At 61.6% G+C, this 40,395-nt stretch carries 38 protein-coding genes and 1 tRNA gene; 6 read left to right on the top strand and 33 right to left on the bottom strand.

Annotated features, from left to right (window positions below; translation table 11 throughout):
• Positions 1-49: 49 nt before the first annotated feature.
• From BBF94_RS02510 to dibA, 3 genes are all read right to left on the bottom strand, one after another.
• The gene (locus BBF94_RS02510) at positions 50-1,063 is read right to left on the bottom strand and encodes a sulfate ABC transporter substrate-binding protein (RefSeq protein ID WP_065257482.1); all 1,014 of its coding nucleotides are present in this window, start codon (positions 1,061-1,063) and stop codon (positions 50-52) included.
• 139 nt (positions 1,064-1,202) lie between these two features.
• A complete protein-coding gene (oscA, locus tag BBF94_RS02505) occupies positions 1,203-1,385 on the bottom strand; it encodes a sulfur starvation response protein OscA (RefSeq protein ID WP_065257481.1) in 183 nt (60 codons plus the stop codon).
• A gap of 189 nt (positions 1,386-1,574) precedes the next feature.
• Positions 1,575-3,494, bottom strand: coding sequence for a phosphodiesterase DibA (gene dibA, locus BBF94_RS02500; RefSeq protein WP_065257480.1), 1,920 nt, complete (start codon positions 3,492-3,494; stop codon positions 1,575-1,577).
• Between the two features lie 147 nt (positions 3,495-3,641).
• Here dibA and desA point away from each other — a divergent pair, with 147 nt between their 5' ends.
• Positions 3,642-4,820 (top strand): delta-9 fatty acid desaturase DesA, encoded by a 1,179-nt coding sequence (gene desA / locus BBF94_RS02495; protein ID WP_065257479.1) that lies wholly within the window; start codon positions 3,642-3,644, stop codon positions 4,818-4,820.
• 227 nt (positions 4,821-5,047) lie between these two features.
• Entirely contained in the window at positions 5,048-6,037 is a 990-nt protein-coding gene (locus BBF94_RS02490; protein WP_065257478.1) for a GGDEF domain-containing protein, read from the top strand.
• Positions 6,038-6,097: 60 nt separating this feature from the next.
• On the opposite strand, the gene BBF94_RS02485 is transcribed toward BBF94_RS02490, so the two are convergent.
• The 6 genes from BBF94_RS02485 to BBF94_RS02460 all read right to left on the bottom strand — a co-directional run bounded on the left by BBF94_RS02485 (position 6,098) and on the right by BBF94_RS02460 (position 11,804).
• A complete protein-coding gene (locus BBF94_RS02485; RefSeq protein ID WP_065257477.1) occupies positions 6,098-7,309 on the bottom strand; it encodes a response regulator in 1,212 nt (403 codons plus the stop codon).
• Positions 7,310-7,449: 140 nt separating this feature from the next.
• Positions 7,450-8,730, bottom strand: coding sequence for a 4-aminobutyrate--2-oxoglutarate transaminase (gene gabT / locus BBF94_RS02480; protein WP_065257476.1), 1,281 nt, complete (start codon positions 8,728-8,730; stop codon positions 7,450-7,452).
• Between the two features lie 184 nt (positions 8,731-8,914).
• The gene (gabD, locus tag BBF94_RS02475) at positions 8,915-10,357 is read right to left on the bottom strand and encodes an NADP-dependent succinate-semialdehyde dehydrogenase (RefSeq protein ID WP_065257475.1); all 1,443 of its coding nucleotides are present in this window, start codon (positions 10,355-10,357) and stop codon (positions 8,915-8,917) included.
• A 319-nt stretch (positions 10,358-10,676) separates the two neighbouring features.
• Positions 10,677-10,994 (bottom strand): RebB family R body protein, encoded by a 318-nt coding sequence (locus tag BBF94_RS02470; protein WP_065257474.1) that lies wholly within the window; start codon positions 10,992-10,994, stop codon positions 10,677-10,679.
• Between the two features lie 43 nt (positions 10,995-11,037).
• On the bottom strand, positions 11,038-11,577 hold the full coding sequence (locus BBF94_RS02465) for a hypothetical protein (protein WP_065257473.1): 540 nt from the start codon (positions 11,575-11,577) through the stop codon (positions 11,038-11,040).
• The gene (locus BBF94_RS02460) at positions 11,577-11,804 is read right to left on the bottom strand and encodes a RebB family R body protein (RefSeq protein ID WP_065257472.1); all 228 of its coding nucleotides are present in this window, start codon (positions 11,802-11,804) and stop codon (positions 11,577-11,579) included. Before BBF94_RS02460 ends, BBF94_RS02465 begins: the two co-directional genes overlap by 1 nt.
• 199 nt (positions 11,805-12,003) lie before the next feature.
• Between BBF94_RS02460 and BBF94_RS02455 the strand changes: the two genes are divergently transcribed.
• Positions 12,004-12,080, top strand: a tRNA-Arg gene (locus BBF94_RS02455).
• Between the two features lie 65 nt (positions 12,081-12,145).
• Here BBF94_RS02455 and BBF94_RS02450 read toward each other — a convergent pair.
• The 5 genes from BBF94_RS02450 to BBF94_RS02430 form a co-directional block, all read right to left on the bottom strand.
• Complete coding sequence (locus tag BBF94_RS02450; protein ID WP_225875033.1) at positions 12,146-12,415, bottom strand: hypothetical protein; 270 nt, start codon at positions 12,413-12,415, stop codon at positions 12,146-12,148.
• 20 nt (positions 12,416-12,435) lie between these two features.
• Positions 12,436-13,047: a hypothetical protein gene (locus BBF94_RS02445; RefSeq protein ID WP_065257470.1), complete on the bottom strand. Its 612-nt coding sequence runs from the start codon at positions 13,045-13,047 to the stop codon at positions 12,436-12,438.
• Positions 13,044-13,625 carry an RNA polymerase sigma factor gene (locus BBF94_RS02440; RefSeq protein ID WP_225875035.1) on the bottom strand — a complete coding sequence of 194 codons (582 nt, stop codon included), beginning with the start codon at positions 13,623-13,625 and terminating at the stop codon, positions 13,044-13,046. Before BBF94_RS02440 ends, BBF94_RS02445 begins: the two co-directional genes overlap by 4 nt.
• A gap of 29 nt (positions 13,626-13,654) precedes the next feature.
• Positions 13,655-15,346, bottom strand: a complete 1,692-nt coding sequence (locus tag BBF94_RS02435; RefSeq protein WP_065257468.1) for a vWA domain-containing protein — start codon at positions 15,344-15,346, stop codon at positions 13,655-13,657.
• A gap of 87 nt (positions 15,347-15,433) precedes the next feature.
• Positions 15,434-15,994 (bottom strand): YbhB/YbcL family Raf kinase inhibitor-like protein, encoded by a 561-nt coding sequence (locus tag BBF94_RS02430; RefSeq protein WP_065257467.1) that lies wholly within the window; start codon positions 15,992-15,994, stop codon positions 15,434-15,436.
• A gap of 137 nt (positions 15,995-16,131) precedes the next feature.
• On the opposite strand from BBF94_RS02430, the gene BBF94_RS02425 reads away from it, so the two are divergent.
• On the top strand, positions 16,132-17,661 hold the full coding sequence (locus tag BBF94_RS02425) for an FAD-dependent oxidoreductase (protein ID WP_065257466.1): 1,530 nt from the start codon (positions 16,132-16,134) through the stop codon (positions 17,659-17,661).
• Here BBF94_RS02425 and pgaD read toward each other — a convergent pair.
• The 15 genes from pgaD to BBF94_RS02350 form a co-directional block, all read right to left on the bottom strand.
• Positions 17,654-18,187: a poly-beta-1,6-N-acetyl-D-glucosamine biosynthesis protein PgaD gene (gene pgaD / locus BBF94_RS02420; protein WP_065257465.1), complete on the bottom strand. Its 534-nt coding sequence runs from the start codon at positions 18,185-18,187 to the stop codon at positions 17,654-17,656. The genes BBF94_RS02425 and pgaD overlap by 8 nt on opposite strands.
• Positions 18,184-19,539, bottom strand: coding sequence for a poly-beta-1,6-N-acetyl-D-glucosamine synthase (gene pgaC / locus BBF94_RS02415; RefSeq protein ID WP_065257464.1), 1,356 nt, complete (start codon positions 19,537-19,539; stop codon positions 18,184-18,186). The genes pgaD and pgaC overlap by 4 nt, the downstream gene beginning before the upstream one ends.
• 1 nt (position 19,540) lies before the next feature.
• Positions 19,541-21,538, bottom strand: coding sequence for a poly-beta-1,6-N-acetyl-D-glucosamine N-deacetylase PgaB (pgaB, locus tag BBF94_RS02410; RefSeq protein ID WP_065257463.1), 1,998 nt, complete (start codon positions 21,536-21,538; stop codon positions 19,541-19,543).
• A gap of 12 nt (positions 21,539-21,550) precedes the next feature.
• A complete protein-coding gene (gene pgaA / locus BBF94_RS02405) occupies positions 21,551-24,034 on the bottom strand; it encodes a poly-beta-1,6 N-acetyl-D-glucosamine export porin PgaA (protein WP_065257462.1) in 2,484 nt (827 codons plus the stop codon).
• Positions 24,035-24,289: 255 nt separating this feature from the next.
• Entirely contained in the window at positions 24,290-25,801 is a 1,512-nt protein-coding gene (locus BBF94_RS02400) for a YdgA family protein (RefSeq protein WP_065257461.1), read from the bottom strand.
• Positions 25,802-26,001: 200 nt separating this feature from the next.
• Positions 26,002-26,637: an NADH:ubiquinone oxidoreductase subunit N gene (locus BBF94_RS02395; protein WP_065257460.1), complete on the bottom strand. Its 636-nt coding sequence runs from the start codon at positions 26,635-26,637 to the stop codon at positions 26,002-26,004.
• Between the two features lie 93 nt (positions 26,638-26,730).
• Entirely contained in the window at positions 26,731-28,173 is a 1,443-nt protein-coding gene (locus tag BBF94_RS02390; RefSeq protein WP_065257459.1) for an efflux transporter outer membrane subunit, read from the bottom strand.
• The gene (locus tag BBF94_RS02385; protein ID WP_065257458.1) at positions 28,170-29,054 is read right to left on the bottom strand and encodes an efflux RND transporter periplasmic adaptor subunit; all 885 of its coding nucleotides are present in this window, start codon (positions 29,052-29,054) and stop codon (positions 28,170-28,172) included. The genes BBF94_RS02390 and BBF94_RS02385 overlap by 4 nt, the downstream gene beginning before the upstream one ends.
• Complete coding sequence (locus BBF94_RS02380; RefSeq protein WP_065257457.1) at positions 29,051-29,260, bottom strand: DUF1656 domain-containing protein; 210 nt, start codon at positions 29,258-29,260, stop codon at positions 29,051-29,053. Before BBF94_RS02380 ends, BBF94_RS02385 begins: the two co-directional genes overlap by 4 nt.
• Positions 29,257-31,320, bottom strand: coding sequence for an FUSC family protein (locus BBF94_RS02375; RefSeq protein ID WP_065257456.1), 2,064 nt, complete (start codon positions 31,318-31,320; stop codon positions 29,257-29,259). The genes BBF94_RS02380 and BBF94_RS02375 overlap by 4 nt, the downstream gene beginning before the upstream one ends.
• Positions 31,317-31,745 (bottom strand): MarR family winged helix-turn-helix transcriptional regulator, encoded by a 429-nt coding sequence (locus tag BBF94_RS02370; protein ID WP_065257455.1) that lies wholly within the window; start codon positions 31,743-31,745, stop codon positions 31,317-31,319. The genes BBF94_RS02375 and BBF94_RS02370 overlap by 4 nt, the downstream gene beginning before the upstream one ends.
• Positions 31,746-31,868: 123 nt before the next feature.
• Positions 31,869-32,150: a type II toxin-antitoxin system RelE family toxin gene (locus tag BBF94_RS02365; protein ID WP_065257454.1), complete on the bottom strand. Its 282-nt coding sequence runs from the start codon at positions 32,148-32,150 to the stop codon at positions 31,869-31,871.
• Entirely contained in the window at positions 32,140-32,385 is a 246-nt protein-coding gene (locus BBF94_RS02360; protein ID WP_065257453.1) for a type II toxin-antitoxin system Phd/YefM family antitoxin, read from the bottom strand. Before BBF94_RS02360 ends, BBF94_RS02365 begins: the two co-directional genes overlap by 11 nt.
• Positions 32,386-32,480: 95 nt before the next feature.
• Positions 32,481-32,726 carry a DUF2789 domain-containing protein gene (locus BBF94_RS02355; protein WP_065257452.1) on the bottom strand — a complete coding sequence of 82 codons (246 nt, stop codon included), beginning with the start codon at positions 32,724-32,726 and terminating at the stop codon, positions 32,481-32,483.
• 130 nt (positions 32,727-32,856) lie between these two features.
• A complete protein-coding gene (locus tag BBF94_RS02350) occupies positions 32,857-33,318 on the bottom strand; it encodes an aminoacyl-tRNA deacylase (protein WP_065257451.1) in 462 nt (153 codons plus the stop codon).
• Positions 33,319-33,514: 196 nt separating this feature from the next.
• Here BBF94_RS02350 and BBF94_RS02345 point away from each other — a divergent pair, with 196 nt between their 5' ends.
• Together BBF94_RS02345 and BBF94_RS02340 are read left to right on the top strand one after the other, a co-directional pair.
• Positions 33,515-34,042 carry an NfeD family protein gene (locus tag BBF94_RS02345; protein ID WP_065257450.1) on the top strand — a complete coding sequence of 176 codons (528 nt, stop codon included), beginning with the start codon at positions 33,515-33,517 and terminating at the stop codon, positions 34,040-34,042.
• A 2-nt stretch (positions 34,043-34,044) separates the two neighbouring features.
• Entirely contained in the window at positions 34,045-34,803 is a 759-nt protein-coding gene (locus BBF94_RS02340) for a slipin family protein (protein ID WP_065257449.1), read from the top strand.
• Here the strand turns inward: BBF94_RS02340 and BBF94_RS02335 are convergent.
• The 4 genes from BBF94_RS02335 to BBF94_RS02320 all read right to left on the bottom strand — a co-directional run.
• Positions 34,785-35,741 carry a sulfotransferase family protein gene (locus tag BBF94_RS02335; RefSeq protein WP_065257448.1) on the bottom strand — a complete coding sequence of 319 codons (957 nt, stop codon included), beginning with the start codon at positions 35,739-35,741 and terminating at the stop codon, positions 34,785-34,787. The two genes, BBF94_RS02340 and BBF94_RS02335, sit on opposite strands and share 19 nt — an antisense overlap.
• The gene (locus BBF94_RS02330) at positions 35,729-36,514 is read right to left on the bottom strand and encodes an aspartyl/asparaginyl beta-hydroxylase domain-containing protein (protein ID WP_065257447.1); all 786 of its coding nucleotides are present in this window, start codon (positions 36,512-36,514) and stop codon (positions 35,729-35,731) included. The genes BBF94_RS02335 and BBF94_RS02330 overlap by 13 nt, the downstream gene beginning before the upstream one ends.
• Before the next feature lie 3 nt (positions 36,515-36,517).
• Positions 36,518-38,032 carry a TolC family protein gene (locus tag BBF94_RS02325; protein ID WP_065257446.1) on the bottom strand — a complete coding sequence of 505 codons (1,515 nt, stop codon included), beginning with the start codon at positions 38,030-38,032 and terminating at the stop codon, positions 36,518-36,520.
• Positions 38,033-38,082: 50 nt separating this feature from the next.
• On the bottom strand, positions 38,083-40,395 hold a 2,313-nt coding region (locus BBF94_RS02320; protein ID WP_225875032.1), incomplete at its 5' end, for an Ig-like domain-containing protein.

The raw sequence follows: 40,395 nt of genomic DNA, 5'->3' as shown, positions 1-40,395 counted from the left end.
TCGCTCCCACATGTTTTGTGCCTGAGCATCAGGCTCGTTTCATTCGAGATTACTGCGCCTGATAGATCTGGTCGAACACGCCACCGTCGTTGAAGAATTTCGGTTGTGCGGTTTTCCAGCCGCCGAAGTCCTTGTCGATGGTCACCAGTTCCAGTTTCGGGAACTGCTGGGCGTACTTGGCGGCCACGTCCTTGTCACGCGGGCGGTAGAAGTTCTTCGCCGCGATTTCCTGGCCGGCCGGGCTGTACAGGTGCTTGAGGTAGGCTTCGGCGATCTGCTCGTTGCCCTTCTTCTCGGCGTTCTTGTCGACCACGGCCACCGGTGGTTCGGCGAGGATCGACAGCGAAGGCACGACGATGTCGAACTTGTCCTTGCCGCCGTCCTCTTTCAGCGCCAGGAAGGCTTCGTTTTCCCAGGCCAGCAACACGTCACCCTGGCCGTTGTTGACGAAGGTGATGGTCGAGCCACGGGCGCCGGTGTCCAGCACCGGAACGTGCTTGAACAGGGTCTGTACATATTCCTTGGCTTTCGCTTCGTTGCCGCCGTTGGCTTTGAGGCCGTAGGCCCACGCCGCGAGGAAGTTCCAGCGCGCACCGCCGGAGGTTTTCGGATTCGGCGTGATTACCGATACATCGTTCTTGATCAGGTCACCCCAGTCCTTGATACCTTTCGGGTTGCCCTTGCGCACCAGAAACACGATGGTCGAGGTGTACGGAGTGCTGGCGTCCGGCAAACGCTTCTGCCAGTCGGCCGGCAGGGTCTTGCCGAGCTTGGCGATTTCGTCGATGTCGCCGGCCAGCGCCAGGGTCACGACGTCGGCGCGCAGACCGTCGATCACCGCACGGCCCTGCTTGCCCGAACCTCCGTGGGATTGCTGGATTTTCACGGTGTCGCCGGCATGTTCTGCCTGCCAGTACTTCACGAATTCGGCGTTGTAGTCCTGGTACAGCTCGCGGGTCGGGTCATACGACACGTTGAGCAGCTCGTAATCCTTGGCAACTGCAGAACCGGCAAACACGGCACTGGCCAGAGCGGCCAAAGCGTAACGGCGAATCGACGACATGGTGAAAGCTCCTGGAATTCTTGGTGGTGGCTTTTTCTTATGGATTTCGAAAATCGGGTTGCCTCTAAAGATCACCGCCTGCGCCCGCTCTTGCATTGATCCCCGGCAAGAGCGGGCGCAGGCTGGGATCTTTTTGCGTTCAGCCCGATTTGTTGCCCGGTTGCTGCAGACGGAATTTCTCTTTGCGTTCGATCTGGACGACTTGGGCGTTGTGCACAGTGATCTCCACCGCGCCGAAACGCAGGTCGCGCAAGGCGCTCTGGATTTCACGCAGGATGGTGGTTTCGTCCTGACCGTCAACGCTACGCAGGGATGCGCTCATGGTGCTGCTCCTTTGTATGGGATATGCCTGGCAGTGGCGGCACTGCGTTCGGCGTGGGAGCAATATAAGAGAGGCGCAGATATTCTTAAAAAGACTATTTAAGAATGTTTATATAACTGGAAAACATTATGTGATACAGCAAGGGTTTGCGGCGGATTTGCCCGTTCGCAAACCCGCTGCGCATACCCTTCAGCCGATTGCCGGCGCTCTGGCCCAGTCGATCTGAGCTTCAGGCACCGGCCGCCCGAACCAGTAGCCCTGTCCCAGATCGCATGCCTGTTCGAGCAAAAACGCCGCCTGCTCAGGCTGTTCAATACCCTCGGCATGCACCTGCATGCCCATGCTCCGGGCCAAAGCGATGATCACCCGGACAATCGCGGCATCGTCTTCGTCCCAGGGCAGGCCGGCGACAAAGCCTTGATCGATCTTGAGCTTCTGCACCGGCAGGCGTTTGAGCCGCAAAAGCGACGAATATCCCGTGCCGAAATCATCGATGGCCAGACGAATGCCCAGCTCGCGCAGACGATGCATCTGCTCCAGTGCCACTTCCGGGTCATCCATGACTGCGCTTTCGGTGACTTCCAGCTCCAGATACGCTGGATCAAGCCCGGTGTCATGCAGCACCTTTGCCACCTGTTGATACAACTCGCGGCGCGCAAACAATCGCGACGACACATTCACCGCAACAAACGACAGCACCACTCCGGCCTGCTGCCATTGGCACATCTGCCGACAGGCCTGCTGCATCACCCAGGCATCGATTTCCGAGATCATCCCGGTGCGTTCGGCAATCGGAATGAATTCCGCGGGAGACACAAGGCCACGCTGTGGGTGCTCCCAACGCACCAAGGCCTCGACACCTACCAGGCGGCTGGTCTGCAGGTCGTGAACCGGTTGGTAGTAGACACGTAGCTCCTGTTGCTCCAACGCTCGACGCAATTCGAAGGCAATCTCGACACGTTGCTGGGCGTGGGCGGTCAGTTCTTCGGTGTACAGCGCATAGCCGTTTCGGCCGCTGCTCTTGGCCTTGAACAACGCCGCATCGGCATTGCGCAGCAGTTGCTCGGCACTCAAGGCATCGCTGGGAAACAGACTGATACCGAGGCTGGCGTTAATGAACAATTCGTGGCCGTCGAGGCAGAACGGCTCCTTGAGGGCATCGAGAATGCGTTGGGCCAGGGCTGCGGCCTGCGCAGGCTGTGGACAACTTTCCATCAGCACCGCGAACTCGTCGCCGCCCAGGCGCGCCAGCGTGATGCCTGACCCGAACAGCGCCTGCAAACGCACGGCGACCGACTTGAGCAGGCGATCTCCGATGTTGTGGCCGAGGCTGTCGTTGATCAGTTTGAAGTGGTCCAGATCGATCATCAGCAGCGCGCAACCACGCTTGTGGGTCTGCGCCGAAGCCAGTGCCTGTTCGGCGCGGTCACTGAACAGCAAACGGTTGGGCAGGTCGGTCAACGGGTCGTGGTGGGCAAGGTGCTTGAGTTCATGCTCGGAGTCCTTGATCGCACTGATGTCGGAAAACACTGCCACGTAGTGACTGAGGCGGCCATTATCGTCGCGAATCACCCGGATGGTTTGCCACTGTGGATAAATCTCCCCGCTCTTGCGCCGGTTCCAGATCTCGCCACTCCATTCATCCTGCGCCTGCAAGGTGGCGAACATCGCCTGATAGAACCCCGGCGGATGGTGCCCGGACTTGAAGAGGCTGGGCTGACGGCCAAGCACTTCGTCGTACTGATAACCGGTGATTTCCATGAAGGCTCGATTGACGTGCACGATCAGGCCCTGTCGATCCGTGACCAGCACGCCCTCGCGGGTGCAGTCGAACACCGCGGCGGCCTGGCGCAGGCGTTCGCGATCGGCCTGACGCTCGCGCAACCGGGCACCGATGCCCAGACATTCGAACAGGCGCGCCCGGGCGAGGAAGATCAGCCCGGCACTGAGCGCCACAAAGACATAACCGTTGATCAGTTGCCAACGCACCAGATCAGCAGAGCTATCGAAGAAACTGTTCAATAAATAGCCAGTTCCTTGCAGCCAGACAACGGCAAGAACCAGGTAAAGCAGCGCTGCACGCAAGGCATCGCGGTATGTGGCAGACATTCGGCCGTCCATGTCCCTACAAAAAATGTCGGGATTATAGGTCAAGAAACATCCAGCCATCTCTTATCTGAAAGGGCGACTGGTTTTATCTGTGTGCTTGGTGATAATGCAACGGCTGTTTTTTCTCTATCGAGGGCCCTATAGCCTATGTGGTACGAAGGTTTTCTTGGCTTGTCGGCCTGGTCGCTGGTCGCCGTGACCCTGCTGATGACCCACGTGACGATTGTTGCCGTCACGGTCTATTTGCACCGCTACTCGGCCCATCGCTCTCTGGAGTTGAATGCCGGACTGAAGCATTTTTTCCGTTTCTGGCTGTGGCTGACCACCGCACAGAACACCCGCGAGTGGACCGCCATCCATCGCAAGCACCACGCCAAGTGCGAAACCGAGGATGACCCGCACAGTCCGGTCGTCAAAGGTCTGTCCACGGTGCTGCGCAAAGGTGCCGAGCTGTACCGCGAAGAAGCGCAGAACCCCGAGACCCTGCGCATCTACGGCAAGAACTGCCCGGAAGACTGGATCGAACGCAACCTCTACAGCCGCTATCGCCTGCTGGGCGTGGCGCTCATGGCGGTCGTCGACCTGATGCTGTTCGGCACCATCGGCATCACCATCTGGGCGATCCAGATGATGTGGATCCCGGTCTGGGCCGCCGGCGTGGTCAACGGCCTCGGCCACGCCGTCGGCTACCGCAACTTCGAATGCCGCGATGCCGCGACCAATCTGGTGCCGTGGGGCATCCTGATCGGTGGCGAAGAGCTGCACAACAACCACCATACGTACCCCAACTCGGCCAAACTGTCGGTCAGAAAGTGGGAGTTCGACCTCGGCTGGGCCTGGATCAAGGTTTTCTGTTTCCTGCGCCTGGCCAGGGTACAACGGGTCGCTCCGATCGCTCACCGCGTGGCAGGCAAGGGCAGTCTCGACATGGACACCGCCATGGCGATCCTCAACAACCGTTTCCAGATCATGGCCCAGTACCGCAAGCTGGTGATCGGGCCGCTGGTCAAGCAGGAACTGGCCAAGGTAGATCATTCGGTACGTCACCAGTTCCACCGCGCCAAGCGTCTGCTCTCCCGTGAAACCAGCCTGCTCGAGGATCGTCATCACGCACGCATCCAGAACATGCTCGAACACAGCCAGGCGCTGAAGGTAATTTACGAAAAACGCCTGGCCCTGCAGCAGATCTGGGTCAAGACCAGCGCAAATGGCCACGACATGCTCGCGGCCATCAAGGAATGGGTACACGAGGCGGAGGCCAGTGGTATCCAGTCCCTGCGTGAATTCGCCGATCAGTTGAAAACCTACTCGCTACGCCCTGCCTGATTGTGGCGCGGAGCTTGCTCCCGCGAAGGCTGCACAGCAAACGCAAAAGCTGACGACGTGTTTTCTCCGGAACACGTCGTCACTACCGCCCGGCGGGAGCAAACTCCCTCTCCACGAAAGCGCGGAACTTCACCCGCGATCCCCTATCTCAAAGACACTTCGCCACTCTGGCGGGCTATCCCGTGGCCGTTGTCGACTTCCCGGCACGCCCTTTGAGATCCGTGTCGATGGTCAACAACAATCAAAAAGACTCGTCCCCTCCCCAGTGGCCAGAAGCCGCGCAAACCTTGATGGCATTGATGCACGCACAGGGCGAAGTCGCGCGCCTGAGCGAACGCGAACAGTTGTTCAGCTCGCTGCTGGTCAGTGTCAACGCCGTGCTTTGGGCCTTCAACTGGGAAACCCGTCAGGTGCTGTACGTCAGCCCCGCCTATGAGCGGATTTTCGGCCGCTCGGCTGCGCTGTTACTGGCCGACTACAACCAGTGGCGCGACAGCATCTACCCCGAAGACCTCGAATATGCCGAACGCAGCCTCGCCGAAGTGCTGCACAAGGGCGCAGTGGAAGACCGCGAATACCGGATCATCGATGCCGACGGCCAGGTACGCTGGATCAGCGACAAGTGCTTCATCAACCGCCAGGAAGATCCGGAACAACCGGTGATCATCGTCGGTCTCGCCGAAGACATCACCGAAAAGAAACAGATGGAAAGCGAGCTGCAGCGCCTGGCCACCACTGACGTTCTGACCCAGAGCAGCAACCGCCGGCACTTCTTCGAGTGCGCCAATCGCGAGTTTGAAGAGGCTCGCCTCCAGGGCGCGCCATTGGCGTTCCTGCTGCTGGACATCGATGATTTCAAGGTGATCAACGACACCCATGGCCATCCGGAAGGCGACAACGTTCTGCAACGGATTGCTGAATGCGGACGTGCCTCATTGCGCCGGGGTGACCTGTTCGGACGGATTGGAGGCGAGGAATTCGCAGCAGTGTTTCCAGGCTGTGCGCCGGACATGGCGATGCAAGTGGCCGAGCGTCTGCAACGGGAAATTCAGCGTCTGAGTTTCAGCCAGGGTGAACAGGCGTTCGGCATCACGGTCAGCCAGGGCCTGACCAGCCTCACCCCGGAAGACGAGAATCTCGACGCCCTGTTCGCCCGGGCCGATGCGGCGATGTATGAAGCCAAGCGTCAGGGCAAGAACAGGATCATCTCGGCCTGACACCGGTTTTTCGACTCGACACAAAACCCTGTGGAAGCCGGGCTTGCCCGCTTCCGCAGGTTATTTGCGCATCCGCGTCAGCTCCGGCAACCCAATCTTCAGCAATCGCGCCGTGCGGCTCTTCGCCAGTTCTTCTACGCCCTCATGCTCGGTCAGCCGCGCCATCTGCGCCGCCATGTTCATCACCAGCGCTTCGCGTGAGTAGACCCCGCCACCGAGCTGATAGACCGAGGCAATCAACTCGCGCAACTCCAGCGGCAGGCGCCAGCGGGTACGCAGCGCCGAGCCGTACGCCGCACCGAATTCGGCCAGCGCATCGCCGATTTCCTCCAGCTCGTCCAGCTCGCCGCCCGCCTGCTTCCACTCTTGCAGACAGCGCAACAACGCCAGATCACCGAGACGATGCAACATTCCCGCGCAATAGCAGCGCTCCTGATCGAGGTCGAGCAGACGTGCCAGGGTGCGCGCATATTCGGCGGTGTGCAGCGACAGTCCCCAATAGCGCTCGGCGTAGTCCGCGAGGCACGGATCGCTGAGCCTGGCGCTGCGCTTGAGGGCCAGGCCGAGAATCAGGTTCATGCTCTGCCCGGTGCCCAGACGATGCAGCGCCTGGGCCAGCGTCTGTACCGCGGCACCATGATGTTGCGCAGCGCTGTTGGCGGCGGCGATCAACACCGCCGTGATTTGCGGATCGGTGCGGATTTCCTCTTCCAGCAGTTTCAGATCAAGCCCGTCGGGATGGAGACTGCGCTTGACCGCCAACTGCACGTCAGTCATCAGCGGTGCGCCATCGGCCTGCTCACGGCGACGCTCAAGGAATACCGACAAGGTCATGCCCGGCGCCAATGCAGGCACTTCGCAGAACACTTCCTGGCCGGCATCGAGCAGCAACCCTTGCAGGCGCTCGGTGAGGTTTTCCATGTTCAGGGGTTTGGCCAGGTAGGCCGTCGGCGCCAGCGGCAGGGCTTCACGCACACTGGCGCTGTCGTTGCGACTGCTCATCAGAATGAAGGGCAGCGGCGGATTGCGTTTGCGCTGGCGGACACTGCGCAACACGTTCAAGCCATCGACGCCGGGCAACTCCCAGTCGACGATGGCCAGGTCATAAGGCACTTCACTGAGCAGAGACATCGCCTCCTGGCCATCGGCGCACAGATCCAGCCGCGCATCGCAGCGCACGTTCAGCAGAACCTGTTTGAGCAAGTCGCGGGACCACGGATCGGCCTCGGCAATCAGGACTCGGGGTACAGCGGGTAATTCGACGGCTGACATGCTCGCCCTCCCTTGCAATGCTTCAACCTTAGCCAATGCTGGCGCTTCGATACAGCCCGAACGCACAGGATGTGTTTCAACAGGCGTAAAAAAACCCGCCGAAGCGGGTTTTTGTTGAACCGATCACACAGTACCCGGACTTACAGTTCCGAGAAGCACTCTTCGATGATCGCCAGACCTTTGTCCAGCTGCTCATCCGGCGAGGTCAGCGGAACCAGTACGCGCAGTACGTTGCCGTAAGTGCCGCAGGACAGCAGGATCAGGCCCTTTTCACGCGCCTTGGCCACAATGGCAGCGACTGCGGTCGGGTTCGGCTTGTGGCTGTCGCCATTTTCGAACAGCTCGACGGCAATCATCGCACCCAGGGCACGCACTTCACCGATGACTTTCGGATACTTGGCCTGGATACCCTTCAGACCGGTTACCAGACGCTCACCGACAGCCTTGCAGCGATCCAGCAGTTTCTCTTCTTCGAACACTTCCATCACGGCCAGGGCCGCAGCGCAAGCGATCGGGCTACCGGCGTAGGTGCCGCCCAGACCGCCTGGCGCGATGGCGTCCATGTATTCGGCCTTGCCGCACACACCGGCCAGCGGGAAGCCACCAGCGATGGATTTGGCGAACGTGGTCAGATCGGCGGCAACGCCCATCTGTTCCATGGCGAAGAACGTGCCGGTACGGCCGGCGCCGGTCTGCACTTCGTCAGCGATCAGCAGAATGCCGTGCTGGTCGCACAGGGCACGCAGACGCTTCATGAATTCCTTGGGCGCAACGTAGAAACCACCTTCACCCTGAACAGGCTCGATGATGATCGCGGCAATGTCTTTCGGCTCGGCGTCGTTCTTGAAGATGCGCTCGATCGAAGCGATCGAATCGTCGATGCTCACGCCGTGCAGTTCGTTCGGGTACAGCGCGCGGAAGATGCCGCCTGGCATCAGGCCCATGCCGGCCGAGTAAGGTACGACTTTACCGGTCAGACCCAGGGTCATCATGGTACGACCGTGGTAGGCACCGGTGAAAGCGATCACGCCGGCGCGGCCAGTGGCGGCACGGGCGATCTTCACGGCGTTTTCGACGGCTTCGGAACCGGTGGTCACCAGCAGGGTTTTCTTGGCGAAGTGGCCCGGCACGCGTGCGTTGATTTTTTCGCACAGCTCGACATACGGTTCGTAGGCCAGAACCTGGAAGCAGGTGTGGGTCAGCTTGTTCAGTTGCTCGGTCACGGCGGCGATGACTTTCGGGTGCACGTGGCCGGTGTTCAGCACGGCGATACCGCCGGCGAAGTCGATGAACTCGCGACCTTCGACGTCGGTCACGGTCGCATTCTTCGCAGAATCGGCGAAGATCGGGTGAATCTGGCCGACACCGCGTGGAACAGCAGCGGTACGACGGGCCATCAAGTCAGCGTTAGTCTTGCTCATTACAGTCCTCATTCACCGCTCATCGGGCGGCGTGGTTCAAGGATTAAGCGCAAGGATTGGCGGTGACAGCATGCGATGATCGACTGCCACGGCGTTCCCGGCCGCAGAGAAAATTCCGGTTTGAAACGACGCAAAGGGACAGCGCTCTCGTGCCCTTTGCGTTTACAGCGATCTTCTACCGGGCTCAGATGCCCAGGCAGAGGTATTTGATTTCCAGGTAATCCTCGATGCCGTACTTGGAGCCTTCACGGCCCAGGCCGGAGGCCTTGATGCCGCCGAACGGCGCGACTTCGTTGGAGATCAGCCCGGTATTGACGCCGACCATGCCGTATTCCAGGGCTTCCGCCACACGGAACACACGGCCCAGGTCGCGAGCGTAGAAGTAGGAAGCCAGACCGAATTCGGTGTCGTTCGACATCGCGATCACTTCCGCTTCGTCTTTGAAGCGGAACAGTGGCGCCAGCGGGCCGAAGGTCTCTTCCTTGGCCACAGCCGCGTCTTTCGGCACGTTGGTCAGGATGGTCGGCTCGAAGAAGTTGCCTTCCATTTGCTTGCCACCGGCCAGCACGGTAGCGCCTTTGCCTACCGCGTCAGCGATGTGCTCCTGCACCTTGGCCACGGCTTTCTCGTCGATCAGCGGGCCGGTTGTTGTGCCCTCTTCCAGACCGTTGCCGATCTTCAGCTTGGCGACGGCCGCTTTCAGTTTCTCGGCGAAAGCGTCGTAGACCGAATCCTGAATGTACAGACGGTTGGCGCAGACGCAGGTCTGACCGTTGTTGCGGTATTTGGAAATGATCGCGCCTTCGACGGCCTTATCCAGATCCGCGTCGTCGAACACGATGAACGGCGCGTTGCCGCCCAGCTCCAGGGAGACTTTCTTGATGTCGTTGGCGCATTCCGACATCAGCTGACGACCGATTTCGGTCGAACCGGTGAAGGACAGTTTGCGCACGATCGGGTTGCCGGTCAGCTCGCTGCCGATGTCGCCGGCACTGCCGGACACCACGCTGAAAACACCTTTGGGGATACCGGCGCGCTGGGCCAGTTCGGCCAGGGCGAAAGCGGAGAACGGGGTTTGCGAAGCAGGCTTGAGCACCATGGTGCAACCGGCGGCCAGCGCAGGGCCCGCTTTACGGGTAATCATTGCCGCCGGGAAGTTCCACGGGGTGATGGCGGCGGTCACGCCGATCGGTTGTTTGATCACGATCAGGCGCTTGTCAGGCTGGTGGCCTGGAATCACGTCACCGTAGATACGCTTGGCTTCTTCGGCGAACCACTCGATGAACGAAGCGGCGTAAACGATTTCACCCTTGGCTTCGGCCAGCGGCTTGCCTTGTTCGAGGGTCATCAGGCGAGCCAGGTCGTCCTGGTTCTCGATGATCAGTTCGAACCAGCGACGCAGTTTGCCTGCACGTTCCTTGGCGGTCAGTGCGCGCCAGGCCGGCAAGGCCTTGTCGGCAGCCTCGATGGCACGGCGGGTTTCGGCAGCGCCCATCTTTGGCACGGTGCCAAGGATTTCGCCGGTGGCCGGGTTGTTGACCTTGATCGTCTGACCGTTGTCCGCGTCGACCCAAGCGCCATCGATGAAGGCTTGCTGGCGGAACAACTGGGTGTCTTTAAGCTGCATGTCGGCTTTCCTTAACAGCACCGCGACCAGCGCGGAGCAAAATTATGATTGTAGAAAGGCGCCTCGCAAGGCTGCCGTCAGGGAAATCATTCAACGGGCTGGAGCACCTCAATGGTGCACGGTTGCAAACACGTGCGGCTCGGTACCCGATCAAAGAGCGTTTGAAATCTCAAACGGATCCTAGGATCAAAGGGGGTAAAGGACAATAGGTCGTTCGAAAAAAAGAACAAAAACACCGCTATTGCTGAACATTTCGGATCAGCGTGCATGCGTTGACGTTCCCTGCCGGCGCCGAACGGCAGGGGACGAGGCGTAATGACTACTTGTTCTGAAACGACTGGAGAACCGTCAACAGGCTGGTCAGGTTGTCGGCAACCCCGGTCTGCCCCACTTTTTCCGTCGCACCGGCACTCGCCGTGGTATCCAGGCTGTAGATCTGCATCACACCCTGGTTGGTCGCCGCCTGCCCCAGGGTGTTCTGTTGCTGCTGGGCGCTGACAGCGTTCTCGAACAGAATGCCGGTCGAATGCGCCATGCTCTGGTAGACGCTGCCCATCGCCATGGCTGGCGCCTCGGCGACAACCTTGACGCTGCTCTGGGTGACCGCATCGGTAATCTGATCATTCACGGTTGCCATCTTCCGACTCCTTTCAAGGGACAGTGGATGTTGCAAATATTGCTCAGGCGCCCGAGGTACGCTCAGGATGACTGACGTTGAACCGGGCGATGCTCTGATCGATTCGCTCGAGAGCCTGGTTCACTCCGTCGGCGTCCAGCACGCCGCTCGCCGCGGCCACCGCCGCAGCGCCACCCACCAGAAGATGGGTATTCAAGGCGCCAAGCGCACTTTCGGTGGCGGCATCGAGGTCGTCCTCGATGATGCTCTCGGTCATCTTGCGCAGCAGCACGCCTTGCGAGGCCAGGGCGAGTTTGGTAACTCCGTCGAAATAACTCGCCGCCGATTGCGCCACCAACCCGCTGGCCTGTCGGACCAGCAGTTCCGACCCCAACTGCGCCAGGGCGGGCGCATGGGAAGCAAGCTGAGCATTGAGCAGGTTCACCGCTTCGACAATCTGGCGGTTCAAGGCTTCGGCGCCCACGCCATCGGCCGATTGCTTGAGCAAGTGCTCATTGAGCGACTCGAGCAACGCCGTCGCTGCGGCGGCAGGGTCGACTGTCGGTTGCTCCACGTTTTCGCCCTGCGCGTTTTCCCCGGCCATCAGGATCGCCCTCCCACCGACAGAATCTGCTGCACGGCGGCTGCAACCGTTGCATTACCGATGATATTCATCGCTTGCTGATGGCTGACCGCGTTCTGCAGCGCCAGACTGACCGCATGGCCGGTGACCTGGGTCAGCGTGGCGATGGCCGTGGCCGGTGCGCAACCGACGACCTGTACGTTCGACTGGGTGACGGAGTCGGTGATTTGAGGATTGACGACGCTCATGCTGTTCTCCCTGAGTAAGGCGATCGAGAAACCCGCCGCAGGAAAACAATAGAACAGCTGCGCCAAACTGCCACGAGAGCGTTTTGCAGGACGTTACAGCCTTTTGGAATGCGCCCCGGACCCGACACAAACACTGACAATGGCCCGGCAAAAACCGGCATGGACGCCCCGAGCCGACCTAGGTATGATGTCGCCCGCTGCACCAGTAGCTCAGCTGGATAGAGTACTGCCCTCCGAAGGCAGGGGTCGTGGGTTCGAATCCCGCCTGGTGCGCCATGAACAGAACGAAAAAGCCCCGGACTGCAAGGCCCGGGGCTTTTTTGTGTCTGCCGACTGACGACTCACTCCGTCGTCCAGTCAAACTCGTCGTACTCATCATCGTCTTCTCCGTCCTCGATCCACTCCTCATCGAGAACGTCGTCCTCCGGATCTTCCTCAGCCTGCCTGGCCAGAAGAAACTCCTTGCGACTCTCCGTCACTGCCCGCCGCAGTTCCTCACCCTTCACCGGGCAGTTGAGCATTTGGGCGATGCGGTCGATTTTTTGGGCCACGGCATCCTCCAGCGCATCGGCAATGCCCCGATAGTGCGCGTTTTTGCAGGGCAATGCCAAATGGCTGGACGATCAACCGGTCAGTTCTGGCGAATTTGTTCCAGACGCAGGTCCAGATTCACGCTCGGGTAACGCTTGTGCAGATTGTTGTACAGCGTATCCGCCGCCTGTGATTGACCGGATTCGCGCAGGCGAATGACTTCGCGCAGTTGCTCATCCAGGCCATTGGCCGGGGCGGCGGCGCGTTTGCTGGCTTTCGCTTCTTCTGCCCTGTCGGCGCTGATCGATTCGCTTTGCATCGGCGCAGCCATTTCCGCCATCGGAGCAGGCGCGGGTGCGGACAGCGCGCCCGTGGGAGCCGATAATTTCCGGGCGTCCGTGGTTTCCTTGCGAGCCAACGGTGCAGCCGGTCTGGCGGCAGGGGCAACATCGTAACGGGCCTCGGGTTCCGGAGCGCGTTGCACCAACGACAGCATCAACGCAATGCCGACCAGACTGGCGAAGGCCACCTGGTAGCGCGGTGTCTGGCAGATCCTGAGCCAGCGTTGCCACAGGTTTGCTTTGGGCACCGAAGCCTGGCGATGCGCGGCATCGAGAATCAACGCATCGAGATTCGCCGGCGGTTCGCCGTCCTGTTGCTCGCGAAAGTGCTTGAGTACTTGCTCCTCGGGTGTCTGGCGAATGTCCGTCATGTCAGTACCTCCTCGGCCAGCAGCCGACGCAGTTTTTGCTGGGCGTAGCGCAAGCGGCTCTTGACGGTTTCCAGCGGTGTTTCGGTAAGACTGGCGATTTGCGCCAGATCGAGATCGCCCTGGGCACGCAGCAGGAACACTTCACGCTGCTCGGCAGGCAAGGCTTGCAGCGCGCAGTCGAGGCGTTGGCTATCGCGGCTCAGGCTCAACAGTTGCTCGGGGTCGCTCGCATCATCACTGACCGCATGGGTCTGCTCGTCGTAGCTGTCGTGCAGCGGTTGCCGGGTACCGTGCTTGCGCCAATGGTCGATCAGGCGATTGCGGGCAATCTGGAACAGCCAGGTACGAAAAGTCGCCCGGCCTTGTGGCTGACTGTCACTGCGGATCAGGCTCAGCCAGGTTTCCTGATACACCTCTTCGGCCAGCTCCGGCTTGCCGCTCAAACCGAGCAGAAACCGGTACAGACTCTGGCGATGCCGGGCATAGAGGATTTCGAACGCCTTGCCCTCGCCCTCGCGATAACGGGCCAGCAACGATTCGTCGCTGCTGGCCTCAAGGTTGTCGGCGCTGGCAAACAGCTGGCTGATAAAGCCCTTCAGACGGCTCACTATTCAACCCGTCGCTCGGTTGGCAGCGTATTGGAAGCGATCGAGGCCCGCAGACTCTGTGCCAGCTCCACCAGTTGCACGAATTCGTTGCGCAGGCCGAATCGGTCATCGCCCCGGGCACCGCGAGCAAGGGTTTCGGTGTCCTTGAGGCTGAAATCACCGGTGTAACGACCGTCCTTGAGTTGCTGGGAGAACGCAGCAACGGCGGCGGCAAAACGCAGGTCTTCGCTGGCCGGTACAACCTGGCTGGCAATCGGTCGCTCGATCAGCAGACTTTTCCCACCCTCAGGCTTTTGATATCGCACACGCAGCATTGCCAATTCTCCGCTCTTTCCGGAAGCAACCGACTCCGATTGACCGTAGCGCAGCGGCTCCAGCCAGCCCTTCTCGCCTGTCGGGACAATTTCATACAGCGCCGTCACCGTATGCCCTGCACCGATTTCACCGGCATCGACCTTGTCATTACTGAAGTCCTCACGCTTGAGTGCGCGGTTTTCGTAACCGAGCAGCCGGTATTCACTGACCTGCGCCGGGTTGAATTCCACCTGCAACTTGACGTTTTTCGCCACCACGGCGAGGGTCGAACCCAACTGATCCACCAATACCTTGCGCGCCTCGCGCAGGTTGTCGATGTAGGCGTAGTTGCCGTCCCCGGCATCCGCCAGTTGCTCCATCAGGTGTTCATTGTAGTTATCCACACCGAAACCCAGGGTGGTCAGGGAAATACCGGTCTTGCGTTTATCCACAGCCATCTGCTTGAGGCTGTCGAAGTCGCTGACGCCGACGTTGAAGTCACCGTCGGTGGCCAGCAGGATGCGGTTGATCCCTTTGGCGATGAATGCTTGTTGCGCCATCTGGTAGGCCATTTCTATGCCGGAAGCGCCAGCGGTCGAGCCTCCCGCAGTCAACTGCTCAATGGCCGTGCGAATTTTCGCCTTTTCCCGTCCGGAGGTCGGCCCCAGCACCACTCGCGACTCGCCGGCATACACCACCAGCGACACGCGATCCTGCTCACGCAATTGATCGACCAGCAACTTCAGGGTGCTTTTGACCAGCGGCAGCCCCTCACGACGATCCATCGAGCCGGATACGTCCACCAGAAATACCAGATTGGCCGGTGCCAGTTCCGCCACCGAGCGGTCGGAGGCCTTGATGCCGATGCGCAACAAACGGGTGTGCGGATTCCACGGCGTCGCGGCCAGCTCCGTGGTCACGCCGAAGGGTGATCCGTCGGTGGGCAGCGCATGGTCGTAGGGAAAGTAATTGACCATCTCCTCCAGCCGAACCGCGCCTTCTGGTGGCAAACGACCCTGATTGAGCAGTCGGCGAACGTTGGCATAGGCACCGGTGTCGACGTCGGCGCTGAAGGTCGAGACGGGTGTTTCGGCAACACTGTGGATCGGGTTATCGGCCAGGTTGGCATATTGCTCGCGCGGCTCGGCGCGATAGCCCTGTGGATAACTTTCCCCTGCAGGCGTCGGGGCGAAACTGGCCATCGGCGCCACGAGCGCACTGCGTTTGGCCAGCGTGCGATCAGCCTTGAGCGCTTCGTGCTGCACCGAAGGACTGGATTCGGCCTGTGCCGGTGGTGGCACGGCAGCCGATTCCGGACTGGAGGAAACACCGCAACCGGCGACGACCAACAGCACACCGGCAGCCAGGGGTCGCAGAAGCATCGAAGAAAGAGACATGGGGGCTGACCTCGAGGAAGAATTGATCCATTCAACCTCTGAGACGGGCAGCCCTTTCAGTTCGGGTTAAACGCCGCTGAATATTTTTCAGCGGTGATAACGCCGAACCGCACTGCTGTTGCGCAGCACATGACCTTTGATCTTTTCCAGCAACTGGGCGCGGGTCAGGCCGGCCGGCAACGCATCGGGGGCCAGGTCCAGGGCGTAGATCTGAATGATGTAGTGATGGGCACTGTCACCGGTCGGCGGGCACGGGCCGACATAGGTGGTCGTGCCTTTGCTGTTGGTCCCGCCGACGCCTTCGAAGGTCGGCTTGGTGCCGATACCGGCCGGGATCTGCCGGGTCGTGGCCTTGATGCCGTAATGAACCCAGTGATCGACACCCAGGCCTTTCTGGCCGTCCGGATCATGCATCACGATGGCATAGCTCTGGGTGGCGGCCGGGCCGGCGTTCCAGCTCAGCGCCGGGGACAGGTTCTTGCCGCCGCAACCGGCAGCGTCGCTGGCGGCGGCTGCGGTGAACAGACGATTGTCCGAAACACCGGGAATGCTGAGAGTGAAGCGTTCCTGGGCCTGCGCCGGGAACTGCACGCAAAGGGCGACGGCAACGGCCGCCAGCCAAGGGTTGAGAGAGGTCAATCGGGTCATCCGGGAGCACCTTGTGCAGTTGGGCCTTCGTCGGCCTGCAAACTATAGCCGTACCGTTCGCACCGTGGCAGTGGGAAATGGCTGAACCTCGTGAACCGGGCCAGACTCGTAAGAGAAATACCCCGTGGAGCACACTCATGTCCCTGCATCGTGTCGCCCGTTTCGCCGATGTACCTGAAGACCGAGGCCTTGAAGTACAGATTGGCGACTGCCGGATTGTTCTGTTGCGCACGGCTGGCCAGTTACGTGCGTATCAGGGCGAATGCCCGCATGCCGGGGCACCGCTGGCGGAGGGTGCCGTATGCCATGGCCGGCTGATCTGCCCTTGGCACAAGGCAGCCTTTCGTCTTGAAGATGGCGCCTTGTGCGAACCGCCGGCGCTGGACAGCCTCAAGCGCTACCCGCTGGAACTGCGCGCAGATGATGTCTGGGTCGATGACCAGCCTTTGCCGGAGCCTCACAGCCCACCACTGGACGACCAACGCACCTTTGTCATCGTCGGTTCCGGCGCCGGAGGAACCGCGTGTGCCGCCGCCCTGCGGGAGAAAGGCTTTGGCGGGCGGATCGTGATGATCGACCGCGAACCGGACGCCGGCTATGACCGCACGGTATTGAGCAAATTTGTCCTGTCCGGCGAGATGCAATCACAGCAAACCCCGGCCTTGCGTGATGAAGACTTCTACCGCGAGCAACACATCAACCGGGTTTCAGGCGAAGTCATCGCCCTCGATGCGCCGACCAGAACCCTGCATCTGGCCGATGGCCGGACGCTGAACTACAGCGCCGCCGTCCTCGCAACCGGCGCGCTGCCCAATACGCTGACCTTGCCCGGTGCAGACCTGCCGCAGGTATTTGTCCTGCGCTCGCGGTCCCACGCCGGACAGATCATGAGAGCTGCAGAGCCAGGACAACGCGCCGTCATCATCGGTGACAGTTTCATTGCCCTCGAATGTGCTTCGGCCCTGCGCCAGCACGGTCTCGAGGTGACGGTGCTGGCGCGCCACGCCACGCCCTTCGCGGCGCAGTTCGGTGAGGCCACGGGCAAGGCTGTCCGAGCGCTGCACGAAGAGAACGGGGTGAAATTCATCGTCGATCACGCCGCCCGGGAGATCACTGGCGATGGCAAGGTCGAGGCGGTGTTGCTCGATAACGGTCTGCGTCTTTCGGCGGATCTGGTGCTGGCGGGGATCGGCGTGCACCCGGCGACCGCGGCGTTCACCTCACTGCCACTGGAGGACGATCGATCGATTCGGGTCGATGCCGGCATGAAGGTCACCGACCACCTGTGGGCCATCGGTGACATCGCCACCTTCCCGTCAGGCGGCAAGCCGACACGCATCGAACACTGGCGCCTGGCCCAGCAACACGCACGGATTGCCGCCGCCAATATGCTCGGCGCCGACGAACACTACCTCGACGTGCCGTATTTCTGGACCTGGCACTTCGGGCGCAATTACGACTATCTCGGCCATGCCGAACAGTGGGACGCCATCGAATTCATGGGCGAGCCCGAACAGCCGCCCTTCATCGGCCTGTTCGGCGCCGACGGCCTGGTGGTGGCTGCGGTGGCCTGTGAACGGGAGCGCACCATGGCGCTGCTGGCTGAACGCATGAAGCAGCCGCTGCCCATGGAAGAGGCCTGGCGGCTGATTCGCGCGGTCAGTTGAGCCGGTTCGTGGGATCGCGGTTATCGTCGTCCTCGGCGTGCAGAAAGATCACCCGCGGGTGCTCGAGCGGAGCCAGCGGTGGCGGCAGTTCCGCAGGTTCAACCGGCCACAGGTGCGGCACGACATGGCTGACATCACCGTCCTGATTGTTGTGGATGGTGATGACGCCCGGGCTGCGCAGCTTCTGCAGGCGGTCATCGCACAGCTTGAAGCTTTTGCTCAAACCATCATCGTCGACCACCGGCGCGGCCAGACGACGCTGGGCGAAACTGCGGCTCTTGCGCTGTTGATAACGGGCCCAGGAAATCAGGATCACGGCATTGATCAGCGCCACCCACAGATAAACCTGCAACGTGCCCAGGGCCTCGAACGCCGAGTTGTCGATGCGCGGGCCGCCGGCATGGGTTTCAATCAGCGGCCACAGTCCGCGTACCAGCAGATATAGCAGGCCGACCCAGGCCAGCACGGTGAGGATCACATCGATCACCACCAGAAAGGGTCGCTGGCGGGTCCGGATGATTTTCATTTGATGACCTCCTCTTCGTCGTCCCCGACCGGTTTGATCCCCCGATCAGGACTGACCCAACGCGCACGCTTCTGATGCTGGCCGAACAGCACCTTGGGAAAGCTGACCAATGTGGTCAGCAGACTGATGAACCAGAACACCAACGGATACCAGACCACCCAGAACATCGTCCGGCCAAGGCCCGGTTCGTAACGCCGGTCAATCACGATACTGACCGCGAACTGCACCAGGCAGACAAACGCCAGCAACAGCCCGGTGAACGCCGGCGGCATCAGGTGATGCACGGCAATTGCGTCGGGCAGGACCACGAACTTGCCGACAGCCCAGAAGATGACCGACAACAGGAACGTGAACGCCCAGCCGGTCGAGAGGCAATATTCGAACAGCAGCGGCCACAGGTAGCGATGGCGGTACTGCCAGATCCCGCGAATATTCTTGAACAGTACTTCGGCGCCGCCCTGGGCCCAGCGCAGGCGCTGTTTCCACAGACCGCGCAGGGTTTCCGGCATGAGGATCCAGCACAGGGCGCGGGGCTCGTAGAAGATGCTCCAGTGATCGAGTTGCAGTTTCCAGCTGATGTCGATGTCTTCGGTGATCATGTCCGGGCTCCAGTAGCCCACCCGGTTCAGCGCGGTGCGGCGGAACGCGACGATCACACCCGACACCGTGAAGATCCGTCCGAACACCCGCTGCGTGCGCTTGATCAGGCCGATGATCGACGAAAACTCGCCGACCTGGACTCGCCCGACCAGTGTCGAACGTGTGCGGATCCGCGGGTTGCCGGTCACCGCGCCAAGTCGTGCGTTGTCGAGCATCGGCGCCACCAGGTAGGCGGCGGTGTTCGGCGCCAGCAGCGCATCACCGTCGATGCACACCAGATATTCGCTGCGCGCCGCGATGGCGCCCATGCGCAGGGCCACAGCCTTGCCCTGGTTTTCCGCCAGGTGCAGCACCCGCAGTCGTGGGTCTTCCTTGGCCAGCGCATCCAGCACTTGCGCGGTGTTGTCCTTGGAACCGTCGTTGATCGCGATGACTTCGATGTTCGGGTAATGCTGCGCCAGCGCCGCGTGAATGGTGTCAGCAGCGTTGTCGCCTTCGTTGTAGCAAGGGATCAGGATCGAAATCAGCGGTTCACCTGCCAGCGGCGGCGGCAGCGTGTCGTCCTTCCACGGCCAGTGCCGTTCCCAGTGCAGCCAGAAATACAGGCCGCCGGAAATCCACAACCCGGACATGAACAGCGGGTAGAAGAACACGAAGTCCATCAGGAATTGCCCGGTGACCAGGAAGATCAGCCCCAGCGGGACGCCGAGGACGATCGCCAGAACCAGCAGGGCCAGCAGTCTATCCAGCATGTCATGGGTTCCATTTGTTGGAGAGCGCAGGCCGCACGGTTTTCAGGTCCGGCAGGTTCTCGAGGAAGTTGTCCGGGTAGTAGCCGAAACTGGTCGCGCCCTGACGCTTGAGACGGCCCATCCAGTCGGCCAGTTGTGCGCCGTCGATGTCGGCCTGATCCTTTTTCGTCCAGTCCCGGGCCTGCAGTTCGAACACTGTGCGATCCAGCGCACCGGGGCGCTGTCTGATCTTCGCCACCAGTGCTTCCAGCCACGGGCCGGATTGCGCATGGGTCTGTTTTTCCATGAGCGGCATGGCCATCGGCGCCGTCCAGTCGTAGCTCACGAGGAAATCGTCGAGGTTCTGCGCGAACCAGGCTTCGCTCTCGGGGTTGAGAATCGGCTCGGCGAAGAGGTTGCGCGCAGTAAGCACCTGCGGTCCCCGGATTGCCCGGACCTTGGCGGTCAGTTCGTGGGTGAAGTCGATCAGGTAACGGCTCTTGAACCGCGTCCAGCGCTGCATGGCCGCCGGATCATCGCGCAGGGCCGCAATCGAGCCCGGCAGACCGTGGGCAGCGTAGGCCTTCAGGGCTTCAGGGCTGGCGTCCTCGAAGTCCGACAGCACGGCGTCGTCGTGATAGAGGATGCCGTCGACCGAAGTCAGGCGCGCCACGTCTTCGTAGATCTCACCGATGATCCGCCGCACTTCGGGATCGAACGGCGACAGCCGCTTGTACTGATCCGGGTCGACCGACGTGGTGCCGGTCTGCGGATCCCAGCGCGTGACCCGCGGCAATTTCGAATCCAGCGCAAAGCTCAGCACCGGCATCCAGGCAAACACTTTCACGTGGGCCCGGGTACGCAACTGCCAGGCGACACGGTCGAAGATATCGGCACGTACCGGCAGATGACGGTTGGGGAAATACAGCGAATGCACCAGTCCATCGCCTTTCGGATCGGCGAAGGCTTGCAGGAACACAGTGTTGGCGCCCATGTCGGCCATACGCTGGATCAGCTTGCCGAGGTTGACTTCCTGTTGTGCGGGGTCCGGGTCATAAACGTTGTCCAGGTCGACGTGCACCACACGCATGGGAGAGTCGGACTGCACCGCGACGATGCTGTTGGCAAAGTGCTCGCCATCCGGGTCTGACGCGACGAGGAAACGCGGGCTGCTCATCAGGTTGTCGAGGGCATCGAGACCGTCATCGAGGGTCAGGGCCATTTCGTAACCCTGCTCGCCCACGACAGCCAGCGAAGTGCCATCCGCCGTGCCGTAAGGCCAGACCCAGACCCGTGGTTTCTTGCCGGTGGCCTTGCGGATTTTTTCAGAAATGGTGGCCACGTCAGTGCGGATCCGCGCCTGGAAATCCGCCTCGGATTCATAGCGTCTGGTCACTGGATCGTAACGCCGGGTCGCGGCCGCCGGCTGCATGTTGCCTTGCGGGTTGGCGAGGATGCCTTTGTGGCTGGCATCAGTGTGGGCGGCGATTTCCACGAGGCCCGATTGCGAGATTTCCCGTATCTGATCCCACGTCAGAAAATCGGAGCGCTGACGTGGAGTGCCGGCGAAATCCACTGGCTGATTCAGCGGTGTGTCGATCCAGACGCCCACTGGTGCCAGCAGCGCATGCCAGTTGTAGGCGCGCAGCACCGGCATCACGCGGGTGTAGAAACTCGAATAGCCATCGTCGAAGCTGAGCAGGATCGCCTTGGGTGGCAGTTCCGGCCCGCCCTTGCGCGCGGCCATGATCTGATCGACCGTCACCGGCCTGTAGCCGTTTTCCCGCAGCCACGCCAGTTGCTCGATCATGCGCTCGGTGCGCACGGCCACCACGGCCTGATCGGGGTCGCGATCCTCGACATCGTGATAGGCGATACCCAGCACGTGGTTTTTCGGCCACGGCTTCTCATTGGCCGCCACCGGACGCTCGGACGGCGGCGCGAAGGCCGGAGCCTGCTGGGCGCAGGCGCTGACCAGCAGCACTCCCAGCAAAAGGATGAAACGCGAAATCAAAGGCATCTTCAAACTCTTCTAGAAGCGGAAAGTGAGGTCGACGAGCAGACGCAGATCGGTTTCCCGGTCACCGTCGTAGGGCCGGTTGATCACACTGAACAAACCGCCCACCTCGAACACGTCGTTCCAGGCATAGCGTTGGCCGTAGCCCAGCATCGCCATGCCGCCGGTGCCGTGGTCACGCTGGCTGTACGTGCCCGCACCGGCCTGGAACTGCTGGCTCCAGGAGGTTTCGTAGCGGTGGTAGAGCACATGGTTGACGTTGACCGTCGGCATCACGCTGAAGTCCGACTTCGGGTTGAAGTACGGCACGTCTTCGGATTTGGAGTTATGACTGGTGCTGACCTCCAGACCGGCATCGACCTGCACATGGGGGGTGCTGTAGACACCTTCGCGGCCGGTCAGCAAGGCTTCGACACGGTTGTTGCCGTCGCTGAAGTGCGACGGGCTGACCGACAGTTTCCATTCGCGGCTTTCGTTGGCGCGCCAGCGGATGAAACCACTGCCGCCGTTGGCCTTGATGTTGCTGTTCAACGCACGCAGCGGGGTGTCCGCCGACAGGTATTCAAGACTGCCGCCGTACTGCCAGTGATCATTGATGTCCCGGGCAATCGCCAGACGCGCGCCCTGCTTGTCACCGTAACCATAGGAGTGGTTGGAGACTTCGGCTTCAAGGGTCATGTCGCGGGTGCGCCGTTCCAGACCCAGGCGCTGGAAGCGGTGGTTGCCGGTACCTTCAGCGAAATCGCCGGTGGCATAACCGACCCCTGCGAACACGCGCCAGTCTTCATCGATCGGCGGGCTGTACAGCGTGCTCTGGATGCCGAAATCGCGGCTGCCGCTGACCGCTCCCGCCCCGCCGCTGCCGCCACCGTTGGCCTTGCCGCCATAGGCTTCGACGCGCAGTTCGGACATGTCATGCACCTCACGCTCGCGGGCGGCGCGCTGCACCTGGCGGTTGTCCGGGAAGCGCTCCACGACATCGTCGGTCAGGGCATCCATCTGCCGCCATTCCTGAAGCGTCATGGCGGTACGGGCCTGAGCCACTTCCAGGCCCATGTCCCGGGGCACCATGCTCTCGACTTCCTTGAGCTGGGTCTCGGCACGGCGCGGCCACTGACGCGCCAGGTAAAGATCGGCCTGGGACAGACGCAGGCCGACGTTGCCCGGCGCCTGATCGACCAGCGTCTGCAAGCGATCCTCACCATGGGGCAAGTCCGCGCCATAGGTGCCGGCGGCCTGGGCCGACAGCAGTTGGGCGTCCATCCAGTCGTCGCTGGGGTTACCGATCGGCAAGCCCTTGAGTTCGACGCGTGGTTTCTCGTTTTTGGCCAGATCCTCGGCGACCTTGCGCGCCTCTTCGGCGCGGTCACTCTCCAGCAACGAGTAATACAGTGCGGTGGTGTCTTCGAGGCGATCACCGGCATCGGCGTCCGGTGCCGAGAGCACCTGGCGATACAGGTCGGTGGAGACTTCCGGCTGACGCTGATCCAGATAGGACGCAGCCACCCAGCGCAGGGCGTAGGTCGGGATCTTTACGCCTTCGGCTTGCAGTTTCTGGTATTCGGCAATGACGTCGGCAGTACGCGCCCGGGCCTTGAGCGCGCCCATGCGGTCGATGCGCCAGCGGGTCACATCGTCGTGGGCGCTGGCGTCCGGAGTCCAGGTGGCGAGCAGTTTGTCGTAGTCGGCCAACGCCCGGTCTGCGATCACATAACGTTCTTTTTCGCTGCGGGTCGCGAATTCGGCGAGACGCACCCGTTCGGCAGCCAGATCGCCTTCGAGGCGGCGCAGGGTCACCGGATCGATCAATCCCGGACGCTGGCTGGCCAGGCGCAGCGCAGGCTCAGGCAGACGGGCCTTTTGCAGGGCGACCACGTATTCACGGGCGACTTCCGGTTTGCTGCCGGCGCGAACGAAGGCCTGGTCGTATTCGAACAGTGCGTCGTATTGTTTGCCGGCACGGGTCAGGGCGTAGCCCAGTGCAAGGCGGCGCGAAGGATCATCGGGTTTGGCGGCAACCAGCGCCCTGGCGCGGGTCACGGCTTCGTCGGGTTTGCCGGAGTCAGCCTGGGTCAGCGCCAGACCGAGTTGCAGGTCGGCATTGTTCGGCTCCAGCACCAGGGCTTTGTTGTAGACCTCGATGGCCTGATCCCAGCGCTTGAGATTGCGATAGGCGCGGGCGGTGGCGGTCAGGGCCTGAATCGGCAATGTGCGGCCGCGCCCCTGAGTCTCGTAGACCTGCACCACTTCCGCATCGAGCCCGGCCCAACTGGCGATTTGCAGGTGATCGCTGATCTGCCCCGTGGTGGCCTGGGCTGGCGGCACCTGACGCAAAGCGGTCAGCGCAGGCGTGTAATGGCCTGCACGGGCATCGAGCACCATTTGATCGTAGGCCGTATCGGCCAACGCAAGCGCAGGCCAGAGCAACTGGCTGCACAGCGCGACTCGAAACAAAGGGCGTAAACCACGATGTAATACAGGAACATCAATACGCGGCATTCGTCAGCATCCTTACATGGCCAGCCGGGTAGCTACGCCCCCCCTTGCCCGATTCGTGACGGCGGCCAAGTCAGTATCACTTGGCCAAACTTATCCAAGCAGTCTTGCACGCAAGCGTAGACCAATATTCAGAACACAATATTTGTTCAGATTCATGACCGAAAACACGGGTTCGCGCCGCCGACGAGAACGCCAGACAGCAAAACGCCCGGCCTTCGCAGATAGCGAAGGCCGGGCGCCGGGTATTGCGCAGGTTTACTGTTCCTGGCTGACGCTGACGCCGGCGAATTTGCTCATCAGGAAGCCGACAAATTGCTCGACGGTCATCTTCTGGCCGTTGAACTCCACCTGATTGGCGGCGTAATGCAATTTGGTCGTCACATGGGTGCCATCCAGCGTCGCCAGTTGCGAGCCCACGGCCATGCCCGAGAACATGTCAGCGGCAGCGCTGGCCTGATCGACAATGGCTTTGGCGTCGGTCTGGCCGTCGACCTGCGCCTGCACGCTGAGCAGATCCACCAGCATCGGCTTGGACACCTGCACATTGAGATCAAGCAGGGCGATCAGTTGCTTGCCCAGTTGATCCGGTGGCAGGTCCATCGACGCCGGTTTGGTCAGGTCGAGCACCAGATTGGCACGGCTCTCGCCGTTGGCGGTTTTCAGCGACAGATCTTCCAGCGCCAGTTGCGGCCCGGCGGCCAGCAGTTTCTGCAGGTCAGCCTTGACCTGCGCGGACTCGGCTTCGGTCAGGTTCAGCTCCGGCGCCGGCAAACCGGCGGCGGTCGCTTCGGCGGCGGCCTGCTCATAAGGCTGCAGTTTGGTCTGATAGATCTGCATCAGCGACATCGCCGACGGAATGTCGAGATTCTTCAGGCTCATGGCCAGGTTGGCCGAACCGATTTTCTTGTCGTTGAGCGTGATTTCACCGATTTTGTAGTCCGCACGACCGGAAGCGCTGCTGCCGTTCTCTTCGGTGAGGTTCTTCATTTCGAAGTTCTTCACGCCCAGCACCGACTGTTTGGCACCGAAGGTAGTCTTGCTGCCGGTCAGCTCCAGCGTGTTCTCGCCGGTGTAGTAGCCGTAGCTGCTCTTGGTCAGGTTGCTGGCCAGGGTCAGGCCATTGAGCTCGACCTGAACCGGCGCCTGGTCTTCGGCCACGGTGGTCAGGTGCAGGCTGTCCATGTAACCGTTGGCCTTGACCTTCTGCGCCTGGGCGCTGGCGGAAATGTCCATGTTCAGCCCGGAAAACTTAAGGCTCGACTTGTCGTCCAGCGCGGTTTCCAGCGGCAGCAGTTCGATGTTGCCGGTGGTGGACTGGTCGTAGCCGATATTGACCACACCCTTCAGTGGCGCGGCGCCTTTGGTGGCGGCGAACCATTTTTCGGTGACTGGAGTCTTTTCCAGCTCATAGTGACTGGAGGCCATGACCGGCAGCCATTTCAGCGATACCAGACGCGAGAAAGGCAGCGGACCGTGTTCGATGTGATCGACGAACAGCAATTCGACCGGCGCTTCGCCGAACATCTCGCCTTCGCCCTTGAGGCGATAGTGGGCAGTGCTGCTGAAGGTATGACGCTCCAGCGACACCAGCTCCAGCGATGCGCTGCCGTTGGAGCCGGCCATGGCGGCCTGCAGCTCTTTGTTGGCGTCGACGACGGCGTTGTTGAGCACGCCTTCGATCCTGGTGCCGGTGTACCAGGCCCCGCCGACGCTGATGGCGCCGATGGCAACAACGATTCCGAGAAGCACGCCTGCTGATTTATTCATGAATGACCTGATCGATTTCCGTGGCTGAAGGTGTGGTCGTCTTCCGTGAACCCGTGACCGGGCCGTGGCTCGACTCCGCTGAATTTAGCGGTGGAGATTAGCACTGGCCGCAGGCCGCGGCCCAATGTTTAAAGGTTAAAGAGTGTCCACGGGACATGGACAAACAAAAAGATCGCCGGATTCGGCGATCTTTCGGAAGGTCAGGAATACTGCACCTCGATTTCATCGAGCTGATGATCGAAGCTTTTCAGCCGTGCGCTCCATGTGTACACCAGCACCTCGAAATCCCGGTCGATCACCGCCCCGCCCGGACCGTCGCCGCGCGGGTCGCAGAAGTCCAGCTGATAACGCTCGCGGGCCATGGCCGTGGCGACGTCGGACAGTTCCCGGGCGTTGTTCAGCCAGTGCCAGCCTTCATCGGCGACTTGCCTGTCAAGCTCCAGACACTGCTTCTTCAGGGCCTCGAGGCTCTTTTCCAGCGGGGTGCCGGTGAGTTCGCCCATGACTTCGGCGAAGGTGCGCCCCGGTTGCCAGTAGCTGCCCCAGAAGTAGCGGTCGAACACGGTTTCGACCTTGCGCAGCGCGACTTTGGTGTCCCAGATCAGCAACAGGGTCTTGCTTTGTTCAAGCTGTCTTTTTTTGAGCCGCTGCACCTGCACCGACGCCCAGGCCACCACCACGATCGCCATGACCGCGATCAACGCGGTCGCGCTGTCGAGGAAGACCATCGCCTTGTCGATCTGATGGGCCAGCATGATGCCGTAGAAATAGGTGGCCGATAGCAGCACCAGTGCGACCAGCGCGCACCAGAAGCCGAGAGCGTAAGGGTTTTTCATTATTGGTTTCCCCTGGACCTGCGCTAGCAATGTGCACTGAAAAGGCGCCTTGCTCAGGGCGCCCCCCCAACACTTCAAAGCATAGCAACGGCTTCAGGGTTTGCTGGCGCTCGAGGCTTGCGTTCGTCCGCTTTCCCAGCCGCCGCCCAGGGCCAGGAACAGATCGATCTGGCTCATGGCGACCTGGGTGTTGGCAGCGGCCAGTTGCGCGGTGACATCGGTGTAGGTGCGAGTGGCTTGCAGGTCGGCGAGGAACGACTCGCGGCCCGCCTGGAAGAATCGGTGAGTCTGATCAGCCGCCAGCTTCGCCGATTGCTCGGCATCGGCCAGGGCATCGCGGCGTTGCAACAGCGCAGTGTACTGAGCCAGGCCGGTCTGGGTTTCGCGAATGGCATTGAGCACCACGCCATCGAAATGTGCCAGTGCACCCTGGGTCGAAGCCTCGGCTTCACGAATCCGCGCCCGCGCTGCGTTGGTCGGCACCTTCCAGCTCAGCGACGGACCGAATCCCCAGCGATTGGTCGACGGATCGCCAAGGTCGGAAACAATCCCCACCGTGCCGATCGTCGCGCCAAAGCTGATGTCCGGGTAGAGCTCGCCGGTGGCGATGCCGATCCCGGCGGTCGCAGCCGCCAGTCGCCGCTCGGCCTGGCGGATATCCGGGCGGCGCTTGAGCAGCGCGGCACCATCGCCGACCGGCACCAGCTGGGCGATTTTCGGCAACTCGGCGCAGGTCGCGGTGCCGGCCGGCAATTGATCGACCGGTTTGGCCAACAGCATCGACAGACGGAACAGCCCGGCCTGACGTGCGGACTCATAACGTGGCAAATCGGCACGCAGCGACTTGAATTGGGTTTGCGAGCGCGTAACCTGGGTTTCATCGCCGCGTCCGGCATCGCGCAGACGCTGGATCAGCTCGGTGCTCCGTGATTGCAGGTCAAGGGAATGCTCGGCGATTTCCCGTTCTTCGTTGGCCGCACAGACCTGGGTATAGGCCCGGACGACATCGGCCACCAGAGTGATGCGTGCGGTATCGGCTGCGGCCTGGGTTGCATCGGCGTTGGCTTTCGCCGCTTCGATCCCGCGTTGCAAAACGCCCCACAGATCGAACTGATACGAGGCACTGATGCCGATGTCGGCGACATTGGCCACCGGAACTTTCTCCGGCAGCAGGAACGCCTGACCGGACTCCTGCAAACGCTGGGCGCCCATTTTCACGCCGCCGCTCCAGCCACCGGCCGCCTCGGCCTCGTCGACCTGCGCACGGGCCCGCGACAGATTCGCCGCCGCCACCCGCAGATCGGTGTTGGACGCCATGGCCTGCTGCACCAGTTGATCCAGGCGCGGATCCCGATACAGCCGCCACCAGTCCGCCGGCACCGGACTGGAAACCACAGGCTTGCCGGCCACCGCCAGGTCGCCTTGAAAATCCTTGCGCTGAATCGCTGCGTCGGCGGGCAAGTGATAGTCCGGCCCGACCATGGAACAGGCCGACAGCATCATGCCCAGACCGACGATCATCAGGGCCCTGCTCATTTTGCGGGCTCCTGTTGATCATCGATGATCGACACCGTGGCGGTACGCCCGGCGATCATGCGGAAGTCTTGCGGTACGTCGTCGAAGGCGATACGCACCGGAATCCGCTGGGCCAGTCGCACCCAGCTGAACGCCGGGTTGACGTTGGGCAGCAGGTTGCTGCCGCTCGAGCGGTCACGGTCCTCGATACCGGCGACGATGCTCTCGACATGTCCGCGCAAACGGGCGCGGTCGCCGATCACACGAATGTCCACCGACTGACCGATGTGGATGCCATCGAGTTTGGTCTCTTCGAAATAGCCGTCAATGTGGAACGAGTTACTGTCGACCACCGACAGCACCGGACGCCCGGCGGTGACGAACTCCTGGGCACGCGGCGCCCGATCGTTGACATAGCCGTCCACCGGGCTGCGGATCACCGAACGGTCGAGGTTCAGTTGGGCGCTGTCCACGGTCACCAGCGCTTCGGCCAGTGCCGATTGCGCGCGGGCGACTTTCGACTGACTCTCTTCCAGTTGCTCGGTCGGCACCAGATTACCCAGGCCCCGGTTACGCTTGGCTTCACGCTGGGCCTGGGCGAGGGTTTCTTCGCGGTCGGCAACGGCCGCCTTGGCCTGACGCAACGCCAGTTTGAAGCGGTCCTGATCGATGCTGAACAGCACCTGACCGCGCTTCACCAACTGGTTGTCCTTGACCTCGACCTGCTGGATCAGCCCGGACACGTCCGGAGCGATCTGCACGATATCGGCGCGGATGTGGCCGTCACGGGTCCAGGGGGCGAACATGTAATACATCACCATGCGCCAGACCACGACGACGGCGAAAGCCACGATCAGCAAGGTCAGCATCACGCGACCGATAGTCAAAAACGGTTTTTTCATGTCATCAGGTATCGACTGAGTGCGTCCACGCCGTACAGCATCACGGCGTAGAGGGCCACGTTGAACAATGCCCGGTGCCAGACCAGACGGTAGAAATGCAGACGTGTGAGCACGCCATGTACCAGCACGAACAGCACATAGGTGATGCCCATCAGCACCAGCAGGGTCGGCAGGAAGATGCCGCTGATATCCAGATCACCGATCACAGGGGCGCTCCTTCGGGCAGGGGTTCTTCGGGCTCGGCGCTGGAGACGAATTCGACGCCGGGCAACAGCGCCAGCCGCAAACCGCTCAAGGCGTGCAACAGGTGCAGGCGGGTTTCTTCATCGCCGTGGCCGTTGAGCGCACGACGGGTGCGGTCCATGGTCATCAGCAAGGCGCTCGGCGCCGGCAAGCGCTCGCCGGCCTTGAGGCAGGCGCGGAAATACTCGCCGACTTCAGCCACCACTTGCTGCAACAACGCATTCGGCGCACCGGTCACGCGTGGGGTGTAGGCCAGCAGATCAAGCAGGTTCAGGCCCACGCGCACTTCACGCATGGCGATGCCGGTGTCCTGACCGGTCAGCGCCAGACGCGGCAGGTGCTGCATCAGGCGGTCGAGCAATTGCACACCCAGTTGCCGGTGCTCGGCGAGGTTCGCCGGTTCGGTCATGTTGACGATGTCTTTCCAGCTGAAACGGGTCAGGCGCTTGGCCGCCAGTTCAGCACCGAACGGGCGGGTGATCAGGGTCCAGATAAACGCAAACAACAGGCCCATCGGGCCCGCCAGGTTGGAGTTGGCGAACGCAAAGAAGTCGGCGTCATACGCACCGGAAATGCTGATGAACGACGACGTGTTCACCAGCGTCAGCAGCATGCCGAGATAGAACCGTGGTTGCACCGTCAGGGTGCCGACGCAGATGAACGGAACGGCAAACGCCAGCACCAGCATCGGGAAGTCATGCAGGTTCGGCAGCACCAGAAACAGGTACAGACTGGCAAACAACACCGACATTCCGGTCCAGAAAAAGAACCGGTAAATCTGCGGCGCCGGGTCGTCCATCGAGGCGAAAAAACTGCACGACACCGCCGCCAGAATCACCGCACTGCCGCCGTCGGTCCAGCCCAGCAGAATCCACAGCACGGAGGCGACGATGATCGCCAGAATGGTCGAAGCCACCGAATACAGCATCAGCCCACGGTCCAGGAACGGCGTCAGACGACCGAGGCGCCAATGGCGATAGACCGCACGCCAGCTGTCCTGGCGTTCGCACAGGATCGCGTCCTGCAGACTGCGGCAGTCCTGCCACAGATCGATGAATTCGCCGAGGCGGTACAGCGCGTTGGAAAACAGCAATTGCTTGCGGTCTTCCAGTGCTTCGGCACTTGGCTGCAAGGCTTCGAGCCGATTGCGCAGGGCTTGCCAGCGGTCGAGATCGGCATCCTTGAAACCGAGCCATTCGCAGGTGGCGCTGAGCAGCGGCGCGAATTTTTCCACCAGTTCCGGCGTGCGCCGTTCGAGAGCGTAGAGCGAATCTTCCAGCGCATCGATCACCGGCAGCAGATGAATCATTCGCCCGCGCAGTTCCTTGGTGTTGCGTACCGTCTGCGGTCGCGCGCCTTCGTGGGGCAACTGGCCGATCATCAATTCCAGGCTGTTGAAACTGCCGACCATGGCCATGCGCAGGGCGGTGACTTCTTCGGGATTCACGTCACGGCTGAGAAATTTCAGGCTGTAAGTGGTCGCATCGGCGAACCACTTGCCTACGGCATCGTTGAACACCGGCGCCAGGCGCCGAGGCCAGAACATCGCACCGACCACCGCCGCCACCGCGATGCCGAGGAAGATCTCTTCGGTACGTGCCTCCGCCACGTCCCACACCGCCAGCGGGTTATCCACCACCGGCAGGGCAATCAGCGGCAAGGTGTAGCCGGCGAGCATCAACGCATAGTTGTTGGCGGTGCGCAGATGCAGAGACAGGAACAGCAGAATCCCGGTCCACAACGCGATGACCACCACCAGCACGTACGGGCTCTGGACGAACATCGGCACGAACAGCACCGCCGCGGCAGCGCCGAGGAACGTACCGATCGCCCGGTACAACGCCTTGGAACTGGTCGGGCCGAGAAACGGGCTGGAGACGATGTACACCGTGGCCATCGCCCAATACGGACGCGGCATCTGCATGAGCAAGGCGATGTACAGCGCAATCATCGAGGCCGCGAAAGTACGGATCCCGTAGAACCAGTCGCGGGCCGGAGGAATGCCGGTAAAAAAGCCGTTCACGGATGGATCACCGCTGGCGGGCTCGCCGCCTCGAAAGCTCTCAATACTCGAAGCGTAGCTGCCAGATCACTCTGGTCGATGCCTTCGAGCACCTCATGACGCAGACGCACCAGTTCGGTTTCCACCGCTTGCACCAGCTCGCGGCCGGTGTCGGTCAGGCTCAGGCATTTGGCCCGGCGATCCTGGGCGTCTTCAGTGCGGCACACATAGCCGGCGTGACACAGCTGATCGAGCAACCGCACCAGCGAAGGGCTCTCCATCCCCGCTGCCTGCGCCACCTGCACCTGACGCACACCCTCACCCAGACGTCCGATCATCAAGAGCGGGACGGCGCAGGCTTCGGAAATTCCGTAGTTGACCAGCGTGGTCTGGCAGATCTTCCGCCAATGCCTGGCGGCCACCACCATGGCACTGCTGATGTTCATCTGGAGGGATTCGAGGTCGTTCGGCACGAGGGAATGCACACACTGTTAGTTTGCTAACTATCAATATGGCATTGGAGGGGAAATTCAGTCAAGTTTTGAAACAGATTGGCAGGCAGCCTTAACTCAACGTCGCTTGGCGCTCTCGTAAACATCTCCACGCTCACGCTTACCGACCGCGACTACCGAGACAACCACCCGCTCTTCGATCACCTGGTAAACCAGGCGATAACCGGATGCCTTGAGTTTGATCTTGTAACAGTCAGGCATCCCATGCAGGGAATCAGCTGGAATACGAGGACGCTCCAGGCGCTCAGCCAGTTTCTTCTTGAATTGATCGCGCAGCGTATGACCCAGTTTGTTCCACTCTTTGTGAGCAGAAGGCAGGAATTCGAGCTTATAGGTCATCCAGACTCACCGGTATGGGAGTCTCATGACTGCGCGAACGAACGATTTCTGCCAACTCGAGATCGTCAAGCCGCTCCATCAGCGCTTCGTAAACGTCAGCCGGCACCATGTACCCCATGACCCGGTTGTGATTCAGGACAGCTACCGCTCCTCCATGCGCGCCGTTGAGCACCGCAGAAGGATTTTTTTTCAGTTCAGAAACACTGACAGCCATATCGGCCAGAACACTTTGCATAATAAAAGACCTCAATTGAGGTCGTGATTCTGGTCTAAATAATCATCACAGGCAACCGGATGAGTTAACCCGACTTACGAACGGCAGACTGACTGCTACCCCGCCCGCCCCTTCCTCAACATCACATCCAGCTGATCCACCACCTCCGCCCAATCCGCATCGTCAAGAATCTCGTCCCGCAAGAAATCCGCCTGGCTTTTGGTCCAGAAAAACGCGTCACACAGGTGCAGTTCGGGCTTGAGCGGGGAATGGGCGGCGATGAACTGGTCGATGCTGACCGGGTCGTTGGGCAGGCCGAGTTGTTTGAACAGGGACGGAAGGCTGTGCGTCGGGTTTTCCATGTCGCAACTCCTGCGAGATTTATAGGGTGTGAAAGATTTTTCGCGAGCAGGCTCGCTCCCACAGGCTTATCGCAGCGCCTGTGGAAGCAAGCCTGCTGACGATTGGCTTCGGCCCGGACGCCGAAAAAACCTACTGACTCAACTCACGCACCTGCGCATGGGGCACCATTCTCAGAAACTCGGGCATGCTCATGTGCAGCAGGTTGTTGTGGTTGCCGGCCTCCAGGTAGATGTCTTTCTGCCGGGTCACCAGCGGGTCGATGACCATGTCCAGGCCATAGGAATCACCCAATGGCGGCACCGCGCCGCGTTCGCAATCATCGAACAGGTGCGCCAGGGTGCTTTCGCGGGTGATCTGCCACTCGCCGCTGGTGCGCACCTTGCTCAGGTCCAGATGGCGGCTGGCGGGCAGCACGGCCATCAGGTAATGCCCGTGGCGGTCGTCGAGGATTACCGATTTGGCCACCCGTTCCGCCGGAATTCCCGCAACCCGCGCCGTTTCCAGGCTGCTGCTGGAGTGCGGATGGGCGACGATGTCGTATTCGCATTGCGCCCGGGTCAGGCTGCTCTGCACTTTTTTTGCCATGCGCATGATGCACCTCGGTGCCCGCCGACGCTGCGTGGCGGGCAGTGATGAACGTTTTTTCCCGCTCTTGAAAGTCTAGTCGGACACGCCGCGGACGCAGGGAATTCCGCTCACTGGCGGCACGGGCAAGTCGACCGGAATTCGTCAAGCCCCGGGCTCGACTAGACTGTAAAGAGAATCCCTGACTCTCCCGGAGGGTCACGTGAACATCCGTAGCTGTGTATTTGCCCTGTTGCTGCTGAGCGGATCGGCGCTGGCGGCGGACACTTCGCTACCGGCCGCCAGCCCGATCGGCCTGTGGCTGATCACCCTGGGCATCGTGTTTCTGATCGCCGAAGCCGCGCTGCCCAACTACGGCATGATTGGCCTGGGCGGCATCGTCATGTTCGTGATCGGTGCCCTGATCCTGAGCAACGCCGAATTGCCGGTACCGATGATGATCGGCCTGGGTCTGGTCAGCGCCCTGTTGCTGATCGCGTTGCTTATTCGCGCGCTGAGAACCCGGCCACGCCACCCGGTCAGCGGCGACGCCGGCCTGGTCGGCAGTGTGACGGCGGTGACCGTGGTGGAATCGCAGGACACCCGCAACGGCTGGGTGCAACTACAGGGAGAACGCTGGCAAGTTTTCAGTGCCACACCGCTGCACACCGGGCAACCGGTGCGGGTGGTCGGGCGCAGGGGCTTGTTGCTGCAAGTGGCCGCGACTGATGCGGCACCGCTCGGAGAGTGATCATGGGTCTGCAAATCGGTTTTGTCGCGCTGCTGCTGTTGCTGATTGCCATGGCCGGCTCGACGTTTCGCATCCTGCGTGAATACGAACGGGGTGTAGTGTTCCAGCTCGGGCGCTTCTGGCAGGTCAAGGGGCCGGGGCTGATTCTGCTGATTCCGGTGGTACAGCAAATGGTCCGGGTCGATCTGCGCACCATCGTGCTCGATGTGCCACCGCAGGATGTGATCACCCGCGACAACGTCTCGGTCAAGGTCAACGCGGTGCTGTACTTCCGGGTGCTCGACCCGCAGAAGGCGATCATCCAGGTCGAGGACTTTCTGACTGCCACCAGCCAGCTGGCCCAGACCACTCTGCGCGCAGTGCTCGGCAAGCATGAACTGGACGAACTGCTGGCCGAGCGCGAACAGTTGAACATCGACATTCAGCAAGTGCTCGATGCCCAGACCGACGCCTGGGGTATCAAAGTCGCCAATGTCGAAATCAAACACGTCGACCTCAACGAATCGATGATCCGCGCCATCGCCAGGCAGGCTGAAGCCGAACGGGAACGGCGGGCCAAGGTGATCCACGCCGAAGGCGAATTGCAGGCCTCGGAAAAACTCATGCAGGCCGCCGAGATGCTGGGCCGCCAGCCCGGTGCCATGCAATTGCGCTACATGCAGACCCTCAGTTCGATCGCCGGTGACAAGAGTTCGACCATTGTCTTCCCGTTGCCGATCGAGTTGCTCAAGGGGATGGCGGATCAATCGGCCAAGTCGTGAAGGCGCAGGCACTCAAGCGCTTCATAGGGTGCCCGCGCACAACGCTCCACTTGCGCCCGTAACAGCGCCGAGGCTTCGCGGCGCTTGCTGTCGCCGTCGGCGACAAACATCTGAGACGGCTGTTTCGCATGCGGCGCAGAGCCTGCCAGGGCCTTTTCGCCTTGCGTGGCGTTCAGGCGGAAAAAACTCGCCAGACGTCCCGCCATGGCCTCGGGCAACTCGCTGTAATTCACCGCCAGACCGCCCGACGCTGCGCAATGCAAACGCCCAGCCTCCAGCAAGCGACCGAGTCGTCGGGCGATGAAGTCCTCACGCCCCACGAACGGCAAACCATCGTCCAGCACACATTCACCGAGCATGCCCGGCACCATATGCATGCCCGGACGCCGCAGATGCGAAACGGCGATTTCCAGCGGATCGCGATAGACAAACAGCCATGGTGTATCGGGGAAGCACGCCCGCAGCGACGGCCATTCGCCGATGTTCCAGGCATCGAGTTTGATCACCAGTCGTTGTTCCATGCCGCGCCGACGCTGTCCGTAGGCCGAGAGCAATCCTGCGATGGCTGCCCGACGTTCGACATCCGTCAGATCACTGCGCAGCAAGCTATCGAGGGGCGGAGGTTCCGAGATCACGATGTGATCATCGAGCCGCGCCAGCATCTGGCTGATCAACGTCGAACCGCAGCGCGAGGCATGCAGGATGAAAGCGCTCGGTGCCAGACCCGGGCTGACCGCTTGCCAATCGGCAAGCGTCGACAAGGGCGTTTGCCGACGAAACGCCTGATTGAACGGCAGCTGCAGCGCCTGCTCCACCGCCTCGCGAAAAAACGGCTGGCACAGGGGCGAATCACCGAACCAGCACCAGTCGACCTGCCATTGCCCGGTGGCTTTCCAGATGCGGATCGGCAACCAGCCGTGCAGATTCAGGCTCGCCATTGTTCGTTCCAGGATCGACGTCCCGTGCGCATCGCCGCCAGCAGTTCTTCCCGGGAGAAAGACAAACCGCGCCCGGCGGCCAATGCCAGTGTCTGCTGGATAAACGCTTCGGGGTCGTGCAGTGCCTGCAAAGCTGCGGACAGCGACGGATCCGCGACCAGCAGACGCTCAAAGCGCTGTAATGCCGAGTCTTGCGCATCAGGCTGCGGAGTGCTCGGCAGTCCCTCGGCAATCATCCGCTCCAGCCAGGCGCCGGGACGGCAATCGAGTACCAGATGAATGCGCGCCGTGCTGTCGCGGTTGTCGACCCGATGCGGTCGCGCAAGATCCAGAAACCAGCACTCCCCTGCCGCCATCGGCATGCGCAAGCCATCGAGCCAGAAGTCCACGGCGGGCGGGCTGAGCAACGGAATGTGCAGACGTAGATCGGCGTTTTCACCGTCGAGATCGTAGTCGCGATGCTCATGGATCTGCCCGCCCGGTCCCAATCGCAGCAGCCGGGCACTGACGATTTCCACAGGCAGGTCGCGCAACGCCTGTTGCCAGCGGCAGTCGTTCAACCAGAGACGGCGCGGCACCGCTTCGGCGGTACCGGGTGACAACTCGGTCAAGGCATCGGCAGCGGAAATCAGCGCCACGCCATTCCAGTCACCCTTGAAATACGCGGTGTTGAAATGGCCGCGCCAATCCCGACCGTCAATTGCCGACAACGCCTGCAACAGCAACGGCAGATCCACAGAGACCGGCAGGCGCGAATACGCCGGCCGACTCATCGCTTACTTCGCCGCCGGGCGGGCCACCGGCACCGAAATATCCCCCGAGGCCCACGCCGCCTCGCGGTTGGCCAGCGCCGTGGCAATCGACTGCACTTCTGTCGACTGCACCTGATCCGGCAACGGATCGAGCCCGGCACTGGCGAAGATCTGACCGTAGGCATTGCGCAGGTCGGCGTAGGACAGATCGCGACGCAAGTCCGCCTGCAGGTTGTTCAGTTCGCCCTGGATCAGATCCAGTTCGCCGATGCCCGCCGCCTGATGGCGGTTGCGCAACTGGCCGACGATTTGCCCGTCGATATCCGACAATTGCTGGTTGGTCTTGAACTGACGCAACGCCTCCTGATAGTTGGCGTTGGCCACGTACAACTGCGCCAGCACCGCAATCGACATGGCCTGACGGCGTGCGGTGGCGACTTCTTCACCGGCCTTGGCCACATCGATGGCCGCCGGCGCGGAGATCACGTTGAACAGGTTCCAGGTCACCTTCACGCCATAGTCGGCCCAGCGATCGTTCACCAGAAACGAGTTGCTGTCGTAGTGGCCGCCGGCGGAAAACTCCAGGCCCGGCAGCATTCGCAACATGGCCTTGCGGGTTTCGGCGGCGCTGATCCGGGTCTGGTAATCCTGCTCGCGCAATTCCGGGCGGCTGGTCAGGGCTTCCTGTTCCAGTTTGGCGATATCGACCTTGAGTTCCGGGATCTGATAACCGTCGTCGGTTGCCAAGGTCAGGTTGGTGCCCATCGGCAGGTTGATCAGGGTCGCCAGCTCGGTTTTCGCCAGCGACAGTGCGCGGCGCTGTTCCTCCAGTTGCCGGGTGGCTTCGATTAGCGAACGCTGGTAGCCGAGGGACTGCACCGGATCGCCGATGCGTTGCTCGCTCATGCTTTCACTGTTGCGCCGGGCACTGTCGACCCGCGCCATCAGACTGTCGATCTGCTTGAGCAGACGCTCGGCCGCCATCGCCCGCCAATAGGCCGAGCGAACGTCCTGAACGATGGTGTTGATCACCTTGCGCCGGCGCTCCTGCACGATCAGGCGCTGGTCGCCCTGCTGTTTGGCGTTGATGTAGCTGACACCGAAATCGAGCACGTTCCAGACCATGGTCAGGTCGGCGACGTTACGGTCACGGTCCTGGGAGGTCGAGGGCTCCAGGGACTGGGTGCCGGTGCGCACGCTCTGACTGCTGGAAGCGCTGACGTTGTTACGCCCGACGTAACCGGCGTCCAGCGCCATGCGCGGCAACATGTCGAAACTGGCGAGGTCGAGCTGCCGCTTGGCCAGCGCTTCCTCCATGATCTTCAGGCGTCCTTCGAGGTTGTATTTCACCGCGCGGGCCATGGCCTGATGCAGGGTCAGCGGACCGCGCAGCGGTTCCTGGCCCTTGTACATGGTTTGCAGGTCGGCTTTGGCCCGTTGCTCGCTGACACTGCGTTCGATCGGTTCACTGGTGACTGCACATCCGCTGATCGCCAGCGCCAGCAGGCTGGCGCCGAACAGTTTCTGACCTTTCTTCATCCCTGGATCGCCCCTTGGGTCCCGCATAATTGTTGAATTGTTCTGGTTGGTCAGGCCGGCATTTCGCTGATGCCGGCCTGTTGCAGCGCCGCGGCCAGGTTATCCACCCGATGCTGCTCGCTGTCCTTGATCTGTTGCAGTTGCTGGCCCAGGGTCGGCGCGCCGAACACACCGCGCAGCCCCTGGGAGATATCGCCGCCCTTGAGCGAATGGCTGCCGAACGTGTTCAAGGAATCCCGCTCGGCAGCACTGTTCTGGTTGAAGAAGCTCGACAGGGTGCTGCTGGCGAACACGCCGCCATCGCCACCGCCGAAGCCGAGGAAGCCATGGCCGGAACCGTCACCGCCGCTTTCGCTGCTGCCAAAGACCTGAGCGATAAAGCTTGGGCTCAAGGCACCGTGGTTGATGAAGATGTCACCCAGAGGACGCAGGCCGTTACCCAATACCCGCTGCTCGAACAGCGGCGGGAAGGTCAACGGTGAACCGAGGTCACCGGTGGGTGGCGCAAAGACCAGCGGTTGCAGTGGCACGTTCGGCAGCGGTGGCTGCACGACCGGGTCGCTGCTGCGGAACTCAGGGTCCGGCGGCACCACGACGAGCGGTGAAGTCGGCGAAACGGCAGGCACCGTGTTGATCACATAGTTGCCCGACTGACTGATTCCGCTGCCACTGTTGCCCGACAGGTCGCTGACCCCGGCGCTGTTGACGCTGATCGCATTGCTGGCGCTGTTGACGTTGGCGTTCGGCGTGAGAGTCGCGGTCCAGGTCTTGCCACCATCGCTGCTGCTCAGGTTGGACAAGGTGCCGTTGGCCACGCTGATGTCCGACAGGTCGAAACCGGTGACCGCCTCATTGAAGGAAATGATCACCTGCGAGGTCTGGCCGATGCCCAGATTCGGATTGGCAACCACAACCGTGGCGGTCGGCCGTTCACTGTCGAGGGCGTAATTGTTCGACACCGCCACCGTGCTGCCGGCATTGCCCGCCAGATCAGTGACGTTGCTGGTGTCCAGGGCAATGAAATTGCTCGGGTCGGTGACATTCGCGGTCGGCGTGAACGTCGCGGTCCAGGTCTTGCCGCCGTCGCTGCTGCTCAGGTTGCTCAGATCCCCGTTGGTCACGCTCAGGTCCGACAGATCGAAGTTGTTCACCGCCTCGCTGAAGGTAAAGGTGACCGTGGTGGTCTGGCCGATGCCCAGGTGCGGGTTGGCGACCACGATGCTCACCGTCGGCCGGGTCGCGTCGAGGATGTAGTTGTTGGAGATGGCGATGCTCGCCCCGACGTTGCCGGCCAGATCCTGCACGCCGGCGGTGTCGAGGATGATCAGGTTGGTCGCATCGTTGATCCCGGCAGTCGGCGTCAGGGTCGCGGTCCAGGTCACGCCGCCGTCACTGCTGCTCAGATTGGACAGGGTGCCGTTGGCGACGCTGAGGTCCGACAGATCGAAACCGCTGACCGCTTCGCTGAAGGTGATGGTCACGGTGGTGGTTTCACCGATGCCCAGGCGATTGTCGGCGACCACGATGGTGGCGGTCGGCAGCGCGGTGTCGATGGCGAAGTTATTGGAGTCGGTCGTACCGATGCCGCTGTTGCCCGACAGATTGGTCACGCCGGCGTTGTTCAGGGTGATCAGGTTGGTGGCGTCGCTGACATTGGCTGTCGGCGTGAGGGTCGCCGTCCAGGTGATACCGCCGTCGCTGCTGCTGACGTTGCTCAACGTACCGTTGGCGATGGTCAGGTCGCTGTTGTCGAAACCGCTGACCGCCTCGCTGAAGGTGATGGTCACCAACGAGGTTTCCCCGGCCCTGAGCGATGTGTCGGCAACCACGATGGTGGCGGTCGGCACCTGGGTCTGCACCTGGTAGTTGGCCGAGCTGGTGGTGCCGGTGCCGCTGTTGCCGGCCAGGTCGGCGATGCCGGTATTGTTCAGGACAATCAGGTTGGTGAGATCGGTGACACCGATATTCGGGGTGAACGTGGCCGTCCAGGTAACGCCACCGTCGCTCGACGTCACATTGCTCAAGGTGCCGTTGGCGACGCTCAGATCCGAGTTGTCGAAACCGGTCACGGCCTCACTGAAGGTAATGGTCACCAGCGCCGTTTCGCCGGGGCGCAAATCGCTGTCGCTCATGACAATCGTGGCCGTCGGGCGCTGACTGTCGACCGCGTAGTTGTTGGAGTCGGTGGTGCCGCTGCCGGCGTTGCCCGCCAGGTCGGCGATGCCGGTGTTGTCCAGGGTGATCACGTTGGTGGTGTCGGTGATCCCCGCCGCCGGGGTGAAGGTCGCGGTCCAGGTGATGCCACCATCGCTGCTGCTGACGGCACTCAACGTACCGTTGGTGATGGTCAGGTCGGCGTTGGT

It is taken from the genome of Pseudomonas bananamidigenes, from assembly GCF_001679645.1.
GTDB lineage: Bacteria > Pseudomonadota > Gammaproteobacteria > Pseudomonadales > Pseudomonadaceae > Aquipseudomonas > Aquipseudomonas bananamidigenes.
The sequence above is the reverse complement of the archived record's forward strand: the minus strand, read 5'-3'. Positions and strand labels throughout refer to the sequence as shown.

Coding starts and splice junctions, on each gene's coding strand:
- BBF94_RS02485 (WP_065257477.1), bottom strand. CDS start 7,309: ATGTCAGCCGTCGAATTACCCGCTGTACCCCGAGTCCTGATTGCCGAG.
- BBF94_RS02365 (WP_065257454.1), bottom strand. CDS start 32,150: ATGACCTATAAGCTCGAATTCCTGCCTTCTGCTCACAAAGAGTGGAAC.
- desA (WP_065257479.1), top strand. CDS start 3,642: ATGTGGTACGAAGGTTTTCTTGGCTTGTCGGCCTGGTCGCTGGTCGCC.
- BBF94_RS02385 (WP_065257458.1), bottom strand. CDS start 29,054: ATGAAAAAACCGTTTTTGACTATCGGTCGCGTGATGCTGACCTTGCTG.
- BBF94_RS02340 (WP_065257449.1), top strand. CDS start 34,045: ATGGGTCTGCAAATCGGTTTTGTCGCGCTGCTGCTGTTGCTGATTGCC.
- BBF94_RS02510 (WP_065257482.1), bottom strand. CDS start 1,063: ATGTCGTCGATTCGCCGTTACGCTTTGGCCGCTCTGGCCAGTGCCGTG.
- BBF94_RS02330 (WP_065257447.1), bottom strand. CDS start 36,514: ATGAGTCGGCCGGCGTATTCGCGCCTGCCGGTCTCTGTGGATCTGCCG.
- pgaB (WP_065257463.1), bottom strand. CDS start 21,538: ATGCCTTTGATTTCGCGTTTCATCCTTTTGCTGGGAGTGCTGCTGGTC.
- pgaD (WP_065257465.1), bottom strand. CDS start 18,187: ATGAAAATCATCCGGACCCGCCAGCGACCCTTTCTGGTGGTGATCGAT.
- BBF94_RS02325 (WP_065257446.1), bottom strand. CDS start 38,032: ATGAAGAAAGGTCAGAAACTGTTCGGCGCCAGCCTGCTGGCGCTGGCG.
- BBF94_RS02360 (WP_065257453.1), bottom strand. CDS start 32,385: ATGCAAAGTGTTCTGGCCGATATGGCTGTCAGTGTTTCTGAACTGAAA.
- pgaC (WP_065257464.1), bottom strand. CDS start 19,539: ATGCTGGATAGACTGCTGGCCCTGCTGGTTCTGGCGATCGTCCTCGGC.
- BBF94_RS02335 (WP_065257448.1), bottom strand. CDS start 35,741: ATGGCGAGCCTGAATCTGCACGGCTGGTTGCCGATCCGCATCTGGAAA.
- BBF94_RS02350 (WP_065257451.1), bottom strand. CDS start 33,318: ATGCGCATGGCAAAAAAAGTGCAGAGCAGCCTGACCCGGGCGCAATGC.
- BBF94_RS02370 (WP_065257455.1), bottom strand. CDS start 31,745: ATGAACATCAGCAGTGCCATGGTGGTGGCCGCCAGGCATTGGCGGAAG.
- BBF94_RS02470 (WP_065257474.1), bottom strand. CDS start 10,994: ATGGCAACCGTGAATGATCAGATTACCGATGCGGTCACCCAGAGCAGC.
- BBF94_RS02400 (WP_065257461.1), bottom strand. CDS start 25,801: ATGAATAAATCAGCAGGCGTGCTTCTCGGAATCGTTGTTGCCATCGGC.
- dibA (WP_065257480.1), bottom strand. CDS start 3,494: ATGTCTGCCACATACCGCGATGCCTTGCGTGCAGCGCTGCTTTACCTG.
- BBF94_RS02465 (WP_065257473.1), bottom strand. CDS start 11,577: ATGGCCGGGGAAAACGCGCAGGGCGAAAACGTGGAGCAACCGACAGTC.
- BBF94_RS02460 (WP_065257472.1), bottom strand. CDS start 11,804: ATGAGCGTCGTCAATCCTCAAATCACCGACTCCGTCACCCAGTCGAAC.
- BBF94_RS02355 (WP_065257452.1), bottom strand. CDS start 32,726: ATGGAAAACCCGACGCACAGCCTTCCGTCCCTGTTCAAACAACTCGGC.
- oscA (WP_065257481.1), bottom strand. CDS start 1,385: ATGAGCGCATCCCTGCGTAGCGTTGACGGTCAGGACGAAACCACCATC.
- BBF94_RS02390 (WP_065257459.1), bottom strand. CDS start 28,173: ATGAGCAGGGCCCTGATGATCGTCGGTCTGGGCATGATGCTGTCGGCC.
- gabT (WP_065257476.1), bottom strand. CDS start 8,730: ATGAGCAAGACTAACGCTGACTTGATGGCCCGTCGTACCGCTGCTGTT.
- gabD (WP_065257475.1), bottom strand. CDS start 10,357: ATGCAGCTTAAAGACACCCAGTTGTTCCGCCAGCAAGCCTTCATCGAT.
- pgaA (WP_065257462.1), bottom strand. CDS start 24,034: ATGCCGCGTATTGATGTTCCTGTATTACATCGTGGTTTACGCCCTTTG.
- BBF94_RS02445 (WP_065257470.1), bottom strand. CDS start 13,047: ATGACGGACATTCGCCAGACACCCGAGGAGCAAGTACTCAAGCACTTT.
- BBF94_RS02395 (WP_065257460.1), bottom strand. CDS start 26,637: ATGAAAAACCCTTACGCTCTCGGCTTCTGGTGCGCGCTGGTCGCACTG.
- BBF94_RS02425 (WP_065257466.1), top strand. CDS start 16,132: ATGTCCCTGCATCGTGTCGCCCGTTTCGCCGATGTACCTGAAGACCGA.
- BBF94_RS02430 (WP_065257467.1), bottom strand. CDS start 15,994: ATGACCCGATTGACCTCTCTCAACCCTTGGCTGGCGGCCGTTGCCGTC.
- BBF94_RS02435 (WP_065257468.1), bottom strand. CDS start 15,346: ATGTCTCTTTCTTCGATGCTTCTGCGACCCCTGGCTGCCGGTGTGCTG.
- BBF94_RS02490 (WP_065257478.1), top strand. CDS start 5,048: ATGGTCAACAACAATCAAAAAGACTCGTCCCCTCCCCAGTGGCCAGAA.